The following is a 56,386-nucleotide window of genomic DNA, read 5'->3' on the forward strand; positions in this document are numbered from 1 at the left end:
GGGCCGCCCCGGCACCGCGTCGGGGTGCGTTACATCCCGTGCAACGGCCGCGGGGTTGTGCCCCGTTGGGTGGTCGAGGAACGCTCCCGGCCCCGGGTGTGCGTCACCGCGGGGGTGTCCGCGGCCAAGACGGGCCCCGGCGCGCCCCCGGACCTGCTGACCGGCGCCGCGCACGCGCTGGCCGGCCGGGGCCTGGAGGTGGTGCTGGCCGTGGACGCGGCTCAGGCCGGGCGGCTGGCCGGGCTGCCGGACCGGGTGCGGGTGGCCGCCGGCGTGCCCATGTCGGAACTGCTGCCCACCTGCGCCGCCGTCGTCCACCACGGCGGCTCGGGCACCGGCCTCACCGCGGCGGCGGCCGGGGTGCCGCAGCTGGTGCTGCCGCGGATCCCGGTCACCGCCGAGATCGGCGAGCGGCTGCGGAACGCCGGCGCCGGGCTGCTCCCGCCCCCGGAGCGGCAGGCCGACCCGGCCGTCATCGGCGAGGCCGTGGAGGCGCTGCTGGACGACCCCCGCCATGCGCGGGCCGCCGCCCGGCTGAGCGCCGCCATGTGCCGCGTCCCGTCCCCGGCCGAGCGGGTGGCCGTACTGGAGGCGGCGGCGTCGGCGACACCGGCGGAACCGGGCCGGGCGGCGGCGGCCTGAGGGCGGGGCGGCGGCCTGAGGGAGCGCCGCGCCGACGTCAGGCGGGCCGCAGCCAGACCGTGGCCAGCGGCGGCAGCACCGGCAGGATGCTTGCGGGTCGCCCGTGCGAGGCGGTGGGCTCGGCCTTGAGCGGTTCCGGGTTGGCCACACCGCTGCCGCCGTAGCGGGCGTCGTCGGTGTTCAGCACCTCGCGCCACAGGGGGAACCGGTCGGGCACGCCGACGCGGTAGTCGGGGCGTACGACGGGCGAGAAGTTGCTGATGGCCAGCAGCGGCGAACCGTCCGCGGCGAAGCGCAGGAACGCGAAGACATTGTCCTCGCGCGCGTCGCCCTCGACCCAGGCGAACCCCTCCGGGACGGTGTCCCGCTGCCACAGCGCGGGGGTGGCCCGGTACGCCCGGTTCAGCTCACGCACCAGGTCGCGTACGCCGCGGTGGTCGGGCTCGGCGGCGTACGAGGGGTCGAGCAGCCACCAGTCCGGGCCGTGGCTCTCCGACCACTCCGCGCCCTGCGCGAACTCCTGCCCCATGAAGAGGAGCTGCTTGCCCGGGTGCGCCCACATGAAGCCCAGGTACGCACGGTGGTCGGCGCGCTGCTGCCACCAGTCGCCGGGCATCTTCGACACCAGCGACCGCTTGCCGTGCACCACCTCGTCGTGCGAGATGGGCAGCACGTAGTTCTCGCTGTACGCGTACACCATCGAGAACGTCATCTCGTGGTGGTGGTACTTGCGGTGCACCGGCTCGTGGCCGATGTAGCCGAGCGAGTCGTGCATCCACCCCATGTTCCACTTCAGCCCGAAGCCGAGGCCGCCGAAGCCGCTGGCGCCGATATGGTGGGTGGCCCGGGTGACGCCGTCCCAGGCGGTGGACTCCTCGGCGATCGTCAGCACACCGGGGCAGCGGCGGTAGACGGTGGCGTTCATCTCCTGGAGGAAGGCGACCGCGTCCAGGTTCTCCCGGCCGCCGTGGACGTTGGGTGTCCACTGGCCCGGCTCGCGGGAGTAGTCGAGGTAGAGCATGGAGGCCACGGCGTCCACCCGCAGGCCGTCCACATGGAACTCCTCGCACCAGTACACGGCGTTCGCCACCAGGAAGTTGCGCACCTCCGTGCGGCCGTAGTCGAACTCCAGCGTGCCCCAGTCCGGGTGCGCGGCCCGGGCCGGGTCGGCGGGCTCGTACAGCGGCCTGCCGTCGAACTCGGCCAGCGCCCAGTCGTCCCGGGGGAAGTGCGCGGGCACCCAGTCGACCAGCACCCCGATGCCCGCCTGGTGCAGGGCGTCCACCAGGTACTTGAAGTCGTCGGGGGTGCCGAGCCGGGCGGTGGGCGCGTAGAAGCCGGTGACCTGGTAGCCCCACGAGCCGCCGAAGGGATGCTCGGCCACCGGCATCAGCTCGACATGCGTGAAGCCGAGGTCCTTGACGTACGCGGGGAGCTGCTCGGCCAGCCGGCGGTAGCTCAGGCCCGGCCGCCACGAGGGCAGATGCACCTCGTACACCGAGAACGGCGACTCGTGGACGCGCTGGCCCGCCCGGCGCGCCAGCCACTCCTCGTCGCGCCACTTGTGGTGGGAGGTGTGCACGATCGAGGCGGTGGCGGGCGGGCACTCGGTGCGGCGCGCCATGGGGTCGGCCCGCTGGGTGTGGCTCCCGTCCGGGCGGGTGATGTCGAACTTGTACACCGCGCCCTCGCCCACGCCGGGCAGGAACAGCTCCCACACGCCGCTGCCGCCGAGCGAGCGCATCGGGAAGGCGGTGCCGTCCCAGTAGTTGAAGTCCCCGGCCACGCGCACGCCGCGCGCGTCCGGCGCCCACACCGTGAACCGGGTCCCGGCCACGCCCTGGTGCGTCATCGGATGCGCGCCCAGCGCGCGCCACAGCTCCTCGTGACGGCCCTCGCCGATCAGATGCAGATCGAGCTCGCCGAGGGCGGGGAGGAAGCGGTACGGGTCGTGCTGCCCGTCCCTGTCCCCGTCCCCGTACCCCCTGTCCCCGTACCCGTACCCCCTGTCCTCTCCGTTCTCGTAGTCGACCAGCAGCCGGTAGTCGGGGATCTCCCGGAGCGGGATCACCCCGGAGAACAGCCCGTCCCCCTCGGGCCGCAGCCGGGCGCTCAGCCCGGTGGCGGTGACGGCCACGGACCGGGCGTACGGGCGCAGGGCGCGGAAGAGGATTCCGCCGCGCACGGGGTGGGCCCCGAGGAGGGCGTGCGGGTCGTGGTGGGAGCCGGAGAGCAGCCGCTGCCGGTCGGTGTCCCCGAGCGGCGCCGCGGGTCGCACACCTCCGCCGGAGGGCGGCGCGGCCTCGCGGCGGGGCGTGGCCTGCGGGCGCGGCGGGTCGGCGGCCGGTGGGTCGGCGGGGTCGGGCCTGGGCGCCCGGGGGGTGGGCGGGGCGGCGTACGAGGAGCGGGACATGGGGCCGTCTCCTGGGCCGTGCGCGGCGGCGCGGTGGGCGGCGTCCGGGCGGAAGGTGGCGGGGACAGGCGGGAGTGGTGCGGACGGGTCGGGCGGAGGCTGGTCGGGCGGGGTCTGGTCGGAGGGCGGACGTGCGGTCACGGGGGTGTCCTCCCAGGGGACTGGGTGTGTGTCAGGTGCGGGCGGCCGCCAGACGGCGGATGGCGGACATGGGGACGGGCAGCCACTCGGGGCGGTGGCGGGCCTCGTAGACCACCTCGTACACCGCCTTGTCGGTCTCATGGGCCCGCAGCAGCTCCGGTTCGTCGCGCGGGTCGGTACCCGACGCCTCCGCGTAGCCCGCGCAGTACGCGGCCCGGGTGCGGCCGGCCCAGTCCGGGGGGCTGTCGTGGCCGCCCACGGCCGCCGCGTAGTCGAACGAGCGGAGCATGCCCGCGATGTCGCGCACCGGTGGCTGCGGGCGGCGGCGTTCGTCGAGCGGGCGTGAAGGCTCGCCCTCGAAGTCGATCAGGGACCAGCGCACCTCGCCCCCCGCCACGTCACTGCCGGTGCCGCCCCCGGCGGACTGCCGCAGCACCTGGCCCAGGTGCAGATCGCCGTGGATGCGCTGGGCCGTCCAGGTGCGCCCGGCGCGGCCGAGCGCGGCCAGGTCCTCGTACGCGGTGTGCAGCGCGGCGCGGTAGGGGTGGAGGGCGGGTACGGCCGCGGCGGCCGAGTCCAGGCGCTCGGACATCACGGCCGCCAGGTGTTCGATCTGGGGCCTGCGCAGAACGGAGGTGGGCAGCGTGCGGGCCATCGCCAGATGGACCTCGGCGGTGGCCCGGCCGAGGGCGTGTGCGGCTTCGGTGAAGTCGTCCCCGGTGGTCAGCGCGTCGAGGGCGAGCTGCCAGCCGTCGGTGGAGCCGGCGAGATAGGGCTGGAGCACGCCGAGGGTGAAGGGATCGGTACGCGGGCCCGCGCCCGCGCCCTCGACAGGTGGGGCGGCCTCGAACCAGGCGGCCGGGGCGGGCACCCGGGTACAGCCCGTGTGGGCGAGGGCCAGGGGCAGCTCGAGGTCGGGGTTGGTGCCGGGGCTCACCCGGCGGAAGAGCTTGAGGATAAACGTATCTCCGTAGATCACCGAGGAGTTGGACTGCTCGGTGGTCAGCAGCCGGGGCGCGAGCCCCGAAGGGATGGCCGCGGACGGCTCGCACAGGAAGCGCAGCGGCCCGAGGGTGCCGGGCATCCGCAGCCGTTCGAGGAGGAGCGTGGCGAGGCGGGGGTCCAGCAGCGCCTCGTAGACGGTCAGACCGTGCACCGGCCCGCCGCTCGGGCGGCCGATGAGGGCGGGGGCGAGCCGGGGCGGGAGGGTGGCGCGCACCCCGAGGAGGAGCTGGTAGCAGTCGCTGGCCGCCGCGCCGCGCCGGTGCCCGCAGCCGGAGCCGTGGCGGTGACCGGGGGGCTCGGGCTGCTGGGCGCGGACCAGGAGATGGAGCAGGCCGGGCGTGGTGCCGCCGGTCGCGCACGGCAGCAGTTCGGTCGCGGAGACGAGCGCGAAGCCGGTGACGGGGCGGCCCTTGCCCGCGAACCAGCGCTGTCGGGGCAGCCATTCCGTGAGCAGGGGGGCGAGGGAGGCGAGCAGCCCGGTGGGGCCCGTGGCCGCGGTGGCGCGAGTGACACGGGTAGGGGACGGCGGGGGGTCGGCCCGCGGTACAGCCGTCGGCGGGTGCTGTGCCCCCCGGGAGAATGAAGCTTCCGGCATGGCGTCGCGTCCTTTCCCCGGGCACACGACAGATCAGGGCAAAGTGTCCCGGATTGCGGCATTGACTGTGCGACGGTGCGGGACGTGTCGGGCGAGGATCGTCCGTACGGCGAGTACGGAGCAGTACGGAGGAGTACGGAGCAGTACGGAGTACGCGATCGGCTCCGCCCGTGTGGTAGTAGGGAGGCTGCCCATGATGTGGTGCCGAAAACGCCCGTACGCGCCCGGGATGGGCGCGTACGGACGAGAGCGGCGCGCCCGGGAGGTCAGTCCGTCCAGTGCCCCGCCGCGTCGCCCGCTCGCAGCCGGAACCAGTAGAAGCCGTGGCCGGCGAGCGTCAGCAGATACGGGAGCTCTCCGATGGCGGGGAAGCGGACACCGCCGATCAGCTCGACCGGATGGCGGCCGGTGAAGGCCTGGAGATCGAGCTCGGTGGGCTGGGCGAAGCGCGAGAAGTTGTTCACGCACAGCACGAGGTCGTCCCCGCCGTCCTCCGTCGGCGGCGCCTCGCGCAGAAAGGCGAGGACGGCGGGGTTGGAGGAGGACAGCTCGGTGAAGGAGCCGAGCCCGAAGGCGGGGTTCTGCTTGCGGATCTCGATCATCCGGCGGGTCCAGTGGAGCAGCGAGGAGGGGCTGCTCATGGCCGCTTCGACGTTGGTGACCTGGTAGCCGTAGACCGGGTCCATGATCGTCGGCAGGAACAGCCGGCCCGGGTCGCAGGAGGAGAAGCCTGCGTTGCGGTCGGGGGTCCACTGCATGGGGGTGCGCACGGCGTCGCGGTCGCCGAGCCAGATGTTGTCGCCCATGCCGATCTCGTCGCCGTAGTAGAGGATCGGCGAGCCGGGCAGGGACAGCAGCAGCGCGGTGAACAGCTCGATCTGGTTGCGGTCGTTGTCCAGCAGCGGCGCCAGTCGTCTGCGGATGCCGATGTTGGCCCGCATTCTGGGGTCCTTGGCGTACTCCGCGTACATGTAGTCGCGCTCTTCGTCGGTGACCATCTCCAGCGTCAGCTCGTCGTGGTTGCGCAGGAAGATGCCCCACTGGCAGCCGGAGGGGATGGCGGGGGTCTTGGCGAGGATCTCCGAGACCGGGTAGCGGGATTCGCGCCGCACGGCCATGAAGATGCGCGGCATGACCGGAAAGTGGAAGGCCATGTGGCACTCGTCGCCGCCCTTGGTGAAGTCGCCGAAGTAGTCGACGACGTCTTCGGGCCACTGGTTGGCCTCGGCGAGCAGCACGGTGTCCGGGTAGTGGGCGTCGATCTCGGCGCGGACCCGCCTCAGCATCTCGTGGGTGCGGGGCAGGTTCTCGCAGTCGGTGCCCTCCTCCGCGTACAGATAGGGGACGGCGTCCAGCCGGAAACCGTCGATGCCCAGGTCCAGCCAGAAGCGCAGGGCGGCCAGTACCTCCTCCTGGACGGCGGGGTTCTCGAAGTTGAGGTCCGGCTGGTGCGCGAAGAAGCGGTGCCAGTAGTACTGCTTGCGTACCGGGTCAAAGGTCCAGTTGGAGGTCTCGGTGTCGATGAAGATGATCCGGGCGTCCTGGTACTGCTTGTCGTCGTCGGCCCACATGTAGTAGTCGCCGTACGGCCCGTCCGGGTCGGTGCGGGACTCCTGGAACCACGGGTGCTGATCGCTGGTGTGGTTCATGACGAAGTCGATGATCACCCGCATCCCGCGCTGATGGGCGGCGTCCACGAACTCGACGAAGTCGGCGAGGTCCCCGAATTCCGGCAGCACGGCGGTGTAGTCGGACACGTCGTAGCCGCCGTCGCGCAGCGGGGAGGCGAAGAAGGGTGGCAGCCAGAGGCAGTCCACGCCCAGCCACTGGAGATAGTCGAGTTTGGCCGTGAGCCCCTTGAGGTCGCCGACGCCGTCGCCGTTGCTGTCCTGGAAGGAGCGCACCAGCACCTCGTAGAAGACGGCGCGCTTGAACCAGTCGGGATCGCGGTCCTTGGCCGGAGTGTCCTCGAACTTATCCGGGACGGGCTCGTTGAAGATCATGATGTGGGTGACCCTCCGATCGGTGAGGACGGTCGCAGGGACAGCACATGCGCGGGAGCCATCGGACGGCCCGGCTCCAGGCGCACATAGTTGTCCCTGCCCCAGTGATAGGTCTCGCCGGTGAGCTCGTCGCGCACCGGGGCGGACTCATGCCAGTCGAGGCCGAGTTCCGGCATGTCCAACGAGACCGTCGCCTCCTGGGTGTGGTGGGGGTCCAGGTTGACGACCGTCAGCACGCACGAGTCGCCCGTTCGCTTCGAGTAGGCGATGACAGAGTCGTTGTCGGCGTGGTGGAATCGCAGGTTGCGCAGCTGCCGCAGGGCGGGCTGGCGACGCCGCAGCCGGTTCAGACAGGTGAGCAGCGGTGTGATGGTGCGCTCCGCGCGCTCGGCGGCCGCCCAGTCGCGCGGCCGCAGCTGGTACTTCTCGGAGTCCAGGTACTCCTCGCTGCCGGGGCGCAGCGGGGTGTTCTCGCACAGCTCGAAGCCCGCGTAGACGCCCCAGGTGGGGGAGAGGGTGGCGGCCAGCACGGCCCGCGCCTCGAAGGCGGGGCGGCCGCCCTGCTGGAGGTGGGCGTGCAGGATGTCCGGGGTGTTCACGAAGAGATTGGGCCGCATGGATCCGGCCGCCTCGCCGGACAGCTCGGTGAGGTAGTCGGTGAGCTCCTGTTTGGTGTTCCGCCAGGTGAAGTAGGTGTACGACTGCTGAAAGCCGACGGCGCCGAGGGTGTGCATCATGGCCGGCCGGGTGAAGGCCTCGGCGAGGAAGATGACATCGGGGTCGGTCCGGTTGATGTCGCCGATCACCTTCTCCCAGAAGACCACGGGCTTGGTGTGCGGGTTGTCCACCCGGAAGATCCGCACGCCGCGGGACATCCAGAAGCGCAGCACCCGCTCGGTCTCGCGGACCAGCCCGGTGAAGTCCGTGTCGAACGCGATCGGGTAGATGTCCTGGTACTTCTTGGGCGGGTTCTCGGCGTACGCGATGGTGCCGTCGGCCCGCCGGTGGAACCACTCCGGGTGCTTGTTCACCCAGGGGTGGTCGGGCGAGCACTGGAGGGCGAAGTCGAGCGCGACCTCCATGCGCAGCTCGCGGGCGCGGGCCACGAAGTGGTCGAAGTCGGCGAGGGTGCCGAGGTCGGGGTGGACCGCGTCGTGGCCGCCGTCGGCGGAGCCGATGGCCCAGGGGGAGCCGACGTCGTACGGGCCTGCCGAGAGCGCGTTGTTGGGGCCCTTGCGGAAGGAGCTGCCGATGGGGTGGATCGGCGGGAGGTACACCACGTCGAAGCCCGCGGCCGCGACGGCGGGCAACCGCTCGGCCGCGGTGCGCAGGGTGCCGCTCACCGGCCGCCGGTCCTCGGCGACCCTGGCCCCCTCCGAGCGCGGGAACAGCTCGTACCAGGACCCGAACAGCGCGCGCTCCCGCTCCACCAGGAGCGGCATCGAACGGGAGGCGGTGACCAGCTCGCGCAGCGGGTGGCGGCCGAGGACCTCGGCGACCTCGGGGGCGAGGGCGGCGGCGAGCCGGTCGGCCACCGGGCGCCGCTCGTCGCGCAGTCCGTCGACGGCGCGCAGCACCGACTCCCGGCCGTCGCTCTTGGGGACGGCCCCCGCGGCTCTCTCATGCAGCCGCGCGCCCTCCTCCAGGACCAGATCGGTGTCGATCCCGGCGGGGATCTTGACGGTGGCGTGATGGCGCCAGGTGCCGATCGGGTCGCTCCAGGCCTCGACCGTGTACGACCAGCGGCCCGGCGAGGTCGGGGTGACATCGGCGCCCCAGCGGTCGGTGCCGGGGGCGAGTTCGCGCATCGGTGTCCAGGGGCCCGAGCGCCCGGCCGGGTCGCGCAGCACGACATTGGCCCTGACCGCGTCGTGGCCCTCCCGGAACACGGTGGCGCTGACTTGGAAGGTCTCGCCCACCACCGCCTTCGCGGGGCGGCGGCCGCAGTCGATGAGCGGGCGGATGTCCAGGACGGGGATGCGACCGATCATAGGATCACCTGACGGCGTTGCGGGCGTATATGCTTTGGCGGCTTTTGTCCTTTGTATCGGTTGTGCCGCCTTGCGGCGGGTTGCGGGCATGACAGCTCCTGTCCGCGTTCACTCTGGTGGGCGGATGGGGTCGGCCATGGGGGGCGTGTTCGGAAAGCCTTCCCACGCGGCGAGGGGGGACAATCCGGGTTCCCGTTAACTTCCCGTGCGTAACGCGCTCGGCCCCGCGCGCTTCCTGAAACAGGAATCGCGCGGGGCCGACGGGTTTCGAGTGGGTGGGCGATGTTGTCGGCTGCCGCCCAGTCAGTTTGCGACGTGCAGCAGGAGGTTCGGCGAGCCGTCTCCCGCGTCGCGCACCTTGCCCTTGGCGGCGTGGGCGATCAGGGCCGCGCTCACCTCGGCCGGGGTCGCCCGCGGATGGTCCGCGAGATACAGCGCGGCCGCACCGGCCGCGTGCGGGGCGGCCATCGAGGTGCCCGACATGACTCTCGTCGCCGTGTCGCTCGCGTTCGACGCCGAGACGATCCGCTCCCCGGGCGCGAACAGGTCAACCGCCGGGCCCCAGTTGGAGAGGGCCGCACGCCGGTCGTCCCGGTCCGTCGCGCCCACCGTGACCGCCCCCGCTACCCGGCCCGGCGAGTACGCGCCCGCGGACCGGTCCTCATTGCCCGCCGCGACGGTGAAGGTGAGGCCGGACGCGATGCCCGACCGCACCGCCTCGTCCCACTCGGGGACCGGGTCGGGCAGCGTGGAGCCCAGGCTCAGATTGACCACGGCGGGCTTGTGGGCGTGTTTCATCACCCAGTCGAGACCCGCCAGCACCTGGGTGGTGGTGCCCTCGCCCCTGTCGTCCAGCACCCGTACGGCGACGATCTCCGCCTTCTTCGCCACCCCGTACTCCGTCCCCGCGGCGGTGGCCGCGACATGCGTGCCGTGGCCGTTGTTGTCCTCCGCGACCGGGTCGTCGTCGACGAAGTCCCAGCCCGAGCGGGCGCGCCCGCCGAAGTCCCGGTGGGTGGTGCGCACACCGGTGTCCAGGACGTAGATCGTCGTGCCGCGCCCGGCGCCGCGCGGCCAGGCGTACGAGGCGTCCAGCGGGCGCTGCGGCTGGTCGATCCGGTCCAGGCCCCATGACGGCGGGTGCTGTTGCCGTTGCCGTTGCCGTTGCTGTCGCTCGGCGCGCAGTGACACCCGGGCGTCCGGCGCGACGGAGGCGATGTGCGGGTCGGCCGCCAGCCGCTCGGCCTGTGTCTTGTCCGCCCGTACCGCGTAGCCGTTCAGCGCCGTGCTGTATGTGCGGCTGATTCTCGCCCCGTAGCGCGCGGCGAGCTTCCTTCCCCCCTCGGAGTCCGCGCGAAGGCCCCCCGTCGCCTTCAGCGTGACGATGTAGCTGCCGTCAGCCGTGGCCGCCGCGTCCGCCCTGGCGGCTGCGGCCGACGGCATCGCGGCCGCCAGGACCGCCGTGGCCAGGCCCACGACGACGGCCGAGACCCGGTGCCGGCGGCCGGCACCCGTATGCGGCATGGATCGATCCCCTCCCCGGCCCCCAACTCGACGGCGTCAGCCTCTCGTGGGGAGGAGGATCGGGACAAGACCGCTTTGGGGGGTTAAATCGGCCAGGTCGGCGATGGGGTGGGCGGGGTGGGTGAAGAGAGGTTGCGTCGAATTCCGGTCGTTGGTGGTGGAGTTGGGCGCCTGCGGCGGGCCCGTCCCCACCCCGCCCCTTCCCGTTCCAGGGGCTTCGCCCCTGGACCCCCGGGGTCTGGGGCGGAGCCCCAGTTGAGGCAAGGGGCGGGGTGGGGAACAGATCCCCGGACGGGGCCTAGCGCGGCGCCGACGTCCTCGTCGTTGCCGTCGTCGTCGTCGTCGGCGGCGGCGACGCGACGCCCGTCGCCAGCAGCCGCAGGGCCGCCTCCGACGGAGAGCCCGGCTCCGCGCCGTACATCAGCAGGCACTGGCCCGCGGAGTCCCGCAGCGGCGTCATCTCGAAGGTCAGCTCGAGCGGCCCGACCAGCGGATGGTGGAAGGACTTGACGCCGAAGGCGCACTTGCGCACCGGGTGGCGCGACCACAGCGCCGCGAACTCCCCGCTCTTCATGGTCAGCTCGCCGATCAGCTCCGCCAGCCGCCGGTCGTCGGGGTACTCGCCCGCCGCGAGCCGCAGTGAGGAGACCGCGCGCCGCGCCTCGCCCTCCCAGTCGGGGTAGAGCTCGCGGGTGTGCGGGTCCAGGAACAGCAGCCGCTGGGTGTTGGGGCGGTCGGCGGGGCGCTCCGGGCCGTCGGCGGCCAGATGCCCCGCGACCAGGGCGTGCCCGAGCGGGTTCCAGGCCAGGACGTCGAAGCGGGCCGTCAGCACGAGGGCGGGCACCCCGTCCATGGCCTCGATCAGTCGGCGGGTGCTCGGCCTGGCGGCCTCGGCGCGCGGCGCCGGACGGCGTCCGGCCCGTGCCGGGCGGGCCAGATTGCGCAGATGCGCGTGTTCGTCGGGGCTCAGCCGCAGCGCGCGGGCGATCGCGTCGAGCACGCCGTCCGACGCGCCCGTCGACTGGCCCTGCTCCAGCCGCGTGTAGTAGGCCACGCTCACCCCGGCCAACTGCGCCAGCTCCTCGCGGCGCAGCCCGGGCACGCGGCGGCGGGTCCCGTACGAGACCAGCCCGACGTCCTCGGGGCGCAGGCGGGCGCGGCGGGTGCGCAGAAAGTCTCCCAGCGCGGCGGGTGTGTCCATGGGGACCAGTGTGCGACAGCCGGGCCCGGCGTGCCTGCCCCTGCCAGGGTCAGGCACGCCGGGCCGGCCCCTCATCACTTGTAGGTGATGTCCGAGGTGGAGTACTTGCAGTACGTGCCGTCCGGGCCGCTGCCGTTCTTCGTCGGCTCGGCGCCCGTGTTGTTCCCGATGTACTTCTGGCAGGGGACGATCTTCTTGCTGCTGTCGCCGACGATGGTGATCGAGCGCAGCGTGAGGGAGTCGCCGTAGTTGGTGTTGATCCCGCCGCCGACGCTGCCGGGCGCGGTGAGCTCCGTGTTGCTCACGTTGATGGTGCGCTTGTACTGCGTGGAGCAGTTGCCGCAGGACCGGACGAAGGTCTTGAAGTCCTGGCCGGCGAAGTTGGAGATGTTCAGCGTGCCGCCGCCGTTGAACTGGAAGATCTTGTCCGCGGCCTTGCGCGCGCCGCCGCCGATGACGTTGAACGTCTTGCCGCTGCCCCGGAAGGTGGCGGCGTCCTCGCCGACGTCCTCCCACCAGACGTTCTGGAGGGTGCAGCTGCCCTCACAGTGGACGCCGTCGGCGGCCGGGGCGCCGAGGATGACGTTCTTGAGGGTGGCCCCGTCGGAGAGCTTGAAGAGCGGGTCCTGGTCCTCGTTCTGGCCGCCGGTGCCCAGGTCGCCGGAGCCGTAGTAGCGCTTCATGCCGCCGTCCATGGACCCGCTGACCGGGATGGTCTTGGTGACCGCCTGGGGGGTGCCGCTGGGCGAGGGCCAGGTGGCGGCCGAGGCGGTGGGGAGGGTCAGACCGGTGGTGATGGCGCCCGTGGTGAGGGCGACGGCGCCCAGGAGGCCGGCCATCGCCCGCTTCCTGTTCAGGTGCTTGGTGCGCGGTGCGGGTAGTGCCATGTCACTCTCCTCTGTCCGGTTGATGCGTGGGGGGTGCGGGTGGAACCGGTGGAGCGAGTGGAGCCGGTGGTGCGGGGGACGGTCGTTCAGGGGGCGGCGGTTCAGCGCGCGGCGATCTTCGGCCGCGGCGGGGTCGCCATCTTGTTCCCGATGAAGAAGCTGGGGTGCGGCGGCTGGTTGTACGCGGTGTTCTGCCAGGCCAGGGCCGTCCGGTACTGCCGGTCGTGCAGCAGCGTGGTGATCTTCCGGTCGGTCTCGTACGGCGTGGAGTAGATCCGCAGCGCCTTGTTGTCCGAGGTCGGCCAGATCACCTCCTCGCGCCAGTCGCCGAGGATGTCACCGGACAGCGACGGGGTGGCCTTGGTGCCGTTGTTGGAGTGCACTCCGGAGCCGGTCAGCAGCCGGGTGTCGGCTGAGGTGCCGTACTTGTCGATGTGCGTGTCGTCCAGCAGCTCGCGCACCGGGTCGCCGTCCCACCACGACAGGAAGTTGATCGAGGACGGCTTGCGGCCCTTGGCGCCGCCGCCCTCGTCGCGGATCTGGTCGTCCTTCGCGGACCACATCTCGGCGCCGTCGTTGCCCGCCCAGATGTCCCCGGCCACGCCGCGCCCGTTGTCGCCGTTCGCCCCCGTGGACCACAGCACCTGGCCGGTCCTGGCGTCGGCGAAGTACGACGACGGCTTGGAGGAGTCCTCGTCGACCTTGAAGTACTCCAGACCGGGCCGGGACGGGTCGAGGTCGCCGAGGTGGGCCGCGTCGCCGTGGCCGTTCTTGTTGGTCCACAGGGCGTTGCCGTTGTCGTCCACGGCCATCGAGCCGTAGACGATCTCGTCCTTGCCGTCGGAGTCCACATCGCCGACCGCCAGGGCGTGGTTGCCCTGCCCGTCGTAGCCCTTGCCGGTGTTGGTGGAGCTGTTGGTGTCGAACGTCCACTTGCGGGTGAGCTGCCCGCCGCTGTAGTTCCAGGCGCTGATGACCGTACGGGTGTAGTAGCCGCGCGCCTCGATCAGCGAGGGCTTCGAGCCGTCCAGGTAGGCGGTGCCGGCCAGGAAGCGGTCCACGCGGTTGCCGTACGAGTCGCCCCACGAGGACACCGTGCCGCGCGGCGGGACATAGTCGACGGTGGAGGCCGCCGCGCCCGTCTGCCCGTTGAACATGGTCAGGAACTCGGGGCCGTCCAGCACATAGCCGCTGGAGTTGCGGTAGTCGGCGGAGGCGTTGCCGATGGTCCTGCCGGTGCCGTCGACCGTGCCGTCCGCGGTCTTCATCGCGACCTCGGCCTTGCCGTCGCCGTCGTAGTCGAACACCTGGAACTGGGTGTAGTGGGCGCCGGAGCGGATGTTGCGGCCCAGGTCGATCCGCCACAGCCGCTGCCCCTGGAGGGTGTAGCCGTCGACGATGGTGTTCCCGGTGACGCCGGACTGCGAGTTGTCCTTGGCGTTCGTCGGCTGCCACTTGAGGACGATGTCGAGGTCGCCGTCGCCGTCCAGGTCGCCCACCGAGGCGTCATTGGCCTCGTAGGTGTAGTCCGAGCCGCCGGACGGGGGCGAGATCGGCACGTCGAAGTAGCCGGGGCGGAACTGCATGGCGCTCGGCGAGGCGGCCTGCTCCGTGCCGCCCACGATCGCGCGGACGGTGTAGTCGGCGCTGTTGGGGGCGTCCTTGTGGAGGTAGTTGGTGGTGGTGATGGGCGAGGCGTTGACCTTGACGCTGCCCCGGTAGAGGTTGAACGTGACGTCGTCCGGGTCGGTGGCCAGCCAGCGCCAGCTGACCAGGTTGTCGTTGCCGGTGTGCACGCTGACCAGCCCGCGGTCGAGCTTCTCCAGTTGGCTTGCCTGGATGGCGGCCTTGGGCGTGCCGCTCTCCGCGGGGCCGGTGGGGCCGGCGGGGGCGGCGTGCGACAGAGCGGCCGGGCCGGTGGCGAGCAGCGCCCCGGCGGCGGCCGCGGCGAGCGCGGCCCGTCTGACACGTCTGGCCCGGAGGCGGGCGGAGGGGGCGGGCGAACCGTGCGGGGATGCCACGGGACCTCCTGGGGGATGGGGGGATGGGGGTGGGGGGTGGCGGGTGCGGGGGGTGTCGGGGTGTGGTCGCCGCTCTGACCGGAAAGGTTGCCGCCCCTCCCCACGGATTTCCCGCCCCGGATTCCCGGGCGCGGGACGCGGCGCCGCCCGCGTTCCCACCGCCGCCCTCGCCCCCTAGACGCTGTCTCCCCGATCTCTGCGGGCCCGCGACGCCTGGCACGCGCCCCCAGCTACCGCTGGGCGGTGCCCCCGCGCCGCGTTGTCGGGCTCGCCCGAGTAGGCCCGCCCCCAGCCTTCGGCCGGGAGGTGCCCCCGCGAGGGCGACCCTCCGCCTTGCGATCGCACGCGCCCCCAGCTACCGCTGGGAGGTGCCCCCTGACGCCGCGGGCCCCCGCGGCGGAGCCGCTGATGTCACCGTCACAGAGATCGGGGAGACAGGGCCTAGAGGCGGCTGGTGACCACGTCCTTGGCGATCAGCCGGCCGTCCACGAAGCACAGCCGGTACGCGGATCGCCCCTCGTACCGGCGCACCGAGTAGTACGCGCAGTCCCAGCCGCGGGGCGGCGCCTCGACGCCGTCCGGGGGCCCGTCCATCGTGTACGGCGGCATGCGCGACTCGACGTCGGCGCGGGGCTCGCCGATCTCCAGCCGGTCGTAGGTGCCCCGGTCCAGCACCGAGTGGTACTGCGTATAGAGGGCGAACCCGCCCCACAGGACGGCCAGTCCGGCGGTCACGGCGAGCGGCACCGCGATCGACTCCACCAGCCTGCGCCGCACCCGCTGCCGGGCGCGCGCCAGCTCCCGCGCCGACGTGGACGCCGGGGCCGCCGCCCGCTCGGCGACGAGCGCGACGCCGGCGGTCAGCGGCAGCCGCGCGGACACCTCGAAGCCGCCGTCCGGCGACGGGCCGTGGGCCAGCACCCCGCCGGCCAGCCGTACCCGCTCGTCCAGGCCCACCAGGCCGTTGCCGCCCGAGGCCGGATCCGGCGGGGTGCCGTCGGCCGGGCGTGGGCCGTTGGCGACGGACACCGCGATCTCGCCCGCCTCGCGGTCCCGTCCCAGCTGGACACGGACTGCCGCGCCCGGGGCGTGCTTGGCGGCGTTGGTCAGCGCCTCCTGGACCACGCGGTAGAGCGCTCGGTCGGCCATCGGCGGTAGGGCGGCGCCCGCGCTGTCGTGCCGCTTGTCCTCGGGCCCGTACCCCTCCCCGTACTCCAGCTCGACGGCCAGGCCGGAGGCCCGCGCCCGCTCCACCAGCGCGCCGACGCCGTCGTCGGCGGGGACCGTCGGGGCGGGGTCGTCCCCGGTCCGCAGCACACCGATGATGTCCCGCAGCTGGCCGGTGGCCGCCGCGGCCGCCTCCCGCAGCTCGGCGGCCGCCGCCCGGTGGCGGTCGCTCAGCTCCGGGTCGACCTGGAGGGCCGCGGCGCGCAGCGCGATCAGGGCGAGGTCATGGCCGAGCGAGTCGTGCATGTCCCCGGCGATCCGGGACCGCTCGCGCAGCCGCGCCCGGTCGGCGACGGCCCGCTGCTCCCGCTCCATTCGGTCCGCCAGCTCCCAGCCGGCGCGGACCAGATGCTCGTACTGTCGGCGGTAGCGGCCCAGCAGCCACGGCAGCACGACGTTGAACAGCAGGGTGGTCAGCGCGGTGAACCAGGCCCACACCCCGGAGTCCGTCACCCAGGCGAGCAGCGCGCCCGCCACGGAGCAGGCCCCGAAGAACCACAGCGCGGGCCGTGCGCCCGCCGTCCACCGCCCGGTGAGACAGCCCCACAGCGCCAGCGCCGCCCAGTACGACGAGGTGTACAGCTCCACGTTGAGGGCCAGGCTCAGCCCCACCGCGACCGCCAGCCCCGCCAGCGGCCGTGTCCTGGCCACCGCGGCCGCGCCCGCCAGCAGCGGAAACCCGGCCAGCAGCACCCACAGCTCGCGCCCGCTCGCCGAGGTGGCCTTCAGCAGGACGGGCGCGCAGGCCGTCAGCCACAGGAGCAGGGCCGTGCGCGCGGCACCGCCGTGTCGTATCCACCGGATCATGCGCCCCAGCATCCTCCGCGACGGACCCGGCGCGCCCCTGACGAAAGTCACCCTGTGCCCGCACCCGACTGTGCCCCCACGCGAAAAAGGGCTGCCAGGGCGGGGGCCGGGCGTGCTTGTATGGGCCCATGGTGTCCACTGATCGCCTTCTCGCCTTCGCGGCCATGTCGTTTCTGCTGATCGTGATCCCCGGCCCCAGCGTGCTGTTCGTGATCGGCCGGGCCCTGGCGCAGGGGCGCCGGGCCGCGCTGACCACCGTCCTGGGGAACACGGTCGGCGCGTATGTGCTGGTGGTGGCCGTGGCGCTGGGGGTGGGCTCCATCGTGGAGCGCTCGGTCCTCGTCTTCACGGCGCTGAAGCTGGTGGGCGCCGCTTACCTGGTGTATCTCGGGGTCAAGGCGGTGCGGCAACGGGGCTCGCTGCGGGCCGCGTTCACCGGCGAGGGGGCGGTGTCGCAGGGCACTCTGCGCACGTTCTGGGAGGGGTTCGCGGTGGGCGTGGCGAACCCCAAGACGATCGTGTTCTTCGCGGCCGTACTGCCCCAGTTCGTGGACCCCGGACAGGGGCATGTCGCGCTTCAGATGCTGCTGCTCGGTCTCGTCTTCAACGTCATCGCCGTGACCTCCGACAGCGTCTGGGGCCTCGTCGCCGCCACCGCGCGCGGCTGGTTCGCCCGCTCACCGCAGCGGCTGTCCATGGTCGGCGGGGTCGGCGGGCTGGCGATGATCGGCCTCGGCGTCACCGTCGCCGCGACCGGCCGCAAGGACTGAAACCCCGACGAGCAGGACCCCGACGGAAGGTTGATGAAAAGGTGCACTACCGCGAACTGGGCCGCAGTGAACTGACCGTGTCCGAGATCGGCTTCGGCGCCTGGGGCATCGGGGAGTCCAACTGGGTGGGCGCCACCGAGGACGAATCCGTACGCGCCCTGCACCGCGCCGTAGACCTCGGCGTGAACTTCATCGACACCGCCCGTGGCTACGGCGAGAGCGAGCGGATCGTCGGCCGGGTCGTCCGCGAGCGGGCCGGGTCCGGCGACGAGGTGCTCGTCGCGACCAAGGTCCCCCCGAAGAACCGCGTCTGGCCGGCCCCCGACGGCCTGGACCCGGCCGAGACCTTCCCCGGCGCGCACATCCGCGAAAGCCTGGAGACCAGCCTGCGCGTCAGCGGGCTGGACCACTTCGACGTGCTCCAGTTCCATGTCTGGAGCGACGAATGGGTCGGCCGCGGCGACTGGCTGGAGACGGTCGCCGAGCTGAAGCAGGAGGGGAAGATCCGGCTGTTCGGCGTCTCCATCAACGACCACGAGCCCGACAACGCCCTCGCGCTCGTCGCGAGCGGCGCCGTGGACACCGTGCAGGTGATCTACAACATCTTCGACCAGGCGCCCGCCGACACGCTGCTGCCGGCCTGCGAGGAGCACGGCGTCGGCGTCATCGTGCGGGTGGCGCTCGACGAGGGCGGCCTCACCGGCCGGATCACCGCCGGCTCGACGTTCCCCGAGGGCGACTTCCGCAACCGCTACTTTCGCGACGACCGCCCGGCTCAGGTCGAACAGCGGGTGTCCGCGATCGTCGCCGACCTCGGCATCGCTCCCGACGAGATCGCCGAGACCGCCCTGCGGTTCGTGCTCAGCTCCCCGGCGGTGTCCACCGTCATCCCCGGCATGCGCACCGTGCGCAACGTCGAACGCAACACGGCCCTGAGCGACGGCCACCCGCTGACCGCCGCCCAGCTCGCCACCCTCGCCAACCACCGCTGGCAGCGCAACTTCTACAGCTGAGCTGAGCTGTAGAAGTTGCGCCCGCTACCGGGCGAGGCTGTCCCCGAAGCGGGCCTCCTTCTCGGGCGCGCCCAGCGCGCGCGGGCCGAACGAGGCGACGTTGCCGGTGGTCAGGCCCGACCTGGAGCCGCGCAGGACCCATACGGCGCCCGAGTCCGCGTAGCGGCCGTCCTCGTAAGGAGTGGCCACGACCAGATCGGCGCGGTTGTCGGCGTTGACGTCGGCGAGGAGCACGGTCCGGCCGAAGTAGTCGCCCTCCTCGGAGATGCCGGGCACGCCCGGGGTCGACTGGTGGAAGGCCTGCGCGCCCTTGCCGGTGAGGCCCGCCGCGCTGCCCTTGAGCAGGACGACGGCGCCCGTGTCGCGGACCGAGCCGATGTCCTCGCCGGGCACGCCCACGGCGATGTCGGGGTAGCCGTCGCCGGTGACGTCGCCGGCGGCCAGGGAGTAGCCGAACATGTCGCCGGAGTTGACGTCGTGGTCGCCCGCCTCGCTCTTGCCGGGGACGCCCGGCGTCTCCTGGGTGATCTTCGCGGTACGGGTGGAGGGGCCGGACGCCGAGCCGTAGACGACGCGGATCGTGCCGGCGTCGGCGTCGCGGTCCTCCGAGACCTGGTCGACCTGCGAGGCGACGAGGTCTCCGTAGCCGTCCTTGTTCACATCGGCGATGACCCCGCCGGTGGTGAGGTGGCCGGTGGTTTTGAAGGTGCGGCTGAGGCCGTCTTTTCCGCCCGCCCAGAAGCGGGACTTGCCCGGCACATCGTCGAAACTGTGCGTCGTGACGATGTCGTCCGCGCCGTCGCCCGTCATGTCGCCCACGGCGATGGCCTTGGGGTGGTCCCCGTCCTCGAAGGGGAGCGTCTGAGCGGAGGCGGGAACCGCGGCGCGGGAGAAGGGGCCGTAGCGCACCTGGAGGCCCTGGTCGTTCTTGGTCACGAGGTCGGCGTGGCCGTCGCCGTTGATGTCGCCCGCCGCGAGGGTGGCGGCGGGTCCGGGGAGCGCGGTGCCTGTGCGCAGACCGTTCGCGGAGCCCCAGAGCACCGCCGGGGCGTTGTAGTCGCCCACGACAAGGTCCGTGTAACCGTCGCCGTCGAGGTCACGCGCGGCCGTGGTGCGGCCGAAGGCGCCGTACTGCTCGACGTCCCCCGGCACGCCCGTGGTCGCCCGCGTGATCCGCTTCGGGTGCGCGGTGTCGACACCGGCCGCGGAGCCGTACAGGACCGATATGTAGCCAGCCTCCGGAATGCCGGAGACGGTGCCGCCGGGCGCGGAGACGGCGAGGTCCGCGTAGCCGTCACCGTTGAAGTCGACGACGGGCGGCCTCGGGCTCTTGGCAGTGGCAGTGGCGGTGGTGGGGGTGGCGGCGGTGGCGGTGGCGGCGGCCGGCGTGGCGAGGCCGCCGGACACCGCCAACGAGGCGGTCAGCAGGGCGGCCACGGCGGCGGGGCGAGGGTGGGTGGCGCGGGACATCCAGGTCTTCTCCGGTACGTCGGTTCGCCCATCGGCCACGGCGCTTCGGCACTGGCAGTTGGGCCTGTATACGGCAGTCGTTCACCTTGACCGCCAAGCCCGGTAAAAAGTTGTGGCCTTAGTTCCACGGCCGCCCGGTGGCCGGGTTCACCCCCGCCTCGCGGCGGCGCTCCCGCTCACGCCAGTTGGCGAAGGCCCTCTCTTCCGGCAGCGCCACGCTGATCGTCTCCTCCTGGAACTCGGCATCGCCGAGGAGCCGCCGAAGAAACTCGGCCATCCCGAACGAGTGCACCTGGAACGACGGGCTGGTGTGCCGTCCGCACACCAGCACCGGCCACCGGTCCGGGTCCTCGTCCGTGGTCAGCCAGCAGTAGATGTCCGCTCCTGTGGTGACACCCCACGCCACGATGGACTCGGGGTCCACGTCGAAGTCGGCCTCGTCCCCGCACATCTCCCAGGCGAGGCGGGCATTCTCGGTCTCGTCCCCCAGACCCGACGCATCCGTGTACGTGCCGGCTCGCGGCACCGGCAGCAGAATCACGATCTCTTCGCTGACCAGCCCGGCCCGGTACACCTCCATGAAGCGGACGTAGTCCGAGGGGAAGCGTCTTCCCCAGATCCCCTCGACCTCGCTCCAGTCGATCCCCTCGTCCACGCCGTCCGCCATCGGTATGAGCGGCGCCAGCGCCGCCACCGAGTCGTTTCCGCCCACTGGCCTGCTCCCTCTTCTCTCCGAGGAGCTCAAACCTATGTGAACCGTGCTCAGCACCGGCAGGGGCTCTGAGCAGCAGCTGAGCAGCGAAGTCCGGCCTGATCTCCGAGGGCCGGACTTCGCTGTGTGCCGTCCGGCTCTCACGCGTACGGCGGGTCTTCGCGCCGTACGTCTCATGTCGCACGACCCGCCAGTGAATTTGTGGTGAGTTTGGGACGGCGACACGCCGTCGCTTCGGCGTGTCGCCGTCCCAAACTCACCACAAGCGCAAGTCCATGCCGATCGCCGAGGTCGCCGTGCCCCAGGGCGTGCGATACGGGGATCCGGTGATCCGGGACAGCGGGCTGGCGGGCCGCTTCCGGTCCGTACACGGCTCCCTCTACCAGCCTTCGGAACAACCCGGTTCGGCGCTGGGGCGGGAGACGGGGGTGCTGGAGTTCATCTCCGTGCTGGCGCGGCACTCGTACGGAGCCGAGGGCGGGAAGGGCACGGGGCGGCGCGTGCCCGAGATCGTGCGTGAGTATCTGCGGGCGAATCTGGCCCGCAACGTGACGCTGGACGAGCTCAGTGCGGTGGCGGAGCTGAGCAAGTACCGGCTCGCACGGGCGTGTACGGCGTGGTTCGGCCTGCCGCCGCACAAGCTGCATCTGCGGCTGCGGCTCGACCGGGCCAGGGAACTGCTCCGGCGTGGCACGGGGATTGCCGAGGTCGCGTACGAGACGGGATTCCACGATCAATCCCATCTGACCCGTGTGTTCGCCGGGGCCTACGGGGTGACACCCGCCAGGTACCAGTCGACGTATCGGGGTACGGAGTGGGCCGCTCTGGCCGTGCGCTGAGCCGGGAGGGGCAAGAACGTGCAATACGGCGGGTGACCAGCACAGTTGGTTTCCTTCGCGAGGCCGACTTGGCACGAGCGTGACCATGGGTGATGGTGATGCGTTACCGACTGCTTGGACGCACCGGGCTGCGGGTGTCCGAAGCGTTCCTGGGCACGATGACCTTCGGCGAGGAGTGGGGGTGGGGCGCCTCCGTCGAGGAGTGCCGCAAGATGTTCACCGCCTACGCGGAGGCGGGCGGGAATGTGATCGACACCGCGAACCGGTACACCGAGGGCAGCAGTGAGCGGATCGTCGGGGGAGCTGCTGGGTTCCGACCGCGACCGCTTCGTGGTGTCCACGAAGTACACGCTGACCATGGACGGTACCGACCCCAACGCCAGCGGCAACCACCGCAAGAATCTGGTCCGTTCGGTGGAGGCAGGCCTGGAGCGGCTGGGCACGGAGTACATCGATCTGCTGTGGGTGCACATCTGGGACCCCAATACGCCGATCGAGGAGACGATGCGGGCTCTCGACGATCTCGTGCGGGCGGGCAAGGTGCTGTATGTCGGGATCTCCGACGCGCCCGCGTGGCTGGTCGCCCGCGCCGACACCATCGCCGAGTTCCGAGGGTGGGCGCCCTTCGCCGGGCTACAGCTGCCCTACAGCCTGGTCAAGCGCGACATCGAGCGGGAGCTGCTGCCCATGGCCTCGGCTCTGGAACTGTCGGTGGCCGCGTGGTCGCCGCTGGCCGGTGGTGTTCTGTCGGGCAGGTTCACCCGCTCCGGGGCCGATGGTCCCTCCCGGGTCGACCGCTCCGCCGTCTCCGAAGGCGACCTGACCATCGCGCGCACGGTGGACGCCGTGGCCGACGAGCTCGGCGTGTCCTCCTCGCAGGTTGCCATCGCGTGGACGCGGGCCCGCCGGCCCTGGATCCACCCGATCCTCGGCGCCCGCACCGTGGGGCAGTTGACGGACAACCTCGCCGCGATCGACCTGGAACTGCCCGACGAGGCGGTCGGCCGCTTGGACAAGGCCAGCGCGATCGACCTGGGCTTCCCCATGGAATTCATCCTGGACACCACGACCGACTTCGTCTACGGATCCAGCGGAAAGCAGGTTGACGGCCGCCACGCCGGATGAGCGGAAGACGGGCCGGGTTGAGTCTCCCGTAGGGGGAGGCGCGATGCTGAGGGCATGGACGGCGGCACGCGTTATTCGATCGGTCAGCTGGCCCGGCGGACCGGGCTCACGGTGAAGACCATTCGGTTCTACTCCGATCGCGGGATCGTTGTGCCGGCGGGCCGCAGCCCGGCCGGATACCGGCTGTACGACGCCGACGCCGTCGCCCGTCTTGAGCTGGTGCGGACGCTGCGCGAGCTGGGGCTGGATCTGGCGACGGTCCGGAAGGTCGTGGAGCGGGAGCTGTCGCTGGCTGAGGTCGCGGCGGCGCATGCGGAGGCGCTGGCGGTGCAGATCCGGACGTTGCGGCTGCGGCGGGCGGTGTTGACGGCGGTGGCGGAGCGCGGGGCGAGTACGGAGGAGATGGCACTCATGCACACATTGGCCAGGCTCTCGGAGGACGAGCGTCGAAGTCTGATCGGGGAATTTCTGGATGCCGTCTTCGGTGGTCTTGCGGGGAATCCGGAGTTCGCGGCGGTCAGGCGCTCGATGACGCCCGAGCTGCCCGAGAGCCCGGAGGCCGAGCAGGTCCGGGCGTGGGTGGAGTTGGCCGAGCTGTCGCGGGATGCGGAGTTCCGGGCCGGGATGCGGCGGGTGGTCGAGGAGCAGGCGGCCGAGCGGAATGGCGGGGGGCCCCGCAAGGACATCGCCGCGGTGGTGCGCGAGCGGGTCGGGCCGGCGCTGGCGGCCGGGGTCGAACCGGACTCGCGGCAGGCCGAGCCGGTCGTGGCGGGGTTCGTGGGGCACTACGCGCAGTTGGCCGGCGAACCGGATGGTGTCGCGCTGCGGCGTCGGCTGCTGGCCCGGCTGGAGAGCGTCGACGACCCGCGCCGGGAGCGGTACGTCCGGCTGCTCGCGCGGGTCAACGGCTGGCCCGCGCCCGAGAGCCTGGCGCCGGTGCTCGGCTGGGCCGGGGCGGCTCTGCGGGCCCGGATGTCCGGCGCGGCGTGATGCCGGGGGAGCGCCGGTGGCCGGGCGGGCGGTGCGCCCGCCCGGCCACCGAGCGCGGGGCTCAGTGCGTCATCGCACGTTGATGCCGCCCCAGGCGTTGTCGACCGCCTTGTACTCGACGCTGGTCCCGCCGTACAGGGCCTTCGCCGCCTTGAGCGTCGCGGTGCGCGCCTTGGCGTAGTTGGTGGTCGAGGTCATGTACGTGGTCAGCGCCTTGTACCAGATCTTCTCGGCCTTGGCGCGGCCGATGCCCTTGACGGTGCGGCCGTCCTTGGTGGGGCTGTTGTAGGTCACGCCGTTGATGACCTTGCGGCCGCTGCCCTCGGAGAGCAGGTAGAAGAAGTGGTTGGCGGGCCCGGACGTGAAGTGCGGGTCGTCCTGGCCGATGGTGCTGGACCAGTAGTCGTAGGACAGGCCGTCCTTGCTGGGCTTGTCCATGTAGCGCAGCGGGGTGCCGTCCCCGTTGATGTCGATCTTCTCACCCATGAGGTAGTCGCCGACGTCCTTGGAGTTCTTGGCGTAGAACTCGACGGCCGTGCCGAAGATGTCGGACGTGGCCTCGTTGAGGCCGCCCGACTCCCCGCTGTACTCGAGATTCGCGGTGGCGGAGGTGAGGCCGTGGCTCATCTCGTGGCCGGCGACGTCGAGCGAGGTGAGCGGCTTCTTGTTGCCCTCGCCGTCGCCGTACGTCATGCAGAAGCACTCGTCGTCCCAGAAGGCGTTGACGTACTCGTTGCTGAAGTGGACGCGCGAGTAGGCGGCCTTGCCGTCGTTCTTGATGCCGTTGCGGCCCAGGACCTTCTTGTAGTAGTCCCAGGTCTTGGCCGCGCCATAGTGGGCATCGACGGCGGCGGTCTGCGCGATGGTCGGCTTGCCGTTGCCCCAGACGTCGTCGGCGTCCAGGAACTTCGACCCCTTGCCCTCTTCGGCGTGCTTGAGGTTGTAGGTCATGTGGCCGCCGCGCGCGGTGTCCTTGAGCAGGTACTGGGTGCCGCTCTTGGTGGAGCCGACGGTGACCTTGCCGTTGTGCTGGCCGGTGCCCGTGCCGTTGCGGACGGCCTGGAACTGGTACAGCTTCTTGCCGGTGTCGGCGTCGGTGATGACATGCAGCTTGCTGGGCGTGCCGTCGTCCTGGAAGCCGCCGACCACGGTCTCGTACGCGAGGACGGGCTTGCCGGAGGCGGCCCAGATCACCTTGCGGGGCGTGGCCGTGGTGTCGGCCTCGTCGCCCGCCGCGGACTTCGCGGCGCTCACAGCGGTCCGCTCGGCGGCGGACGGGGCGATCGCGGCCCGGGTGTCGGACACCTTGATCGTGGCGTCGGTGGCCTTGGTGACGCCGTCGCTCGAACCGTCGGCCGCCTCGTGGACGACGAGGTCGCCGCCGAGGACGGGGAGGCCGTCGTAGGTGCGCTCGTAGCGGGTGTGGACGGCGCCGTCGGCGTCCTTGACGACGTCCTTGACGACCAGCTTCTCCTTGGCGCCGAGCCCGAGGGAGCGGGCGGTGCCGGACGTGGCGGCGTCGGCCTCGCGCAGCAGCTCCGCGCGGACGGAGGGGGAGAGGGCGAGGGACTGGGCGCCCGTCGCGGTGGGCGGGGGCGGCGGGGTGGCCGCGCCCGCGGTGCCGGCGGTGGCGCCGCCCGCGATCAGGGCTCCGGCGAGTGTCGCCGCCCCCGCGGCGACGACGGTGCGGGAGCGCCGCCGCGCCGCGGCGCGGGATATGCGCGAAGTGCTGGGTCTGCCGGAGGCCGAGCCTTGCGTCACGTTGTCTCCTGTTGCTGTGGGGTGCCGGATGGCGAAGTGGCCACCGGCAGAACAAAGTGCGGAAACATGACGGTGCCCGGGAACGGGACCCGGGCACCGGCTATGTGGTGCACATTGTTTGACGCGGTTTTACGGTTTGACGTTCACTCCGGCCCACGCCGAATCCACGCCCTTGTACTCGGCGCTGTCCGCCCCGTACAGGTCGCTCGCGGCCTTCAGCGTCGCCTCGCGCGCGGCGTGGTAGTCGGTGGTGGAGGTGAAGTAGGTGGTCAGGGCCTTGAACCAGATCTTCTCGGCCTTGTCGCGGCCGATGCCCTCGACCTTGGAGCCGTCGGCGGTCGGGCTGTCGTACTGGACGCCGCCCACCTCCTTGGCGCCGCTGCCCTCGGACAGCAGATAGAAGAAGTGGTTGGCGACACCGGAGGAGTAGTGCACGTCCAAGTCGCCGACGGAGTCGGACCAGTTGTCGGCGGACGCGCCGTCCTTGCTGGGCTTGTCCATGTAGCGGAGCGGGGTGCCGTCGCCGTTGATGTCTATCTTCTCGCCGACCAGGTAGTCCCCGGGGTCGCTGTCGTTCTTCGCGTTGAACTCCACCGCGGCGGCGAAGATGTCGGAGGTGGCCTCGTTGAGACCGCCCGACTCGCCGCTGTACTGGAGGTTGGCGGTGGCGGAGGTGACGCCGTGGGTCATCTCGTGGGCCGCGACGTCGATCGAGGTGAGCGGGGCCTTGTCGCCCTGGCCGTCGCCGTACGTCATGCAGAAGCAGCTGTCGTCCCAGAAGGCGTTGACGTAGTCGTGGCCGAAGTGCACCCGGGAGTACGCGCCCTTGCCGTCGCCCGCGATGCCGTCGCGGCCGTGCACGTTCTTGTAGTAGTCCCAGGTGAGGGCGGCGCCGTAGTGCGCGTCGACGGCCGCGGTCTGCGGGTCGTCGGGCGCTCCGCTGCCCCAGGTGTCGTCGTCGTCCGTGAACGCCGCGCCTTCGCCGGATTCGGCGCCCTTGAGGTCGGTGGTCCGGTGGCCGCCGCGGTCGGCGTCGGTGAGGGTGTAGCCGCTGCCCTCCTTGGTGGTGCCGAGGTCGACCTTGCCGCTGTACTGGCTGTCGCCGCTGCCGGTCTTGATGCCCTGGTACTCGTACAGCTTGGCGCCGGTGTTCGCGTCGGTGATGACGTGCAGCTGGTTGGGGGTGCCGTCCTTCTGTACGCCGCCGACGACGGTTTCGTACGCGAGGACGGGCTTGCCGGTGGCGGCCCAGATCACCTTGCGCGGGGCGCCGTCGGCGGCGGCCCGCCGGGAGTCGTCCGCCTGGGCGCGCTTGACGGCGGCTCGCTCAGCGGTCGCCGGTGTCACCTTGGCCGTGGTGGAGGGCACGGCGAGGGTGGCCTTGACGGCCTTGGTGACGCCCTTGACGGTGCCGCTCGCGGACTTGTGGACGATCAGGTCGCCGCCGAGGACGGGAAGGCCGTCGTAGGTGCGGTCGTAGCGGGTGTGGACGGTGCCGTCGGCGTCCCGTACGACGTCCTTGACGACCAGCTTCTCCTTGGCACCGAGACCCAGCGCCTTGGCGTCGCTGGTTGTGGTGGTGGTGCTTGTGGTGGCGGCCCCGGCCTGGCCCGTGGTGACGGCGGTGGCCAGCAGCGCGGCCGCCGCGACGGCGGCGCCTGCGGTGGCCGCTGTGCGGCGCTTGCCGCGGGCGGTGGAACGGGCAGGGGAAATGGGCAGGTTCGTGCTCTTGCGCACGCTCACTCGGACTCCTCATTGCTGTGGGGGGTCAGCCCCGGGCGGCGGGGAAGAGCCGCCCGGACCTGAACAAGAGGTGTGGATGCGATCGCGTGGGCAGACTGTCACACAGGGCGCGTACATGTCACGCGCTTCCTTGCAGGTGGGCGGCAAAATGTTCGTCTGGTGTTGATCAAACGTCGCCGCGCGGCGGAGCGGCATATCGACAGGGCCCGGAGTGGAGTTGTACGCCCCGTGACGACAAAAGAGGCGCCGCCAGGGGGAGTCGGAGTCACCCCTGGCGGCGCCTGTCCGCTGACCGGAGGGCTCAGCGCCGCATCCGGATGTGCGCAGCGTTCAGAACGTCAGCCCGTTCAGAACGTCAGCTTCCAGCTGTTGATGTAGCCCGTGTCCAGCGCGGCGACGTCCTGCACCCGCAGCTTCCAGGTGCCGACGGCCACCTCGGACGAGGCATCGACCGTGTAGGTGGTCCGCACGTCGTCCGCCGAGTCCGTGGAGCTGGAGTTCTTCAGCCGGTACGCCGTACCGTCCGGCGCCAGCAGGTCGATCACCAGGTCACCCCGCCAGGTGTGCACGATGTCCACGCCCACCTGGAGGTTGGACGGCGCGTTGCCGGCCCGGCTCACCGTGATCGAGGAGGTGACCGCGTCACCGGCGTCCGGGATGGGGACGTCCGTGGTGTTCTCGAAGACGTTGCCGCCGGTGGTGTTCACGGTCCAGGTGAAGGAGGCCGTGGCCGACTCGCCGGCCGCGTCGGTCACGGTGACCGTCACGGTGCCGGATCCCAGCGTGGTCGGGGTGCCGGAGATCACGCCGGTCGAGGAGTCGATCGACAGCCCGGCGGGCAGCCCGGTGGCGGCGTAGGTGAGCGCGCCCGGGTTGGAGCTGGTGGCCGCGATCTGGAGGCTGACGGCCTGGTCGACGATGCTGGTCTGGTCGCCGGGCGCGGTGATGGACACGCCGTCGACGATCCGGGACCCGACGTTGACCGCGGCCCAGGTGTTGGCCACCGTGTTGTACTCGGGGCTGGCCTGGCCGAACAGCTCGCCCGCCGCCCATAGCGTGGCGTCCCGCGCCCCCGCGTAGTTGGTGCTGGACGTCATGCGCTGGGTCAGCGCCTTGAACCAGATCTTCTCGGCGTTGGCCAGCCCGATGCCGGGGACCGGCAGGTTGTCGTAGGTCGGGCTGTCGTAGCTGACGCCGTTGACCACCTTCGCACCGCTGCCCTCGGCCAGCAGGTAGAAGAAGTGGTTGGCGACGCCGGAGGAGTAGTGCACATCGACGTTGCCGACACCGGAGTACCAGTTGTCCTTGGACGCGCCGTCCTTGCTGGGCTTGTCCATGTAGCGCAGTGGGGTGCCGTCGCCGTTGATGTCGATCTTCTCGCCGACCAGGTAGTCGCCCGGGTCGTTCGCGTTGTTGGCGTTGAACTCGACCGCGGCGGCGAAGATGTCCGAGGTGGCCTCGTTGAGGCCGCCGGACTCACCGCTGTAGGTGAGGTTGGCGGTCGCGGCGGTGACGCCGTGGGTCATCTCGTGGGCCGCCACGTCGATGGAGGTGAGCGGCTTGGCGTTGCCGGAGCCGTCGCCGTACGTCATGCAGAAGCAGGAGTCCTGCCAGAACGCGTTGACGTAGTTGCTGCTGTAGTGGACCCGGGAGTACGCCCCGACGCCATCGCCCCGGATGCCGGTGCGGCCGTGGACGTTCTTGTAGTAGTCCCAGGTCAGCGCGGCGCCGTAGGCCGCGTCCACACCGGCGGTCGCGGCGTCGCTCGTCGTCCCGTTGCCCCAGACGTCGTCGGCGTCGGTGAAGAGCGTGCCCGTCCCGGAGGTGCCCCGGTTGAGGTTGTACGTCTTGTGGCCGCCGCGGCCGCCGTCGGTCAGGTTGTACGAGCCCGAGCTGCCCGAGGTGCCGAGGGTGACCTGCCCGCTGTACTGGCTGTTGCCGGTGCCCTCCTTGACGCCCTGGAACTCGAAGAGCTTGGCGCCGGTGTTCGCGTCGGTGATGACGTGCAGCTCGTTCGGCGTGCCGTCCTCCTGGAGGCCGCCGACGACCGTCTCGTACGCGAGCGTGGGCGTGCCCTTCGCCGCCCAGATGACCTTGCGGGGCGCCCGCTCGGCCTCCGTCTTGCGCGCACCCTGCGCGTCGGCCGACTTCACCGCCGCTTTTTCGACGGTGGCGGGGGCGACGGCGGCGGTGGTCGAGTCCACCTTCACCCGCGCCTTGGTCGCCTTGGCGACCGACCGCACGGCGCCGCTCTTCGCCTCCTCGACGACCAGGTCGCCGCCGAGGACGGGGAGGCCGTCGTAGGTGCGCTCGTAGCGGGTGTGGACGGTGCCGTCGGCGTCCTTCGTGACGTCCCTGACGACCAGCTTCTCCTTGGCGCCGAGGCCAAGTGACGTGGCGGTGGCGGACTTCGAGGCGTCGGCCTCACGGATCAGTTCGGCGCGCCGCGCGGGGGAGAGGGCCACCGGCAGGGCGTCGGGGTCCGGCTTGGCGAAGACGGTGCCGGACGCCGGGGCGGAGCCGTCCGGGCGGGCGGCGGCGGTGCCGGTCTGGAGCCCGACGGCGAGCATGGCCGCCGCGGCGACGAGCGCGCCGCTCGCGACGGCGCGCCGGCGGGATGCCTGGGGTCTGTGGGGTCTGTGGGGGCGTTGGGAGGTCGATCTCACACTGACTCCTTCTGCGCTGGCCGCGCGGTGGCGCGACCGGGTACGACCGGACGGCCGGGTGAGGCCGCCCGGGCATGACGGGGGAGTGCGCGTGGGGGGAAGGTGCGAAGGTGTGCATGCGGGTGCCGACGGTGTCGAAGCTCAGCCGTGAGCTGTGGGGGAGCTGTGCGCCGAACGAGGGAAGAGTGTCATCGGTGGACTAGTCCTGTCAGGAGCGCGACAAGAACTTGGCCGGAAAGCGTTCGTTGACAATCGGCGCGCGTTCGCATTCCGGATGGGGCGGGGCCCGTCCGTAGCATCGCCGCATGCCGACGCCTGTGAACCCCATCGATGAGCCGCCGCACTCGCTCGCGGACACCCGCGAGATGCTCGACGCCTCTCTCGACTACTACCGGAGCGTTGTGCTCCATAAGCTCGACGGGCTCGGCGAGAGCGAGCTGCGCACCTCCCGACTGCCCTCCGGCTGGACCCCGTTGGAGCTGCTCCACCACCTCACCCACGTCGAACGGCGCTGGCTGCGCTGGGGGTTCCTCGGCGAGCCGGTGGAGTCGCCCTGGGGCGACCGGGGCCCCGACGACCGCTGGCACGTCCCCGAGGACATGTCACCGGCACAGGTCCGGGCGCGGTTCGAGGAGCAGTGCGCCTGGTCGCGGCGGGCCGTGGCGGACGTTCCCCTCGGCCGCCGGGCGCCCACCGGCGGCCGGTTCGCCACCGAGGCCGATGCCCCGACGCTCGGCTGGATCCTCTTCCACCTGCTCCAGGAGTACGCCCGGCACGCCGGCCAGCTCGACGTCGTACGCGAGCTGGCCGACGGCACGGTCGGGGAGTGAGCCGCGTGGGTCAGCAGGCGGGGCTGTCGAACCGCGGGCGCTCGTCCAGCAGGGCGCTCAGGTCCGCGCCGGGGCCGAGCTCCGCAGGGGCCGCGCCACGCTGGAACAGGACGGCTCCGGCCGCGATCCCGCCGAGCGTCAGCCGGTCGTCCGCGTCCCTGCTCAGCCAGGTGCCCTCGCGCAGCCCCACCACCGGCACGTCGTTCTCCTCCAGGAACTGCTCCAGCCGCTCGGCGCGCGTCTCGCCCATGTGGCCGAGGTCCGGCCGCGGGTCCAGGTAGTGCGGGTTGATCTGGAAGGGCAGCAGGCCCAGGGCCTCGAAGCTGGGCGGCTGCACGATCGGCATGTCGTTGGTGGTGCGCAGGGTCGGGCAGGCCATGTTGGTGCCCGCGCTCGACCCGATGTACGGCGCGCCCGCCGCCACCCGCTCGCGGATGGCCCGCACCAGACCGTGCTCGTGCAGGGCCTTCAGCAGCCGGAAGCTGTTGCCGCCGCCCACGAACACCGCCTCCGCGCCGCCGATCAGCTCGGCGGGGTCGGCGGCGGTGTGCGCGCCGGTCACCTCGATGCCCAGGGGCTCCAGCGCCTTGGCCACCTGCGCGGTGTAGCCGTCCCGGTCGGCCAGGGCGTACGGCACGAACACCAGCCGGCGTACGCCGTCGAGCAGCGCGCCGATCTCCTCCCGCGCGTGCTCCAGGTAACCGTGCCCGGGGGCGGTGGAGTTGGACAGCAGCAGCAACCGCATGGTGGATGGCCCTTTCTGGGACGGACAGAACAAATGTGGCGCGGCGGCTCGGCGCCACACATGTGGCGCAGCCGCTCAGCGCCCGTCGCGGCGCGGCGGGACCTGCCGCGGGCGGGTCGGCGTCAGCAGCTTGCCCAGGTCCGCGGCGTACTGCTGAAGCGGGCCGGTCAGCTCCTCCTGGCGGCCCCGCAGGTCATCGAGGGCCGCGGTCAGGGACAGCGTGCCCACCGGGCGCCTTCCGACGAGCACCGGGACCGCGAGCGCCGCGGTCTGCGGATCGTACTCGCCCTCGGAGTACGCGTAGCCGAGGCGCCGCACCTCGGCGAAGCGCTCCTCCAGCCGCACCGGATCGGTCAGCGTGTTCTCGCTGAACCGCGCCATCGGGCGGCCGTACAGCAGGACGGCCCGATCGCCGGGCGGCAGCATACCGAAGTAGGCCCGCGAGGTGGCCCCGGCGTGTGCCGGGTACAGCTCGCCCGCCAGGGCGTAGTAGCGCAGCGGGCCGGTCGCCCCGTCCGCGGCCGTGACACAGCGCATGTGGACCCCGTCCGGCACCGCGAAGAGCGCGCCGACCCCGGCCGACTCGGCGAGCGCCTCCAGCGTGGGCCGGACCAGGCTGGCCATGCCGCCGCCGCGCTCCCACACACGTGACAGATGCCACACCGCCGGGCCCAGCCGGTAGCGGCGGGTGCGCTGGTCGGAGACCAGGAAGCCGCGGTACGCCAGCGCGGCCAGCAGCCGCTGCGCGACCGACTTGTCCAGGCGGAACTCCGCGGCCACTTCGGTGACGCCCCACTCGGGGCGCTCCCGGTCGAAGGACAGCAGGACATTGAGGACGCGGTCCGCGGTCTGCAAAGGCGGCGGACCGGTTACGGGTGACTGCTCGGCCATGAAGGAAGAGTAAACAATCCCGCATATCGAGAAAACATTGCGCTCGGCGGAACGGTCGGCTGACTCTGGGGCGACCGGAACCCGGGCCTCCTCATCGCCGCTCGCCCGGACCGGCTGTCCGACCGCGTCACCCGCGACCTCGCTCGTCCTGAGAGGCCCCCGTGCTCAAACACGTCCTTGAGATCATCGAACTCCTCGACCGCCCGCAGACCAGCGGGGAGCTGCTCGCCGACCACCTGCGGGCCGTCCAGACCGCGGCCGGGGCCGACCCGGCGACCGCGCCGCGGATCGAGGTACGCACGGTCGAGGGCGACAAGGGCAGCACGGACTTCGTCTCCGTCACCGTCCCCGGCCGCCGCGGCCGGGCCGCGGGCGGCGACGCGCCGACCCTCGGCATCCTCGGCCGGCTCGGCGGAGTCGGCGCCCGGCCGGAGCGGATCGGCCTGGTCTCCGACGCCGACGGGGCGGTTGCGGCGCTGTCCGCCGCCGCCAAGCTGCTGGACATGCACGCCCGCGGCGACGTCCTGGACGGCGATGTGACCCTCTCCACCCATGTGTGCGGATGGGCCCCCACCCAGCCGCACGACCCGGTGCCCTTCATGGACTCCCCGGTGGACACCCTGGTGTGCAACCGCGAGGAGATCTCCCCCGAGATGGACGCGGTCGTCTCCATCGACACCACCAAGGGAAACCGGCTGCTCAACCACCGCGGCCTCGCCCTGTCGCCGACGGTCCGCGAGGGCTGGATCCTCCGGGTGAGCGAGGACCTGGTGTCGATCCTGGAGACCGTCACCGGGGAGCCCGCCCGCGTGCTGCCCATCACCACGCAGGACATCACCCCGTACGGCAACGGGGTGCACCACCTCAACTCCATCCTCCAGCCCGCCGTCGCCACCAAGGCCCCCGTCGTCGGCCTCGCCATCACCGCCGCCACCGCCGTGGCCGGCTGCGCCACCGGCGCCAGCCACGAGACCGACATCGCGGCCGCCGCCCGGTTCGCGATCGAGACCGCCAAGGAGTTCGGCCGCGGAGTCGCGCGCTTCCTCGACGACGAGGAGTTCGCGCGCCTGGTCGAGCTGTACGGCCCCATGACCCACCTTCAGGCGCCCGTCCCCGCGCAGTGAGCCCACGCGCCCAGGAGTCCCCATGAACGACTCGAACACCCAGACCGCCGCGGAGGCCACCTCCGCGCCGGTCGAAGCTCACCCCAGAGCCTTCGAACCGATCACCCTCGTCATCACCATCCTGATGTCAGTCCTCGGCGCCCTGATCGGCATCGTGCTGATCACCTCGCTCGGCGTGTCCCCCAACACGGCCGTGATCGGCGCCCTGGTGGCGATGCTGATCGGGCGCATCCCGGTCGGCATGCTGGCCCGGATGCGCTCCCAGCACCGGCAGAACCTGGTGCAGTCGGCGATCTCCGGCTCCACCTTCGCCGCCGCCAACTCCCTCCTCACCCCCATCGCCGTGCCCTTCGCCCTGGGCCGTACCGACCTGGTGTGGCCCATGCTCGGCGGCGCCGTCATCGGGCTGGCCGTCGACAGCTGGGTGCTGTACCGGGTGTTCGACTCCAAGCTGCTGCCCGCCACCGGCTCCTGGCCCGCGGGCATCGCCGCGGCCGAGACCATCAAGGCCGGGGACACCGGCGGGCGCAAGGCCGCGGTGCTCGGCGTGGGCGCGCTCGTCGGCCTGGTCGGCGCGCTGTTCAAGTTCCCCACCAGCGCCGCGGGCGTCGGCTTCCTCGGCAACATCTGGGCGCTCGCGATGTTCGGCATCGGGCTGGCCGCCGGCCAGTACGCCCCGGACTTCGGCTTCGACCTGGGCGCCGAGCGGGTGCCGCACGGCCTGATGGTCGGCGCCGGGCTGGTCGCCCTGATCCAGGCGCTGCTGCTGATGCGGACCCGCAAGGGGCGTGGCGACGGCCCGGCGTCCGCCCATGACACCGTCTCCGCTTCCGATGACGACGAGCGTACGGTCAAGGCCCCGCAGCTGCGCCGCGGTCTGCTCGAGGGCATGGGGCTGTTCGTGTGCGGCGCGATCGTGGTCGCCATCGCGGGCGGAGTGGCCGGCCGGCTGTCCGTCCCCGCCCTGGTCGGCTGGGTGGCGCTCGCCGGAATCGCCGCCATCGTGCACCAGCTCATCGTGGGCCTGGCGGCCATGCACTCCGGGTGGTTCCCGGCCTTCGCGGTCACCCTGATCTTCCTGATCATCGGCCTGGTCCTGCACATCCCGACCGTGCCGCTCGCCCTGATGGTGGGCTACACGGCCTCCACCGGCCCCGCCTTCGCCGACCTCGGCTACGACTTCAAGGCCGGCTGGCTGCTGCGCCGGGACGCCGTGCCGTGGCAGCCCTTCGAGATCGAGGGGCGGCGCCAGCAGTACCTCGCCCAGCTCGTCGGCTTCGGTGTCGCGCTCGTCGTGGTGGCCGTCGCGTGGAAGTCGTTCTTCTCGGACGGGCGGGTGCCGCCGGTGTCCGAGGTGTACGTGGCCACCATCAAGGGCGGCCTGGAGCCCGGCACCATGACCACCATGCTGCTGTGGGCGATCCCCGGAGCGCTCATCCAGTTCCTCGGCGGCCCGTCCCGGCAGATGGGCGTCCTGCTGGCCACCGGTCTGCTGGTGGCCACGCCCGACGCCGGGTGGATGGTGCTCGGCGCCCTGGCCATCCGCCAGGCGTACACGATGTGGCGGCGGCGCGGGCTGACCGATGCGAAGGCCCGCAAGGAGTGCGACGAGCAGTCGGAGAACGATCTGTCGCTCGTGGGCGCGGGCCTGGTGGCCGGAAGCTCGCTGAACGACGTGGGCCAGCTCACGAAGGCCCTGTGACCCGCCACGTGGCCTGTCACCACACGCCCCGCACACGGAAGGAGCCTCACCCGTGACCGCCCCGGTCCTGAACCCGGAGCCGGAGCCGGAGCTCGCGGCGGACCGCGTCCGCCCGAGCGCCCCGGCCCTCGGCCTCGTCACCATCGGCCAGGCCCCGCGCGCCGATCTGCGGCCCGACGCCGAACCACTGCTGCCGGGGGTGCGCCTCGTGGAACACGGCGCACTCGACGGCGAGCGGTTCGACGGCCCCGCCGAGCAGGAGACCCGCCGGCTGCTCGCCCCCGAGCCCGGCGAGGCCCCGCTGGTCACCCGGCTGCGCGACGGCGGCTCGGTGATGCTCGGCCACACCGCGCTGGTCCCGCGCATCGAGCGGGCCGTCGCCCGCGCGGAGCGGGACGGCGCCGCCGCGACCCTGCTGCTGTGCACCGGCCACTTCCCCGCCGTACGGGCGGACCGGCCGCTGCTGTTCGCCGAACCGCTGGTGCTGCGCGGCGTCGCGGCAGCCGTCGGCTCCGACCCGGTGGGCATCGTCTGCCCCCACCCGGACCAGGCCGAGGACGCGACCCGCCGCTGGTCCGACGTACTCTCCGGCGAGGTCCGGGCCGCCCCCGCCAATCCCTACGCGCCGCCCGAGCAGGCCCTGGACGAGGTGGCGGCCGCCGCGCGCGCCCTCGCCGAGGCCGGCAGCTCCTGGATCGTCCTGGACTGCATCGGCTACACCGAGCGGATGCGGGAGGCCGCGGTCCGCGCCGCAGGCCGCCCCGTCCTCCTGGCCAGGGCCATCGCGGTCCGCATGGCGGGGGAGGTGGTGGCCGCCTTCGGCCGCCCCTCCGAGACGCCCGCGGCCCGCCCCGGGAGCGGCTCATGAACGCGCACATCGGCGTGATCCGCGTCCTCACCAGCGATGACGCCTCGACCGTGGCGGCCCACGGCAGGGTGATCGAGGAGCGGTACGGCATTCCGGCCGTCTCCCGCTGCATCCCCGGGCAGCCGCACGGCATCCACGACGACGAGTCCGAGCGCCGCGCCGAACCGAAGATCGTGGCCCTGGCCCGCGAACTGGCCGCCGACGGGGCCGGGACCCTGGTCATCAGCTGCGCCGCCGACCCGGCGCTGGAACGCACCCGCGAGGCGGTCGACGTGCCGGTGATCGGCGCCGGCTCGGCGGCCGCCGCCGTGGCGCTCGGCCTCGGCAGCCGCGTCGGGGTGCTGGGCATCAGGGACGAGGCGCCGCCCGCCGTGCGCGCGGTCCTCGGCGAGCGCTTCGCCGGGGAGGCACGGCCGCGGGGCGTGCACCGTACGACGGACCTTCAGGCCCCCGAGGGCCCCGCGGCGGTGCTGGAGGCCGCGGCCGGGCTGGTCGAGTCGGGCGCGGACACCCTGCTGCTGGCCTGCACCGGCCTGAACACGATCGGGATCCGCCCGCTGCTGGAGGACCGGCTGGGGGTGCCGGTCGTGGACCCGGTGCTCGCCGCCGGGCTGATGGCCTCGTACACGCGGAGCTGAGCGGAGCGGGTGCCGGTATGGAGCGGGGCCCTGTGGCTCAGCAGAAGGCCCGGCTCAGTAGGTCAGCCACCACCCGTGTTCCGGCACCTCCTCCGGGTGTTCCCACTCGTGCAGCACCTGGGTCAGCTCGTAGGTCTCCAGCTCGTCGGCCGGGGCGGCGAGCCGGGCCCGGATGGCCGGCATCAGGACCTCGGCGTGCGCGCTCATCCGGCGCAGGGCGATGTAGACCTCCTTGCGCCGTTCGGGCAGGGCTTTCAGGAGCGCGGGGAGGGCGCGCGCGTCGTCCATCCGGCCCAGGGTGACCGAGGCCTTCCAGCCGATCACTGGGTCGGACTGGGCGCGGGCGAGGTCGTCGCGTACGGCCTCGGGCGGCGGGTAGTGCCGGGCGAGGCCGAACAACGCGGCCGAACGCAGCGCCGGTTCGGGGTGGCTCAGCAGCCGCCCGAGCGCCGCCGCCAGCGGCTGGGACCGGGGGCGGTCGTACAGCATGCCCCCGGCGATCTCGACGGCCAGCTGGGTGGGCGCCTCGGAGATCAGCCGGAGGATGTGCGCCACCCGGGTCCGCCTCCGCTCCGGGGAGGGCGCGTACCTCCGGCCGAACCATCCGGCCCGCTCCTCGAAGGCGTAGGACACGAGCCATTCCACACTGCCCCACTCCGCCCAGGCCAGCGGCTCCAGCACCGCGCCGCCGCCCTTGACCACCCCCGACACCAGGGCGTCGGCGACGGCCTCGTCGTACGCTCCACGGCGCTCCAGGGCCAGCGCGGCGGTCAGCCGCAGCCCCGGCCGGTCGGCGGCGGTGAGCCACTCGCGGAGCACGCGGGCCGCCGGGTCGTCGGCCGTCGCGGAGGTCCCGGCCGCGCGGCTGATCACCAACAGCAGCGCGGCCCGGACGGTTTCGTCCTCGACCTGGTCGAAGCAGGCCAGGAGCCGGGGGAGGAGGGCGGCGAGAGCGGCCTCGTCCAGGCGCGCGTACGCCAGCACATGCGCGGCGATCCGCCCGATGCGTGGGTCAGCGTGTGCCACGCGCCGCAGCACCGCGTCCACCCCGTGTTCCAGGGCCAGCGCCAGTGCGTCGAGCCACTCGCACGGGCGCTCGACCGGGGCGCCTGCCAGGTCGCCTGCCAGGTCGGCGAGCAGGAGATCCAGCGCCTCGCCGGAGGCCTCGCCCGGCGTGTCCAGGTCGAATTCGAAGTCGTCCGCGAACGCGAGTGACTCCACCTCCACCGCGCTGCCGGCGGTCTGCACAGCGTCTCCCCCGTCGTCCCCATCGGTGGCGGTCAAACCAAGCTCTCCCGCCATGCTTGGTGCAGCGCCGCGAACCGGCCCTCGCCCGCGATCAGCCGCTGCGGCGAGCCGTCCTCGACGACCCGGCCGTCCGCCATCACCAGCACCCGGTCGGCGATCTCCACCGTCGACAGGCGGTGGGCGATGACGACGGCGGTGCGGCCGTGCAGCACCGTGTGCATGGCGCGCTGCACCGCGCGCTCGCCCGGGATGTCGAGCGAGGACGTCGCCTCGTCCAGGATCAGCACGGACGGGTCGGCGAGCAGCGCCCGGGCGAAGGCCACGAGCTGGCGCTGGCCCGCCGAGATCCGGCCGCCGCGCTTGCGCACATCGGTGTCGTAGCCGTCGGGCAGGGCGGCGATGAAGTCGTGTGCGCCGATGGCCTTGGCCGCGTGCTCGATCTCGGCGCGGGTGGCGTCGGGGCGGCCGATGGCGATGTTGTCGGCGACCGTGCCGGAGAACAGGAACGCCTCCTGGGTGACCATCACCACGCCGCGGCGCAGCTCCGGTGTGGCCAGCTCGCGCAGGTCCACGCCGTCGAGCAGGACCCGGCCGCCGGTGGGGTCGTAGAAGCGGGCGAGCAGCTTGGCGAGGGTGGACTTGCCCGCTCCGGTCGCGCCCACCACGGCCACCGTCTGCCCGGCGGGCAGCGTGAGGTCGAAGCGGGGCAGCACCTCGCCGCCCGTACGGTAGGCGAAGCGCACGCCGTCGAAGACCACCTCGCGGCCGGGCAGTTCGGCGGAGCGCGGCGGCAGCGGCCTGGGGTCGGTGGGCTCGGCCACCGAGGGCCGCTGGGCGAGCAGGCCCGCGATCTTCTCCAGCGACGCGGCCGCCGACTGGTACGAGTTCAGGAACATCCCCAGCCGGTCGATGGGGTCGTAGAGCCTGCGCAGATACAGCGCGGCCGCGGCCAGCACGCCCAGCGCCAGGCCCCCGGAGGCCACCCGGTACGCGCCCCACAGGACGATCGCGGCCACCGCCGTGTTGGCCACCAGCCGGGAGCCGACCACATAGCGGGCCATCTCCAGGATCGCGTCCCCGTTCACCCGCTCGTGGCGGTGGTTGAGCGCGTGGAAGTCCGCGTCGTTGACCCGCTCGCGGCGGAACGCCTGCACCGGCCGGATGCCGTTCATGGTCTCGGTGAACTTGACGATGACGGCGGCGATGGCCGTGGACCGCTTGCGGTAGACGAGCATGGAGCGGCGCTGGAAGAGGCGGACAAGCAGATACAGCGGCCAGAAGGAGAGCACGGCCGCCGCGCCCAGGCCCCAGTCCAGATACAGCAGCATCACCGAGATGTAGAAGCCGGAGAGAACGACGCCGAGCAGTTCGTCCAGCCCTTCGTTGAGCAGCTCGCGCAGCGACTCGACGTCCGTGGTGGCGCGGGAGATCAGCCGTCCCGAGGTGTAGCGCTCGTGGAAGTCCACGCTGAGCGCCTGCGCATGGCGGAAGATCCTGCCCCGCAGATCGAGCAGCACGTCCTGGCTGATCCGGGCCGAGGTGCGGATGAAGGTGTACTGGAGCGCCCCGGAGGCCAGCGCGCAGCCGAGGTAGGCGACGCCGACGGCGATGAGCGGGCCGTGGCCGCCGTCGCGGAAGGCGGGCACGGCGGTGTCGATGGCGTACGCGACGAGCAGCGGGCCGGCCTGCACCGCGGCCTGCTGGAGGAGCAGCAGGACGGCCGCGAACCAGACCCGGCCGCGGCGCGGGGCGAGCAGCGAGCGCAGCAGCGTGAGGGAGGCGCCCTTCGGGGTGGGCAGCACGTCCTGGTCGAAGGGGTCGCCGTCCGGGGTCGCCCCGGGCTTGTCCACGGCCCGGTCTGCCTTCGTGCCGGTTCCGGTGCCGGTTCCGGTGCCGGGAGCGGTCTGGGTCATCGGGCCTCCTCCCGTTCGTCACCGGACATCAGCGACCGGTACTCCGCGCTGTCGCGCAGCAGTTGGTGGTGGGTGCCGACGGCGGTGATACGGCCTTCGGAGAGCAGTGCGACGCGGTCGGCGAGCAGCACCGTCGACGGGCGGTGGGCGACCACCAGCGCCGTCGTCGTGGCCAGGACCTGGCGGAGCGCGGCCTCCACCAGGGCCTCGGTGTGCACGTCCAGCGCGGACAGCGGATCGTCGAGGATGAGGAAGCGGGGCTGCCCGACGACGGCGCGCGCGAGGGCGAGGCGCTGGCGCTGACCGCCCGACAGGCTCAGTCCCTGCTCGCCGACCTGGGTGTCGGTGCCCTTCGGCAGGGCGTGTACGAAGTCGGCCTGGGCCACGTCGAGCGCCCGCAGGAGATCCGCCTCGGTGACCTCGGCCGCGCCCATCATGACGTTTTCACCGGCCGTCGCCGAGAAGAGCGTGGGCTCCTCGAACGCGACGGCGACCAGCTCGCGCAGCTCGTCCCGGGGGAGGGCGGTGATGTCCCGCCCGTCGAGGGTGATCCGGCCGTGCGTCAGCTCGTGGAGGCGCGGCACCAGGGCGGTGAGCGTGGTCTTGCCGGAGCCCGTCGCCCCGACCAGGGCCATCGTCTCGCCGGAGCGGATGTGCAGATCCACCCCGGCCAGCACGGGCGGGGCGTCCGGCGGCGCGTCCGCGTAGCGGAACTCCACGCCCGCGAAGCGCAGCCCGTCCCGGGGCGCGCTGCCGTTGCTCGGCACGCTGCCGCTGCTCGGCGCGCTGCCGTTCCGCGTCGCGGAGGCCTGCTGTGCTGCGGCCTCTTGTGTTGCGGGCTGCGGCTCGGCCGTCGGCTCGTCCATCACCTCGAAGAACCGGTCCGTCGCGGTCGCCGCGTCCTGGCTCATCGCCAGCAGAAAGCCCAGCGACTCCACCGGCCAGCGCAGCGTCAGCGCCGTGGAGAGGAAGGCGACGAGCGTGCCCGCCGACAGTTCGTCGTTGGCGACCTGCACCGTGCCGAGCACCAGGGCCGTGCCGATGGCCAGCTCGGGCAGGGTCATGATCAGCGCCCAGATCGTGGCCAGCAGGCCCGCCTTGCGCAGCTCCGTCGAGCGGACCCGCTCCGTCAGCGCCCGGAAGGCGCGGGCCTGGCTGCGGTGGCGTCCGAAGCCCTTGACGATCCGGACGCCGAGCACCCCCTCCTCGACCACCGTGGTCAGATCGCCCGTCTGGTCCTGGACGGCGCGGGCGACGACCGCGTACCGCGTCTCGAAGACGGAGCAGAGGACCACCAGCGGCACGGCCGGAAGCAGCAGGACCAGGCCCAGCGTCCACTGCTGCGCGAACAGGATGGCGAACCCGGCGAGGACCGTGACCCCGTTGACCACCAGGAAGGTGAGCGGGAAGGCGAGGAACATCCGCAGCAGCATCAGGTCGGTCGTCGCGCGCGAGAGCAGCTGCCCGGACGACCAGCGGTCGTGGAAGGAGACCGGCAGCCGCTGAAGATGCCGGTACAGGTCGGTGCGCATCGAGGCCTCCACGGCGGCCAGCGGGCGGCCCACCAGCCAGCGCCGCAGCCCGAACAGCCCCGCCTCCGCGATCCCGAGGACCAGCAGCAGGGCGCCGCCCAGCCACACCCCGCCCGGGTCCCGGTCGGCCACCGGCCCGTCCACCATCCACTTCAGCACGAGCGGGATGACCAGGCCCAGACAGGAGGCCACGACCGCGACCCCGGCCGCCGTGAAGAAGCGCGCTCTGACCGGGCGCAGATACGGCCACAGGCGCGAGAGGGAGCGCACGGCCGAGCGCCCGCGCCCCGCGTTCCTCGCCGACGGACTTCCCGCTTCCCCCTCTGCCTCCCCCTCCGCGTCGCTCCGGTGCGTTTCCCTTTCCGGTCCCCTGAGTCGTTCATCTGTCGCAGCCATCACCTGCCGAGGTTACGGTCCGGCACTGACAGCGCTCACTCGGTTTTCCGGTCCGCCTCCGTGGCCGTGACGGCGCGTAGGAGCAGCACCGCGCGCTCAGGGAGCACGATCGGCGAGCCGGCGCGATGGGGGGTGCTCGGGGGCGCGTCCTGGTCCTCCCGCGAGGTGTCCAGCAGGAGCTCGTACGAGGCGGCCCAGGGCGGGCCGGGGAGGGTGAAGTCCACCGGCGCGGGGCCCGAGTGCAGCAGCACCAGGAAGCTGTCGTCGGTGACCGGGGCGCCCCGCGCGTCGCGCTGCGCGATGTGGCGGCCGGACAGATACAGGCCGAGCGCGGCGGTCGGCGCGTACCAGTCCTCCTCGGTCATCTCGGTGCCCCGCGCGGTGAACCAGGCCAGGTCGCGCAGCCCGTCGGGGCCCTGCGCGCGGCCGGAGAAGAAGGTCCTGCGGCGCAGCACGGGGTGGTCGCGGCGCAGCCGGACCAGACGGGCGGTGAGGTCGGCGAGCGCGCGCCAGCCCGGGTCCTCCAGCAGCGCCCAGTCCAGCCAGCCGGTCTCGTTGTCCTGGCAGTACGCGTTGTTGTTGCCGCCCTGGGTGCGGCCCATCTCGTCGCCCGCGACCAGCATCGGGACGCCGGTGGACAGCAGCAGCGTGGTGAGCAGATTGCGCAGCTGGCGGCGGCGCAGCGCCCGTACGGCCGGGTCCTCGGTCTCGCCCTCGGCGCCGTGGTTCCAGGAGCGGTTGTCGTCGGTGCCGTCGCGGTTGCCCTCGCCGTTGGCCTCGTTGTGCTTGCGGTCGTAGCTCACCAGGTCGCGGAGGGTGAAGCCGTCGTGCGCGGTGATGAAGTTGACCGAGGCGTACGGGCCCCGGCCGCCCCACGCGTACAGGTCGCTGGAGCCGGACAGCCGGGTGCCGAGGTCGCGTACGTCGGGCAGGGCGCCGCGCCAGAAGTCGCGCACCGCGTCGCGGTAGCGGTCGTTCCACTCCGTCCACAGCGGGGGGAAGGCGCCGACCTGGTAGCCGCCGGGGCCCACGTCCCACGGCTCGGCGATCAGCTTGACACGGCGCAGCACCGGGTCCTGGGCGATGACCGACAGGAAGGGGGAGAGCATGTCCACGTCGTGCGCGGAGCGGGCGAGGGTGGCGGCGAGGTCGAAGCGGAAGCCGTCCACGCCCATCTCGGTCACCCAGTAGCGCAGCGAGTCCGTGATCAGCCGCAGTACGTGGGGCCGCACCACATGCAGGGTGTTGCCGCAGCCCGTGTAGTCGGCGTAGCGGCGCGGGTCCTGCTGGAGGCGGTAGTAGCCGCGGTTGTCGATGCCGCGCAGCGAGAGCGTGGGCCCCAGTTCACCGCTCTCGGCGGTGTGGTTGTAGACCACGTCGAGGATCACCTCGATGCCCGCGTCGTGCAGCGCGCGCACCATCCGCCGGAACTCGCCGACCTGCGCGCCGCGGGTGCCGGTCGCCGCGTACGCGCCGTGCGGCGCGAAGTAGCCGATGGAGTTGTAGCCCCAGTAGTTGCGCAGCCCGCGCCGCAGCAGATGGTCCTCGTGGGCGAACTGGTGCACCGGCAGCAGCTCCACGGCCGTCACCCCGAGCCGGGTGAGGTGCTCGATCGCGGCCGGGTGCGCGAGCCCGGCGTAGGTGCCGCGCAGCTCGGGCGGGATGCCGGGGTGGCGCTTGGTGAAGCCGCGCACATGGAGTTCGTAGAGGACGGTGTCGGCCCAGGGGGTCTTCGGGCGCCGGTCGTCGAGCCACTCGTCGGGCGGGCCGCCCGGGTCGTCGTCGCCGACGACCACGCCCTTGGGGACGTACGGCGCCGAGTCGCGGTCGTCGCGCACCGTGTCGGCGATGTGCTGCTGCGGCCAGTCCCGCACATGGCCGTAGACCTCGGGCGGCAGGGGGCCGTGCCAGGGGCGGGGAACGACCCCCGCGCCCGCGAAGTCGCCGTCCACGGCGCGGGCGTACGGGTCGAGCAGCAGCTTGGCGGGGTTCCAGCGGGCGCCGGTCCACGGGTCCCAGCGGCCGTGCACCCGGTAGCCGTACCGCCGCCCGGGGAGCACGCCGGGCACGAAGCCGTGCCAGATCTCATGCGTCCGCTCGGTGAGCGGACATCGGATCTCGGTGCCGTCGTCGTCGAACAGACACACCTCCACGGCCTCCGCGCCCCCGGCCCACAGCGCGAAGTTGATGCCCACCACCCCGCCGGGCCCGGTCCGCACCCGCGCCCCGAGCGGCTGCGCGCTGCCCGGCCACACCGGGGCGCCCCCGGCGGGCTCGCCGTGCGGGTCGGGGAGGGCCGCGGGCGCGGGCGGCGGCCCCGAGTCCGCGCGGCGGGCGCCGAGTTCGATGGCCGCCGCGCCCGAGCGGGGCCTGGGCAGCCCGTTGTGCGCCGTCCTGTGGTCGGCTGCGTTCGACACGTGGCGCCTCCGGCGTTCGCGGCTGAGCCCGCGCGGCGTCCCGTGCCGCGCGGAGTGCTGCCGCCCTCTCACCTGTTCTGCCCGCGATCGGGTCAAGCATCACGTTTCGCCCCGCACGCCCGGGGCTGAGCGGTCTTGACCCCTCCCACCTGGGACGCAACCGTGACATTGGACCGGCAGCCCATTGTCGGTGACATGTGATTACCTGTCACCGGCGCGTATGCGCGCATGTGCGCAGTGTCTTCGGGGGTGCCGCGGGACGCGGCGCGGGGTGAGGGGAGAGCCGTAGTGGAAGACCAGCCGATATCGGGGCCGTCGGGGTCGATGGGGCCGTCGGGGTCGATGGGGCCGATGGGGTCATTGACGAGGCGGGGCCGCAGGGGGCTGCCCGCGCTGCTGACCGGGGCGATGCTGCTGCTCGTGGCCGCCTGCGGCGGCGGTGACGGCGGGTCGGACGACGGGAAGAAGAAGGACGGCGACAAGGGCGGGGGCGGCGTCAAGACCTCGCGCGCCGTCGTGGCGATCGCGCCGAAGGACGGGGCGAAGGGCGTCGACACCCAGGGCGCGCTCAAGGTGACCTCGGAGAAGGGCCGGCTCACCTCCGTCAAGGTCAAGGACGCCAAGGGCAACGAGGTGGACGGGAAGATCGCCGCGGACGGCGCCAGTTGGCGGCCCGCCCGGCATCTGCGCTCCGACACCACATACACGGTCGACGCGGTCGCCAAGGACTCCCAGGGCCTGACCGCCGCGAAGCACTCCGCCTTCACCACCCTCCGCCCCAAGAAGACCTTCCTCGGCGTCTTCACACCGGAGGACGGCTCCAAGGTCGGCGTCGGAATGCCGGTCTCGATCCGCTTCTCCCGGGGCATCACCGACCCCGGGGCCGTGGAGCGCGGCATCGAGGTCTCGGCCTCCCCGTCGGTGCCCATCGAGGGCCACTGGTTCGGCAACGACCGGCTGGACTTCCGGCCGGAGAAGTACTGGGCGCCGGGCACCAAGGTCACCCTCCGGCTGAACCTCGACGGCATCGAGGGCCGGCCGGGTGTGTACGGGGAGCAGACGAAGACCGTCAAGTTCACCGTCGGCCGCAGCCAGGTCTCCGTGGTCGACGCCAAGAGCAAGAAGATGGTGATCAAGCGGGACGGCAAGACCATCAAGACCCTCCCCATCACCTCCGGCGCGCCCGGCTACGAGACGTACAACGGCAAGATGGTCATCAGCGAGCGGCTCGCGGTGACCCGGATGAACGGCGCCACGGTCGGTTACGACGGCGAGTACGACATCAAGGACGTGCCGCACGCGATGCGGCTGTCCACCTCGGGCACGTTCATCCACGGCAACTACTGGGCGGGCCGGCCGACCTTCGGCTCGGCGAACGTCAGCCACGGCTGCGTCGGCCTCTTCGACCAGCGGGGCGGCGGCGACAGGTCGACCCCGGCGGCCTGGTTCTTCCGCAACTCGATCATCGGTGACGTGGTGGTGGTGAAGAACTCGAACGACCGGACCATCCAGCCGGACAACGGGCTCAACGGATGGAACATGTCGTGGTCGAAGTGGAAGGCCGACCAGTAGGAGACCAGTAGGCGCGGGAGGCAGCGCGGAGAACGGCCGGTCTGTGGGCCGCGTGCTAACGGACGCTAACCTGCGGCCATGACTGTGAACCTCGAGGTCGCCGAGGGCGTCGGCACCATCCGGCTGGACCGCCCGCCCATGAACGCGCTGGACATCGCCACACAGGACCGGTTGCGGGAACTCGCCGAGGAGGTGACCGGCCGCGACGACGTACGGGCCGTGGTGATCTGGGGCGGCGAGAAGGTGTTCGCGGCCGGCGCGGACATCAAGGAGATGCGGGACATGGACCACGCCGGGATGGTGGCCCGGTCCCGCGCCCTCCAGGACTCCTTCACCGCCGTCGCCCGGATCCCCAAGCCCGTCGTCGCCGCCGTCACCGGCTACGCCCTCGGCGGCGGCTGCGAGCTGGCGCTGTGCGCCGACTACCGGATCGCCGGCGAGAACGCCAAGCTCGGCCAGCCGGAGATCCTGCTCGGCCTGATCCCGGGCGCGGGCGGCACCCAGCGGCTGGCCCGGCTGATCGGCCCGTCCCGCGCCAAGGACCTCATCTTCACGGGCCGTCAGGTCAAGGCCGACGAGGCGCTGACGCTCGGTCTTGTGGACCGCGTCGTACCGGCGGAGGAGGTCTACGAGCAGGCGCACGCCTGGGCGGCCCGGCTGGCGCGGGGTCCGGCGATCGCGCTGCGCGCGGCCAAGGAGACGGTGGACGCGGGTCTGGAGACCGACCTGGAGACGGGTCTCGCCATCGAACGCAGCTGGTTCGCGGGGCTGTTCGCCACCGAGGACCGCGAGATCGGGATGCGGAGCTTTGTGGAGGAAGGGCCGGGGAAGGCCAAATTCCGGTGAGCGGCGGCCCGGGCGGCGGCCGCCGCCCGGGTTTCCGGCCGGGTTTGCGCGAGGGTTTCCGCCCGGGTCTGCGCGAGGGTTTCCGCGCGCGTTCCGGGCCGGGTTTCCGCGCGGGTTCGGGCCCGGCGGATGCCCCGTGCGAGCGAATTTGTTTGGCCACTCGCGGACCCTTGGACAACCCGGTCCGGTACGCTGGGTGATCGCGCATACGCGGCGTGATATCGCTGGTCAGGTGGGGTATTTGGGCCATCTCGCGGCCGCTGGCATATGTTGGACCGGGTTTGTGGAGCCTAGGGCTCGGGTGTTCGGAATCCCACGGTTCCGCCCCCAAGGGCCTGTCGGGCGGCCATGATGGGGGGCATGGCGGGCTTGGAGGGTATGGAGCAGCCGCAGCGGCGCATCGGTACGGCCGCGGCTCGGCGCGCGCCGTCCGTCGATGACGAATCGGCCGCCAAGGCGGTCGACCTGTTCGGAAATCCCGCGGTCGACGAGGTGCGGCTGCCTTCCCGTCCGGAATCGGCGGGCACCGCCCGCCGGCTGGCCGAATACGTCGTCCTGCGTGACTGGGGCCTGACCCATCAGCTGGCCGAATACACCGTGCTGCTGGTATCCGAACTGGTGGGCAATGCCGTGCGGCACACCGGAGCCCGCACCTTCGGGCTGCGGATGCTGCGGCGGCGCGGCTGGATCAGGGTGGAGGTCCGCGATCCGTCGCGCGGGCTGCCCTGTCTGATGCCGGTGGCCGAGCTCGATACGAGCGGGCGGGGGCTGATGCTGGTGGATCTGCTCTCCCAGCGGTGGGGGGCGGATCTGCTGCCGCGCGGCAAGACGACCTGGTTCGAGATGCGGGTGACCGAGCCCTGACCGTCCCGGCGGGGCGCCCGCCGGATGCCTGCCGTATGCCCGCCGTATGACGAAGAGGCCCCTGCCGTCGGTTCGCGACGACGCGGGGCCTCTTTCGTGTGCGCCACGGATGGAAAGGGGTGTCATCTGTGGCAGAGGGGTGAACGACCTGGCCCGGGTCGATGGGGGTCGCCCGTTTCACTATCGCAGAGGCCCGATGCCGCGACCAACTCAATCCAAGGTGAGGTATGACACCCGCCTTGTTAATGGTGGGCAGTCGTGAGGCATTTCCTTTGCGTTGTCTTTGCGTAAGGCGGATTTTCAGAGGTCCATACCGTGACACGAATTCTTTCTTTGCCTCGCAATCCTTGGCATGGCCCTGTCGACACCCCACCATGGAACGGCGCTACGCGCGTCACACCCCCACTGTCACGGCTATGGATCCCGGGAGACCCCCCATGGAAACGCACGGCCGCACCCCGTCACGCCGTACCCTGCTGCGCTCCGGCGCCTACCTCGGCGCCGCCGCGGCGGGGCTCACCGCCGCCACGACCCCCGCACGCGCCGAGGCCAGACACGATCGCGCGGCCGTCGCCTACCCACCCACCCACTGGATCCCGGCCAGCACCTCCAACTACCGGGTCTCCAGCCGCCCCACCTCGTATCCGATCGACTTCGTCGTCATCCATGTGACGCAGGAGACGTTCCAGGACGCGATGAAGATCTTCCAGAACCCGGCCAAGCAGGTTTCCGCGCACTACATGGTCGCCTCGGCCGACGGCTACATCGGCCAGTTCGTGCGCGAGAAGGACGTCGCCTGGCACGCGGGGAACCGGGATTACAACAACCGCAGCATCGGCATCGAGCACGAGGGCTGGGTCGACAAGCCGGAGTACTTCACGGACGAGATGTACGCCTCCTCCGCGGCCCTGACCGCGGCCGTCTGCGACCGCTACGGCGTGCCCAAGACCCGGGCCCACATCATCGGCCACGACGAGGTGCCGAGCGCCGACCACACCGACCCCGGCCAGTACTGGGACTGGGACCGCTACATCGACCTGGTGAAGTCGGCCTGAGCCGCGGCCGCGCGGGCCCCGGGCCCCCGGCCCGCTAATCTGTGCGGGTCAGACAAGCGCACAGAAGGGGTGGATCACGTGGCGGACATCGAGGCGGCGCGGAAAGCGTTCGAGCGGTACGACCTCAACGGGGACGGACTGATCAGCGCGGCCGAGTACAAGAGCGTGATGGCTCAGCTGGGGGACCCGTACGTCACGGAGCCGGTCGCCCAGGCCGTGATCAACTCCCATGACTCGAACGGCGACGGACTGCTCTCCTTCGAGGAGTTCTGGGCGGCCCAGAACTAAGGACTGAACCCGGCGCTCCGGCGCCCGGAGCCCGCGGCGCGGCCGGCGGATCACCGCCAGCCGCGCCGCTGCGCGCTCGCCCGCCGCCGGCGGTCGTTGCACAGCAGACAGCGGCCATATCCGGGCGGCAGCGGGTCGTCCTTGTCCCCGTACAGCGGGTCGACCGCGCCGCGCGGATGCTCGGGGCAGCCCGTGGCGCCATGCGCCGCCCCCAGCGCCCCGGCGGCCGCGAGCGCCCGGCGCAGCGCGTCGGAGAGCTGCTCGGCCTCCTGCCCGGAGGGCGCGGCGTCCAGGGCGAAGGCGATGTCCGACGCGGTGGTCAGCGCGCTGCGGAGTTCGCGCAGGTCTGCGTAGCTCATACCGGAAGGGTAGGCGCCGCCACCGACAGCGCCCCCGGGCGCCGGTTATTCCTTGCGGGCCCAGGCGACCAGGTCGGCCTTGCTGCCGAAGCGCGCCACGTTCTTGTCCACCGGGTGCTCGGCGTACTGGTGGATCCGCCACGTCGCCTTGATGCGCGGCTCGCCCGCCGTCACATAGTCGGCGATCCACAGCCCGTCCCCGGCATACGACGTGGTGTCGATGTTCAGCCAGTAGGTGCGGTTGCAGTAGAGCAGCACCCGGTGGCCCGGGCGGAGCTTCTTGACCTCCCTTATGAACCGGTCCTTCTCGGCGTTGCTCGCGTGGGTGCCCTCGGAGGTGGTCTCCCAGTCCACGGCGAGCAGATCGTGCGACTGGGAGGCGCACTTCTCCACGAAATAGGCGGCCTGGGCCGCGATGTTGCCGGGCCACAGGAAGTGGTAGAAGCCGACCACGCACCCCGCCGAGCGGGCGCGGGCCGCCTGTGCGGACTGGCGTGGGTTGATGTACGAACGGCCCTCAGTCGCCTTGACGAAGACGAAGGCGAGTCCGTCCGTGTCGAACGTGCTCTGATGCGAACTGACGTCGATGCCGCGCAGCATGCTGCCTGCCTTGAGGAGAGACGGAGTGTGGGGGGAGGCTGGGGAAGAGTCTGTGTCCTTGTCATGCCCGGTGAGGGGCGGTGTGCACCGCAGACTGCGCAGGCTAACGAGGCGTCAGGCGCGGCTCAACCGGAGCGGGAGGTTTGCCCGATGCCCGGGCGCGCACCTCGCCGGTCTGCTATAGCCGCTCATTTCAGCCGGTCAGAAGGCTGAGCAGCAGCACGGCCGCGATCACCAGATGGGTCACGTACTGGGAGACCATGAAGGCCCGGTAGGGAGCGCGTTCCCGCCCGCTGGCGGGATGCTGACACAGCCAGGAGATCCACCCGGCGCCGCCCGCCAGCACCACGGCCGCGGCCAGCAGCGGCGGGTCGTATACGAGGGCGCCGGCGACGAACGCCAGGGCCACCGCCGGCGCGCAGACCGCCGTGACCGTACGCGCCGCCTTCTCGCCGCGCACCACCGCGAGCGTACGGCGGCCGCCCTCCCGGTCCCCGGGGATGTCGCCCAGATCCTTCGCGATCGCGCCGACCAGGCCCATCCAGGCCGACATCACGACGGCGTACAGCCAGAAGCCCGGGCGCGGTTCACCGCCCGCGGCCTGAGCGCCTGCGCCATAGGTGCACAGGCCCATGACGATCACGGTGACGGAGGAGGACCAGCTGCGGCGCTTGGCGCTGAGCGGAGGCGCGGAATAGGCCCAGCCGAGGAACAGGCCTGTGCCCACGCATAGAAAAAGCCCCAGGTCACTGAGGCTGAGAAGAAGCGCGGCCGCGGTCGCTGCGGCGATCGCCCAGCGGGCGGCGCGGGCCGGCAGCGCGCCGGAGGCCAGTGGTCGCCGCGAGCCGTTGGCCCGGTCCTCCGGGAGGTCCATCACCCCGTTGAGTAGATAGGCGGAGGCGGTCACGCAGAACCAGGCGAGGGCGCCCAGGGCGATCCGGCCCCAAGGTAACTGGCCTAAGCGGTCACCGGACCCGGCCCCGAGAGCCCCGACGGCGAAGCGGGCGAGGAAGACCACCAGCACGATGGGGCGGGCCTCGCGAAGACACAGCCAGACCACCCTCCGAGCGCGGAGGATAGCTGGTGGTGACTGTGAGGCTGGTGGCATGGGGAAAAATCTAGTAGTTCGACCAGTGCCTCGAACAGACACTCGTCGACGCGATCCGGCCGATCAGGGCTCGATGGCGAAAGCTGAGAGCAGGGTGTCGATCCGCAGGCGCAGCTCGGCGGCCTCGGCACCCGCGACGACGACGGACACCATGTCGGTCGCTGCGGCGGCGTTCGCCAGCCGGACCTCGACCGACTGCCAAGCCCCGGCCATCCGGTGCACGTACCAGCCGTCGTCCGGGTCGCTGTCGTCGGTCCCTTCGAGGCTGAGCGCCACTGTGTCCCAGTCGGTCGGCTCCCAGTCCGTGCCGACGTACCGGGACAACGACTCCATGAATGGGGAGAAGTTCCGCCGGCAGATCCACCCGTCGATGTCGTGCGCCGTCGAGGCGGAGGGCTCGTCCTTCAGGGAACTCGGGCGCAGACCGTCACTCACGGCGTGTTTGTCGCTGATGGTGAGGTGCACGTGCGCCCACAGGTCGAGCCGTCGGCAGGCGCTTTGGGGGTCGTATGCCGCCGTCGGCAGGTTGGGGATGCGCTTGCGCCCGGTCTCGTCCAAGCGATAGGGCACGGCGAACGCCGTGTTCCACCGCTCGATCTCGGGCGCGAAGCGCTCCTCCGCCGTGACGGCGTCCATGTCCAGGTACTGGGCTATCTGCTCCCAACTGCTCCCGCGCTCGCGCTCGTACACGACGGCGTAGCAGAGCAGCCGATCCGCGATCCGCGTCAGGCTCAGCGCCTCGCTGGCCCGCCCTCCCGGGCCGGTGTACGCGTCGTACCGGGTCACCGCGAGCGTGCCGGCCGTCTGGGCCAGGGCGACGGCGCGGTCACTCAGTACCAGGCGCGCCAGGGCGGACCGGGAGAGCTCGTTGCGGTCGTGGTCGTAGGGAGTCGTGTCCGTCACGTGGTACAGGGTTTCACGGGCGGGGTTTGGCTTCCGGAGGGAAGCGGAGGGTGGCGGCATCCGCCGTCCACTCGACGCCGCCCCGGGCGGGGCGCAGGAAGGCGACGCGGCTTCCCGTCATTCTGTGGTCGAAGAGCAGTTCCGTGGTGGCGTGAATCGCCTGGACCACGCCTGTGCGGTCGCTGATCGGGTCGTACGCCTGCTGGCCCGGGCCGGGGGTGCTGTGTGTGCGTGCGTTGGGGTGGTTCACGCGCGCCGCCCTCCAGCCTGCCGAGGCACGTAGACGGCGTGGGTGGGGTGGCGTCGGCGCAGCACCTCGTAGTCGGTCGCCTTGCTGTAGTCCCCGGCTTGTTTGGCCTGCTCGCGCAGCGCGCGGTAGTGGCGGCACTGGGGGCATTGGTCGTTCATTCGGTCGCCTGTTCGGTGTTGGCTAGTTTGGGTGGATCTTTCTGACTTGGATACGCCTTGCGGGCTTTAATTACTGTGTGTACTCCCAGCGTTGCGTTGCGGGGCGGCAACCAACAGGGGTGGCGACACACCAAGTCGGCCTGGGGTGAGGGGAGATCCATGCGATGAGTGAGACGACGAGCGAGGAGCAGGAGCAGGTCAGCGGACCTGCGTTTTTCGGCAAGGAGGTACGGGCCTGGCGGACGCGGGCGGGGATGAGCCAGCGGGAGCTGGGCGAGCGAGCCAACTACGGGCAGCAGTACGTGGCGAAGGTGGAGGCAGGGGAGAGGCTGGCCAGCCGGTCGTTCGCCAAGGTTTGTGATGAGGTCTTCGGTACGCCGGGCACGTTTGCACGGCTCCGGGAGTGGGCCAGCCTGCACGGCTATCCGGCCTGGTTCCTGCCGTACGTTCAGTTGGAGCGGCAGGCGACGGGCATCTCCAACTTCTCCGCCACGTTCATCATGGGCATGTTGCAGACGGCCGACTACGCACGTGCTGTCTTCCGGGCCGCGCATCCACGGGAGGCCGTGGACACGCTTGACGCCAGGGTCGAGCGGCGAATGCGGCGGCGCGAGGTGATGGAGAAGGACTCGCCACCTCTGGTGTGGTGCGTCCTGTACGAAGCCTGCCTACGCGCCGAGGTGGGCGGGCGCGACATCATGAGCGCGCAGATGGCTCATCTCCTGACCGAAGCCGAGTCCCCACACGTGGCTCTTCAGGTACTACCGTTCGGGGCGGGAGCACCCCCAACGCCGGGAGGCTTCACCCTTCTGAGGTTCGACGAAGGGCCGGGCATCGTGTATGCGGATACGGCGATGGCTGGCCAGATGTTCGACACCCCGGAAGAGGTGGAGAGCGCGACTGCCAGGTACGACCGGCTACGGGCCGCTGCTCTGTCTCCGCAGGAGTCGTTAGCCATGATCCGCAGAGTGATGGAGGAGTTCGCCCAATGAGCAGTGCCCTTGATCTGTCCCGCGCCGAATGGGTCAAGTCCAGCCATAGCAGCGGGGATGAAGGGGAGTGCGTCGAGTTCGCTCCCGGCATAGCCACCACCGCCGGTGTCGTCCCCGTCCGGGACAGCAAGAACCCGGCAGGCCCGGCCCTGCTCTTCTCGGCTGCCGCGTGGGGCTCGTTCACGGCTGCCGTGCGGGCCGGGGGTCTTCCGGCTGCCTGAGGGCCTACGCGTCCTCGGAACCCCGGGCGCGGCGCCACGCGCCGTCGGCCAGTAGCCGCAGGCCGTTGAGGCCGACGATCACCGTGGAGCCCTCGTGGCCCGCGACACCCAGCGGCAGGGGCAGGGTCCCGACCAAGTCCCAAATCACCAGGCCGGTGATGAAGGTTCCGGCGATGACCAGGTTCTGCACCACCAGGCGGCGGGCGCGGCGGGAGAGGGCGACGACGGTCGGGATGGTGGCCAGTTCGTCGCGTACGACCACCGCGTCGGCGGTCTCCAGGGCGAGGTCGGAGCCCGCGCGGCCCATGGCGATGCCGGTGTGGGCGGCGGCCAGGGCGGGGGCGTCGTTGACGCCGTCGCCGACGACCAGGACCTTCCGCCCGGCGGTCTCCAGTTCCTTCACCGTTGCCACCTTGTCCTGCGGCAGCAGTCCCGCCCGTACGTCCGCGATGCCGACCTCGTCGGCCAGACGCGCGGCGGCGCGTGGGTTGTCGCCGGTGACGAGGATCGGCGCGGTGCCGGTGAGTGCGGTGAGGGCGGTGACGGTGGCGGCGGCCTCGTCGCGGAGCCGGTCGGCGATGCCCAGTACGCCGACGGGGGTGCCGTCGAGCTGGACCAGGACGGCGGTGCGGCCCTCGCTCTCCAACTGTTCGGCGAGCGCTGCGGCGGGCTGGTCGGCGCGGCCAGCCAGGAGCCGGGCCGGGCTGCCGACCGCGAGCTTCTTGCCGTCGACACGAGCGGTCACACCCGTACCGGGCGCGGAGGCGAAGTCCTCGGCGGGCGGGAGGTCGAAGTCACGGTCACGCGCGGCGTCCACGACGGCGCGGGCCAGGGGGTGTTCGCTGGGGTGCTCGGCGGCCGCCGCGAGCCGTAGCAGCTCGTCCTCGGACAGGCCGGACGCGGGCAGCGGGCGGATGTCCGTGACCTTCGGGGTGCCCTCGGTGAGGGTGCCGGTCTTGTCGAGGGCCACGGCGTCGATCTGCCCGAGGCGCTCCATCACCACGGCGGACTTGACCAGCACGCCGTGGCGTCCGGCGTTGGCGATGGCGGACAGTAGCGGGGGCATGGTGGCCAGCACCACCGCGCAGGGCGATGCGACGATCATGAAGGTCATGGCCCGCAGCAGGGTTGGCTGAAGGGCGGCGCCGAAGACAAGAGGGAGCGCGAACAGCGCGAGGGTGGCGGCGACCATGCCGAGGCTGTAGCGCTGCTCGACCTTCTCGATGAACAGCTGGGTGGGGGCCTTGGTCTCGGCGGCCTCCTCGACCATGGCCACGATGCGGGCGATCACCGAGTCCGACGGGTCGCGCTCGACCTTCACCCGGAGCGCGCCGGTGCCGTTGAGCGTGCCGGCGAACACCTCGTCGCCGGTCTCCTTGGCCACCGGCAGCGGTTCGCCGGTGATGGTGGCCTGGTCGACGTCGCTCGCGCCGTCCAGCACCCGGCCGTCGGCGCCGATGCGCTCCCCGGGTCGCACCAAAAGCGTGTCGCCCACGCGCAGTTGCTCGGTGGGCACGGTCTCCTCCCCGCCGTCGTCGGCGATGCGCGTGGCGGTGGCCGGGGCGAGGTCGAGCAGGCCGCGTACGGAGTCGGCGGTGCGGGCGGTGGCGATGGCCTCCAGCGCGCCGGAGGTGGCGAAGATGACGATCAGCAGGGCGCCGTCCAGCACCTGGCCGATGGCCGCCGCGCCGAGTGCGGCGACGACCATGAGCAGGTCCACGTCGAGGGTCTTGTCCTTGAGCGCCTGAAGGCCCGCCCAGCCGGGCTCCCATCCGCCGGTGACGTAGACCAGCGCGAACAGCGGGCCCCATGCCCACGCCGGCGCGTCCAGCAGATAGAGCGGCAGCCCGATCAGGAACAACACCAGCGCGGCGGTGGCCCAGCGGGCCTCGGGCAGGGCGAAGATCCGCGTACGGCGCTTGGGTGCCACCGCGTCGCGGGTGGCGCCGGGGGCGGGGCGGGTGAGCGTGGACGTCATCGCGGCAGGGGTCCTTCACGGGCGGGAGGAAACGCATCCGACGCCACCACCGTAACAGGAATGGATGAACAATGATTCATGCATTCATGGGGCGGGGGCGTACGATGACCGCATGGGTCATGGAGCCGCATCCCCCGCCAGCACCGTCCCCCGTGCGCGCCTGGACGCGGCCGGCGCCGCCAAGGTCGCCACCACCTTGCAGGCCCTCGCCACCCCATCCCGGTTGCTGATCCTCGCCCGGCTGCGCGAAGGCCCCCTCGCGGCCACCGAACTGGCCGCCGAGGTCGGCATGGAGCAGTCGGCCTGCTCCCACCAGCTCCGCCTGCTGCGCAACCTCGGCCTGGTGACCGGCACCCGCAAGGGCCGTTCCGTGGTGTACACGCTGTACGACAACCACGTCGCCGAACTCCTCGACCAGGCCCTCTACCACGTGGAGCACCTCCGCCTCGGCCTGAGCGACACCCCCGTCGGCGCGGCGAAGCCCGAGCCCGAGCCCGACGCGGCGGCTGACGCGAGTGCCTGACGCGGTCGGCGCGGCGTGGATGCGCGAGCAGATCACACCCGATCTGTACGACTCCTGGTCCGAGGAGCAGTGCGCGGGCATTGAGATCGTGGAGGGGATGGTCGTCGTACGCCCCCGCGCCTCCAAACGGCACAACCGCCTGGCCCGGATCCTCGCGAACGCCCTGGAGGCCGCCGCCGGGCCTGTCTGGAATGCCGATTCGGATTTCGACGTCCGGCTTCAGGACGTGCCGCTCACCAACCGCCGTCCGGACGTGGTGGTGTACCGCGCGGAGGCGATCGACGTCACGCCCACCCGCCCCGAGCACGTGCTGCTGGTCGTCGAGGTCGTGTCCCCGGGGTCGGAGACCACCGACCGGATCGTGAAGGTGGAGCAGTACGCGACGGCGGGGATCGCCTTCTACTGGCGGGTCGAGCAGGCCGCCACCGGCGTTCCGCTGGTGTACACCTACGTCCTCGACCCGGCGACCAGGACCTATCGGGACGGGGACGTGTTCACTGGCGTGGTGAAGGCCGCGGCTCCGTTCCCGGTGGAGATCGACCTAGGCCAGATCTAGCGCCTCGCTCAGGGCCCACTCTGCCGCTCGGTGCAGGCGACGCACCGCTCTGCGTGCGGCATGGCCATGACCCGTTCCCGGGCGATGGGGGCGCCACAGGTGGCGCAGATGCCGAAGGTGCCGTCCTGGATGCGGGTGAGCGCGGCGAGGGTCCGTTCCAGGAGAGCGGTGGCGGCGTCGATGCGGGCGTGCAGTTCCTCGATGGCGAGGGTGGCCGCGCCGACGTCCCCGGCGTCCAGGGCGCAGTCGCGGCGGAGGTCCGA

Annotated in this window: 47 protein-coding genes and 1 pseudogene (2 of these 48 only partly in view); 20 read left to right on the forward strand and 28 right to left on the reverse strand. The window is 71.9% G+C overall.

The features are described 5' to 3' along the window. Positions 1 to 642, forward strand: the 3' portion of a protein-coding gene (locus tag ACZ4WQ_RS20265; protein ID WP_398371631.1) for a nucleotide disphospho-sugar-binding domain-containing protein. Its footprint begins 609 nt before the window's first position; 642 of the gene's 1,251 nt are visible here — the last part of the coding sequence; its start codon lies beyond the left edge, outside the window; its stop codon occupies positions 640 to 642. A gap of 37 nt (positions 643 to 679) precedes the next feature. Here the strand turns inward: ACZ4WQ_RS20265 and glgB are convergent, their stop codons facing one another. The 9 genes from glgB to ACZ4WQ_RS20310 all read right to left on the reverse strand — a co-directional run bounded on the left by glgB (position 680) and on the right by ACZ4WQ_RS20310 (position 16,457). After that, positions 680 to 3,196 carry a 1,4-alpha-glucan branching enzyme gene (glgB, locus tag ACZ4WQ_RS20270; protein ID WP_398371633.1) on the reverse strand — a complete coding sequence of 839 codons (2,517 nt, stop codon included), beginning with the start codon at positions 3,194 to 3,196 and terminating at the stop codon, positions 680 to 682. A 31-nt stretch (positions 3,197 to 3,227) separates the two neighbouring features. Further along, a complete protein-coding gene (locus ACZ4WQ_RS20275) occupies positions 3,228 to 4,796 on the reverse strand; it encodes a maltokinase N-terminal cap-like domain-containing protein (protein ID WP_398371635.1) in 1,569 nt (522 codons plus the stop codon). A gap of 266 nt (positions 4,797 to 5,062) precedes the next feature. Then, entirely contained in the window at positions 5,063 to 6,799 is a 1,737-nt protein-coding gene (gene treS, locus ACZ4WQ_RS20280; RefSeq protein ID WP_311727986.1) for a maltose alpha-D-glucosyltransferase, read from the reverse strand. Then, positions 6,796 to 8,790 carry an alpha-1,4-glucan--maltose-1-phosphate maltosyltransferase gene (locus ACZ4WQ_RS20285; RefSeq protein ID WP_398371638.1) on the reverse strand — a complete coding sequence of 665 codons (1,995 nt, stop codon included), beginning with the start codon at positions 8,788 to 8,790 and terminating at the stop codon, positions 6,796 to 6,798. Before ACZ4WQ_RS20285 ends, treS begins: the two co-directional genes overlap by 4 nt. Positions 8,791 to 9,093: 303 nt before the next feature. Continuing rightward, positions 9,094 to 10,314 carry a S8 family peptidase gene (locus tag ACZ4WQ_RS20290; protein ID WP_398371640.1) on the reverse strand — a complete coding sequence of 407 codons (1,221 nt, stop codon included), beginning with the start codon at positions 10,312 to 10,314 and terminating at the stop codon, positions 9,094 to 9,096. A gap of 298 nt (positions 10,315 to 10,612) precedes the next feature. Continuing rightward, positions 10,613 to 11,515, reverse strand: a complete 903-nt coding sequence (locus ACZ4WQ_RS20295; RefSeq protein ID WP_398371642.1) for a helix-turn-helix domain-containing protein — start codon at positions 11,513 to 11,515, stop codon at positions 10,613 to 10,615. 74 nt (positions 11,516 to 11,589) lie between these two features. Continuing rightward, a complete protein-coding gene (locus ACZ4WQ_RS20300) occupies positions 11,590 to 12,402 on the reverse strand; it encodes a pectate lyase (RefSeq protein WP_311730914.1) in 813 nt (270 codons plus the stop codon). A 101-nt stretch (positions 12,403 to 12,503) separates the two neighbouring features. Beyond that, entirely contained in the window at positions 12,504 to 14,423 is a 1,920-nt protein-coding gene (locus tag ACZ4WQ_RS20305; RefSeq protein WP_468022321.1) for a rhamnogalacturonan lyase, read from the reverse strand. Positions 14,424 to 14,864: 441 nt separating this feature from the next. After that, the gene (locus ACZ4WQ_RS20310; RefSeq protein ID WP_398371647.1) at positions 14,865 to 16,457 is read right to left on the reverse strand and encodes a sensor histidine kinase; all 1,593 of its coding nucleotides are present in this window, start codon (positions 16,455 to 16,457) and stop codon (positions 14,865 to 14,867) included. A gap of 128 nt (positions 16,458 to 16,585) precedes the next feature. Between ACZ4WQ_RS20310 and ACZ4WQ_RS20315 the strand changes: the two genes are divergently transcribed. Both ACZ4WQ_RS20315 and ACZ4WQ_RS20320 read left to right on the forward strand, forming a co-directional pair. Next, the gene (locus ACZ4WQ_RS20315; RefSeq protein ID WP_311730909.1) at positions 16,586 to 17,227 is read left to right on the forward strand and encodes a LysE family translocator; all 642 of its coding nucleotides are present in this window, start codon (positions 16,586 to 16,588) and stop codon (positions 17,225 to 17,227) included. Positions 17,228 to 17,268: 41 nt separating this feature from the next. After that, positions 17,269 to 18,240 carry an aldo/keto reductase gene (locus ACZ4WQ_RS20320; protein WP_468022322.1) on the forward strand — a complete coding sequence of 324 codons (972 nt, stop codon included), beginning with the start codon at positions 17,269 to 17,271 and terminating at the stop codon, positions 18,238 to 18,240. A gap of 24 nt (positions 18,241 to 18,264) precedes the next feature. Here ACZ4WQ_RS20320 and ACZ4WQ_RS20325 read toward each other — a convergent pair whose 3' ends face one another. Further along, entirely contained in the window at positions 18,265 to 19,749 is a 1,485-nt protein-coding gene (locus ACZ4WQ_RS20325; RefSeq protein ID WP_468022323.1) for an FG-GAP-like repeat-containing protein, read from the reverse strand. Between the two features lie 79 nt (positions 19,750 to 19,828). Then, positions 19,829 to 20,422 (reverse strand): SMI1/KNR4 family protein, encoded by a 594-nt coding sequence (locus ACZ4WQ_RS20330; RefSeq protein WP_468022324.1) that lies wholly within the window; start codon positions 20,420 to 20,422, stop codon positions 19,829 to 19,831. A 275-nt stretch (positions 20,423 to 20,697) separates the two neighbouring features. Here ACZ4WQ_RS20330 and ACZ4WQ_RS20335 point away from each other — a divergent pair, with 275 nt between their 5' ends. The 3 genes and pseudogenes from ACZ4WQ_RS20335 (at position 20,698) to ACZ4WQ_RS20345 (ending at position 23,376) form a co-directional block, all read left to right on the forward strand. Then, the gene (locus ACZ4WQ_RS20335) at positions 20,698 to 21,261 is read left to right on the forward strand and encodes a helix-turn-helix domain-containing protein (protein ID WP_468022325.1); all 564 of its coding nucleotides are present in this window, start codon (positions 20,698 to 20,700) and stop codon (positions 21,259 to 21,261) included. Between the two features lie 98 nt (positions 21,262 to 21,359). Beyond that, positions 21,360 to 22,386, forward strand: a pseudogene (locus ACZ4WQ_RS20340) (aldo/keto reductase). Between the two features lie 54 nt (positions 22,387 to 22,440). Next, positions 22,441 to 23,376, forward strand: a complete 936-nt coding sequence (locus ACZ4WQ_RS20345) for a MerR family transcriptional regulator (protein ID WP_468022326.1) — start codon at positions 22,441 to 22,443, stop codon at positions 23,374 to 23,376. A 69-nt stretch (positions 23,377 to 23,445) separates the two neighbouring features. Here ACZ4WQ_RS20345 and ACZ4WQ_RS20350 read toward each other — a convergent pair whose 3' ends face one another. The 3 genes from ACZ4WQ_RS20350 to ACZ4WQ_RS20360 form a co-directional block, all read right to left on the reverse strand. Next, positions 23,446 to 25,095, reverse strand: a complete 1,650-nt coding sequence (locus ACZ4WQ_RS20350; protein WP_394816888.1) for a M4 family metallopeptidase — start codon at positions 25,093 to 25,095, stop codon at positions 23,446 to 23,448. A gap of 171 nt (positions 25,096 to 25,266) precedes the next feature. Further along, positions 25,267 to 26,874: a M4 family metallopeptidase gene (locus ACZ4WQ_RS20355; RefSeq protein ID WP_398371659.1), complete on the reverse strand. Its 1,608-nt coding sequence runs from the start codon at positions 26,872 to 26,874 to the stop codon at positions 25,267 to 25,269. Between the two features lie 353 nt (positions 26,875 to 27,227). Then, positions 27,228 to 29,450 (reverse strand): M4 family metallopeptidase, encoded by a 2,223-nt coding sequence (locus ACZ4WQ_RS20360; RefSeq protein WP_398371847.1) that lies wholly within the window; start codon positions 29,448 to 29,450, stop codon positions 27,228 to 27,230. A 401-nt stretch (positions 29,451 to 29,851) separates the two neighbouring features. On the opposite strand from ACZ4WQ_RS20360, the gene ACZ4WQ_RS20365 reads away from it, so the two are divergent. Beyond that, positions 29,852 to 30,376, forward strand: coding sequence for a DinB family protein (locus ACZ4WQ_RS20365; RefSeq protein WP_398371661.1), 525 nt, complete (start codon positions 29,852 to 29,854; stop codon positions 30,374 to 30,376). 10 nt (positions 30,377 to 30,386) lie between these two features. Here the strand turns inward: ACZ4WQ_RS20365 and pepE are convergent, their stop codons facing one another. Further along, a complete protein-coding gene (gene pepE, locus ACZ4WQ_RS20370; RefSeq protein ID WP_385344220.1) occupies positions 30,387 to 31,121 on the reverse strand; it encodes a dipeptidase PepE in 735 nt (244 codons plus the stop codon). Between the two features lie 75 nt (positions 31,122 to 31,196). Continuing rightward, positions 31,197 to 32,012 carry an IclR family transcriptional regulator gene (locus tag ACZ4WQ_RS20375; RefSeq protein WP_398371663.1) on the reverse strand — a complete coding sequence of 272 codons (816 nt, stop codon included), beginning with the start codon at positions 32,010 to 32,012 and terminating at the stop codon, positions 31,197 to 31,199. 161 nt (positions 32,013 to 32,173) lie between these two features. On the opposite strand from ACZ4WQ_RS20375, the gene ACZ4WQ_RS20380 reads away from it, so the two are divergent. From ACZ4WQ_RS20380 to ACZ4WQ_RS20395, 4 genes are read left to right on the forward strand one after another with little or no spacing between them, the layout of a single operon-like run. Beyond that, on the forward strand, positions 32,174 to 33,136 hold the full coding sequence (locus tag ACZ4WQ_RS20380; protein ID WP_311730378.1) for a DUF1177 domain-containing protein: 963 nt from the start codon (positions 32,174 to 32,176) through the stop codon (positions 33,134 to 33,136). A gap of 22 nt (positions 33,137 to 33,158) precedes the next feature. Then, a complete protein-coding gene (locus tag ACZ4WQ_RS20385; RefSeq protein WP_361189597.1) occupies positions 33,159 to 34,838 on the forward strand; it encodes an OPT family oligopeptide transporter in 1,680 nt (559 codons plus the stop codon). A 52-nt stretch (positions 34,839 to 34,890) separates the two neighbouring features. Beyond that, a complete protein-coding gene (locus tag ACZ4WQ_RS20390) occupies positions 34,891 to 35,706 on the forward strand; it encodes an AroM family protein (protein WP_385344226.1) in 816 nt (271 codons plus the stop codon). Continuing rightward, a complete protein-coding gene (locus ACZ4WQ_RS20395) occupies positions 35,703 to 36,344 on the forward strand; it encodes an aspartate/glutamate racemase family protein (RefSeq protein ID WP_398371666.1) in 642 nt (213 codons plus the stop codon). Before ACZ4WQ_RS20390 ends, ACZ4WQ_RS20395 begins: the two co-directional genes overlap by 4 nt. 54 nt (positions 36,345 to 36,398) lie before the next feature. Here ACZ4WQ_RS20395 and ACZ4WQ_RS20400 read toward each other — a convergent pair whose 3' ends face one another. The 4 genes from ACZ4WQ_RS20400 to glgX all read right to left on the reverse strand — a co-directional run bounded on the left by ACZ4WQ_RS20400 (position 36,399) and on the right by glgX (position 43,850). Continuing rightward, positions 36,399 to 37,628, reverse strand: coding sequence for a HEAT repeat domain-containing protein (locus tag ACZ4WQ_RS20400; RefSeq protein ID WP_398371668.1), 1,230 nt, complete (start codon positions 37,626 to 37,628; stop codon positions 36,399 to 36,401). Further along, entirely contained in the window at positions 37,625 to 39,505 is a 1,881-nt protein-coding gene (locus tag ACZ4WQ_RS20405) for an ABC transporter ATP-binding protein (RefSeq protein WP_358847342.1), read from the reverse strand. Before ACZ4WQ_RS20405 ends, ACZ4WQ_RS20400 begins: the two co-directional genes overlap by 4 nt. Next, the gene (locus ACZ4WQ_RS20410) at positions 39,502 to 41,307 is read right to left on the reverse strand and encodes an ABC transporter ATP-binding protein (RefSeq protein ID WP_398371671.1); all 1,806 of its coding nucleotides are present in this window, start codon (positions 41,305 to 41,307) and stop codon (positions 39,502 to 39,504) included. Before ACZ4WQ_RS20410 ends, ACZ4WQ_RS20405 begins: the two co-directional genes overlap by 4 nt. Before the next feature lie 161 nt (positions 41,308 to 41,468). After that, entirely contained in the window at positions 41,469 to 43,850 is a 2,382-nt protein-coding gene (glgX, locus tag ACZ4WQ_RS20415) for a glycogen debranching protein GlgX (RefSeq protein ID WP_398371673.1), read from the reverse strand. A 342-nt stretch (positions 43,851 to 44,192) separates the two neighbouring features. Between glgX and ACZ4WQ_RS20420 the strand changes: the two genes are divergently transcribed. The 5 genes from ACZ4WQ_RS20420 (at position 44,193) to ACZ4WQ_RS20440 (ending at position 48,475) form a co-directional block, all read left to right on the forward strand. After that, the gene (locus ACZ4WQ_RS20420) at positions 44,193 to 45,422 is read left to right on the forward strand and encodes a L,D-transpeptidase (RefSeq protein WP_398371849.1); all 1,230 of its coding nucleotides are present in this window, start codon (positions 44,193 to 44,195) and stop codon (positions 45,420 to 45,422) included. 78 nt (positions 45,423 to 45,500) lie between these two features. Beyond that, the gene (locus ACZ4WQ_RS20425; RefSeq protein WP_311730368.1) at positions 45,501 to 46,268 is read left to right on the forward strand and encodes an enoyl-CoA hydratase/isomerase family protein; all 768 of its coding nucleotides are present in this window, start codon (positions 45,501 to 45,503) and stop codon (positions 46,266 to 46,268) included. 360 nt (positions 46,269 to 46,628) lie between these two features. Beyond that, positions 46,629 to 47,132, forward strand: a complete 504-nt coding sequence (locus tag ACZ4WQ_RS20430) for an ATP-binding protein (RefSeq protein ID WP_311730367.1) — start codon at positions 46,629 to 46,631, stop codon at positions 47,130 to 47,132. A 437-nt stretch (positions 47,133 to 47,569) separates the two neighbouring features. Beyond that, complete coding sequence (locus tag ACZ4WQ_RS20435) at positions 47,570 to 48,187, forward strand: N-acetylmuramoyl-L-alanine amidase (protein WP_311730366.1); 618 nt, start codon at positions 47,570 to 47,572, stop codon at positions 48,185 to 48,187. A gap of 78 nt (positions 48,188 to 48,265) precedes the next feature. Beyond that, entirely contained in the window at positions 48,266 to 48,475 is a 210-nt protein-coding gene (locus ACZ4WQ_RS20440; protein WP_311730365.1) for an EF-hand domain-containing protein, read from the forward strand. Between the two features lie 50 nt (positions 48,476 to 48,525). Here the strand turns inward: ACZ4WQ_RS20440 and ACZ4WQ_RS20445 are convergent, their stop codons facing one another. The 6 genes from ACZ4WQ_RS20445 to ACZ4WQ_RS20470 all read right to left on the reverse strand — a co-directional run bounded on the left by ACZ4WQ_RS20445 (position 48,526) and on the right by ACZ4WQ_RS20470 (position 51,853). Continuing rightward, positions 48,526 to 48,834 (reverse strand): hypothetical protein, encoded by a 309-nt coding sequence (locus ACZ4WQ_RS20445; protein ID WP_311730364.1) that lies wholly within the window; start codon positions 48,832 to 48,834, stop codon positions 48,526 to 48,528. A 45-nt stretch (positions 48,835 to 48,879) separates the two neighbouring features. Further along, entirely contained in the window at positions 48,880 to 49,434 is a 555-nt protein-coding gene (locus tag ACZ4WQ_RS20450) for a GH25 family lysozyme (protein WP_311730363.1), read from the reverse strand. 193 nt (positions 49,435 to 49,627) lie between these two features. Further along, on the reverse strand, positions 49,628 to 50,494 hold the full coding sequence (locus tag ACZ4WQ_RS20455) for a UbiA family prenyltransferase (protein ID WP_311730362.1): 867 nt from the start codon (positions 50,492 to 50,494) through the stop codon (positions 49,628 to 49,630). 111 nt (positions 50,495 to 50,605) lie between these two features. Next, positions 50,606 to 51,445, reverse strand: a complete 840-nt coding sequence (locus ACZ4WQ_RS20460; protein WP_385344261.1) for a hypothetical protein — start codon at positions 51,443 to 51,445, stop codon at positions 50,606 to 50,608. A 13-nt stretch (positions 51,446 to 51,458) separates the two neighbouring features. Further along, the gene (locus tag ACZ4WQ_RS20465; RefSeq protein WP_361189620.1) at positions 51,459 to 51,695 is read right to left on the reverse strand and encodes a hypothetical protein; all 237 of its coding nucleotides are present in this window, start codon (positions 51,693 to 51,695) and stop codon (positions 51,459 to 51,461) included. Continuing rightward, positions 51,692 to 51,853: a hypothetical protein gene (locus ACZ4WQ_RS20470; RefSeq protein ID WP_361189623.1), complete on the reverse strand. Its 162-nt coding sequence runs from the start codon at positions 51,851 to 51,853 to the stop codon at positions 51,692 to 51,694. Before ACZ4WQ_RS20470 ends, ACZ4WQ_RS20465 begins: the two co-directional genes overlap by 4 nt. Positions 51,854 to 52,017: 164 nt before the next feature. Between ACZ4WQ_RS20470 and ACZ4WQ_RS20475 the strand changes: the two genes are divergently transcribed. Beyond that, positions 52,018 to 52,845, forward strand: a complete 828-nt coding sequence (locus ACZ4WQ_RS20475; protein WP_361189626.1) for a helix-turn-helix domain-containing protein — start codon at positions 52,018 to 52,020, stop codon at positions 52,843 to 52,845. Next, a complete protein-coding gene (locus ACZ4WQ_RS20480) occupies positions 52,842 to 53,066 on the forward strand; it encodes a DUF397 domain-containing protein (RefSeq protein WP_358847350.1) in 225 nt (74 codons plus the stop codon). The genes ACZ4WQ_RS20475 and ACZ4WQ_RS20480 overlap by 4 nt, the downstream gene beginning before the upstream one ends. Positions 53,067 to 53,070: 4 nt before the next feature. Here ACZ4WQ_RS20480 and ACZ4WQ_RS20485 read toward each other — a convergent pair whose 3' ends face one another. Then, complete coding sequence (locus ACZ4WQ_RS20485; RefSeq protein WP_468022327.1) at positions 53,071 to 55,044, reverse strand: heavy metal translocating P-type ATPase; 1,974 nt, start codon at positions 55,042 to 55,044, stop codon at positions 53,071 to 53,073. 112 nt (positions 55,045 to 55,156) lie between these two features. Here ACZ4WQ_RS20485 and ACZ4WQ_RS20490 point away from each other — a divergent pair, with 112 nt between their 5' ends. Together ACZ4WQ_RS20490 and ACZ4WQ_RS20495 are read left to right on the forward strand one after the other, a co-directional pair. Next, the gene (locus tag ACZ4WQ_RS20490) at positions 55,157 to 55,567 is read left to right on the forward strand and encodes an ArsR/SmtB family transcription factor (protein ID WP_385344276.1); all 411 of its coding nucleotides are present in this window, start codon (positions 55,157 to 55,159) and stop codon (positions 55,565 to 55,567) included. Positions 55,568 to 55,586: 19 nt separating this feature from the next. Next, entirely contained in the window at positions 55,587 to 56,123 is a 537-nt protein-coding gene (locus tag ACZ4WQ_RS20495) for a Uma2 family endonuclease (RefSeq protein WP_385344422.1), read from the forward strand. Positions 56,124 to 56,131: 8 nt separating this feature from the next. Here ACZ4WQ_RS20495 and ACZ4WQ_RS20500 read toward each other — a convergent pair whose 3' ends face one another. Then, positions 56,132 to 56,386, reverse strand: partial view of a TraR/DksA family transcriptional regulator gene (locus ACZ4WQ_RS20500; RefSeq protein ID WP_358847353.1) — the 3' portion only. 93 nt of this gene lie beyond the right edge of the window; 255 of the gene's 348 nt are visible here — the last part of the coding sequence; its start codon lies off the right edge, out of view — the gene reads right to left on this strand; the stop codon is at positions 56,132 to 56,134.

Source organism: Streptomyces sp. NPDC028305, from assembly GCF_055569495.1.

What these genes read in the sequence shown, in the direction of transcription:
- ACZ4WQ_RS20315 (WP_311730909.1), top strand. Translation starts at nt 16,586, where the DNA reads ATGGTGTCCACTGATCGCCTTCTCGCCTTCGCGGCCATGTCGTTTCTG.
- ACZ4WQ_RS20360 (WP_398371847.1), bottom strand. Translation starts at nt 29,450, where the DNA reads ATGCTCGCCGTCGGGCTCCAGACCGGCACCGCCGCCGCCCGCCCGGAC.
- ACZ4WQ_RS20335 (WP_468022325.1), top strand. Translation starts at nt 20,698, where the DNA reads ATGCCGATCGCCGAGGTCGCCGTGCCCCAGGGCGTGCGATACGGGGAT.
- ACZ4WQ_RS20435 (WP_311730366.1), top strand. Translation starts at nt 47,570, where the DNA reads ATGGAAACGCACGGCCGCACCCCGTCACGCCGTACCCTGCTGCGCTCC.
- ACZ4WQ_RS20310 (WP_398371647.1), bottom strand. Translation starts at nt 16,457, where the DNA reads ATGATCCGGTGGATACGACACGGCGGTGCCGCGCGCACGGCCCTGCTC.
- ACZ4WQ_RS20385 (WP_361189597.1), top strand. Translation starts at nt 33,159, where the DNA reads ATGAACGACTCGAACACCCAGACCGCCGCGGAGGCCACCTCCGCGCCG.
- ACZ4WQ_RS20345 (WP_468022326.1), top strand. Translation starts at nt 22,441, where the DNA reads ATGGACGGCGGCACGCGTTATTCGATCGGTCAGCTGGCCCGGCGGACC.
- ACZ4WQ_RS20485 (WP_468022327.1), bottom strand. Translation starts at nt 55,044, where the DNA reads ATGACGTCCACGCTCACCCGCCCCGCCCCCGGCGCCACCCGCGACGCG.
- ACZ4WQ_RS20490 (WP_385344276.1), top strand. Translation starts at nt 55,157, where the DNA reads ATGGGTCATGGAGCCGCATCCCCCGCCAGCACCGTCCCCCGTGCGCGC.
- ACZ4WQ_RS20285 (WP_398371638.1), bottom strand. Translation starts at nt 8,790, where the DNA reads ATGATCGGTCGCATCCCCGTCCTGGACATCCGCCCGCTCATCGACTGC.
- ACZ4WQ_RS20425 (WP_311730368.1), top strand. Translation starts at nt 45,501, where the DNA reads ATGACTGTGAACCTCGAGGTCGCCGAGGGCGTCGGCACCATCCGGCTG.
- ACZ4WQ_RS20495 (WP_385344422.1), top strand. Translation starts at nt 55,587, where the DNA reads ATGCGCGAGCAGATCACACCCGATCTGTACGACTCCTGGTCCGAGGAG.
- ACZ4WQ_RS20480 (WP_358847350.1), top strand. Translation starts at nt 52,842, where the DNA reads ATGAGCAGTGCCCTTGATCTGTCCCGCGCCGAATGGGTCAAGTCCAGC.
- ACZ4WQ_RS20470 (WP_361189623.1), bottom strand. Translation starts at nt 51,853, where the DNA reads ATGAACGACCAATGCCCCCAGTGCCGCCACTACCGCGCGCTGCGCGAG.
- ACZ4WQ_RS20475 (WP_361189626.1), top strand. Translation starts at nt 52,018, where the DNA reads ATGAGTGAGACGACGAGCGAGGAGCAGGAGCAGGTCAGCGGACCTGCG.
- ACZ4WQ_RS20445 (WP_311730364.1), bottom strand. Translation starts at nt 48,834, where the DNA reads ATGAGCTACGCAGACCTGCGCGAACTCCGCAGCGCGCTGACCACCGCG.
- pepE (WP_385344220.1), bottom strand. Translation starts at nt 31,121, where the DNA reads ATGCGGTTGCTGCTGCTGTCCAACTCCACCGCCCCCGGGCACGGTTAC.
- ACZ4WQ_RS20290 (WP_398371640.1), bottom strand. Translation starts at nt 10,314, where the DNA reads ATGCCGCATACGGGTGCCGGCCGCCGGCACCGGGTCTCGGCCGTCGTC.
- ACZ4WQ_RS20375 (WP_398371663.1), bottom strand. Translation starts at nt 32,012, where the DNA reads ATGGCCGAGCAGTCACCCGTAACCGGTCCGCCGCCTTTGCAGACCGCG.
- ACZ4WQ_RS20450 (WP_311730363.1), bottom strand. Translation starts at nt 49,434, where the DNA reads ATGCTGCGCGGCATCGACGTCAGTTCGCATCAGAGCACGTTCGACACG.
- ACZ4WQ_RS20430 (WP_311730367.1), top strand. Translation starts at nt 46,629, where the DNA reads ATGGCGGGCTTGGAGGGTATGGAGCAGCCGCAGCGGCGCATCGGTACG.
- ACZ4WQ_RS20275 (WP_398371635.1), bottom strand. Translation starts at nt 4,796, where the DNA reads ATGCCGGAAGCTTCATTCTCCCGGGGGGCACAGCACCCGCCGACGGCT.
- ACZ4WQ_RS20395 (WP_398371666.1), top strand. Translation starts at nt 35,703, where the DNA reads ATGAACGCGCACATCGGCGTGATCCGCGTCCTCACCAGCGATGACGCC.
- ACZ4WQ_RS20420 (WP_398371849.1), top strand. Translation starts at nt 44,193, where the DNA reads ATGGGGCCGATGGGGTCATTGACGAGGCGGGGCCGCAGGGGGCTGCCC.
- ACZ4WQ_RS20405 (WP_358847342.1), bottom strand. Translation starts at nt 39,505, where the DNA reads ATGACCCAGACCGCTCCCGGCACCGGAACCGGCACCGGAACCGGCACG.
- ACZ4WQ_RS20365 (WP_398371661.1), top strand. Translation starts at nt 29,852, where the DNA reads ATGCCGACGCCTGTGAACCCCATCGATGAGCCGCCGCACTCGCTCGCG.
- treS (WP_311727986.1), bottom strand. Translation starts at nt 6,799, where the DNA reads ATGATCTTCAACGAGCCCGTCCCGGATAAGTTCGAGGACACTCCGGCC.
- ACZ4WQ_RS20300 (WP_311730914.1), bottom strand. Translation starts at nt 12,402, where the DNA reads ATGGCACTACCCGCACCGCGCACCAAGCACCTGAACAGGAAGCGGGCG.
- ACZ4WQ_RS20295 (WP_398371642.1), bottom strand. Translation starts at nt 11,515, where the DNA reads ATGGACACACCCGCCGCGCTGGGAGACTTTCTGCGCACCCGCCGCGCC.